Genomic DNA, 57,671 nt, shown 5'->3' on the forward strand with positions numbered 1-57,671 from the left:
TACGAAATTGTGTGGCGTTATTGACGCTCTCTGAAAGTGTTTGCGAAGAATCGGGCATCGAATTACCCCCTGCTAAAGCAGAGCTTTCTATTGCTTGAGGGAATTGTAGCGTCTCGCGAAAATTGTTGTCAAGGGCGAATAGTAGGAGATCTTTTAGAAGAAGATGTCGGTCGCGTGGGAGGCTCTCTTGGGAGAGTAAAGGCGGCTGGCATCGCGATGCCGGGGTTGTATTACTTCATGGCCTGTTCAATGGCCCGGAGTAGCTCATCGCGACTGCATGGTTTGTGCAGACCTGGGATGTTGCGGTAGCGAATTGCTTGCTCGGAGAGGCTGGCACTGACCATGATGGCAGGGAGATCGGCCCATCCGGGGGGCCTGTGTACCAGATCGTAGATCTCGATACCATTCAGACCAGGTAGGTCATAGTCGAGCCCCAGGAACTGGGGCTGGTGCTCCTGTAGCATTTGCAAGATAGGTGTCCCCTCACTGAGGTGAATTACAGCCATTGAGTATGAACGGACCGGAATACTCAATGGCCTACTACTTAATCATGTGGAAACGGGGATGCTTCATCCACGCCTGTAAAAAAGCCACATCCACAATATGCAAAACCCAGCGATGGTCAGAGGCTGTGGTATATTCGATCTCGTACACATTGCCTGGCATGGCTCTTACGTATGCGCTCGTCTCTTCCAAAGAAGGCTTTCTTGCCCACACATCTAACTCCGGAGGATACGCCGGTCCAAATTTCGCTTCGACGTCCGTCTGGATCACCTTCAACGGTGAGTCTGGATCAAAGTGCTGCTCATAGAACAATTCTTGCATCGTTTTGCCTGCTGGCAGCGAGGCTTCCAACGCTTTCAATTGCGCTTGCATATATTCTCCCCTCTCTCTCACCCGCTCTGGTGATTCTGCCAACCACTTTTCCCAGAGTTTTCTGTCCACCGGTTTGAGAGGTGGCGTGATTGCGCCTCCCATATTGATTAACCCATCGTACTCCCTGCCCAGATGCAGCACAAATTGGCCGAGGGTGATATGATCATGATCCTGATTACAGCCTGAAGAAACAGTGATGGACTGTTCAGGAAGGTAACCAAGCAGTTCTTTGATCTGCCTTTTTTCATCCTCATCCCAATGCTCTTTTGTCTCTTCTACGGAAAGATAAAAGAGGCAATGAGAAACTGTTCCAGGAAATGCATCTTCTTTCAGCCAGAACTCGTATACCTCATCTCCTTTCTCCAGTGATCTCGTAATAGATCGTAGCCAGACCTCTAACGCATCTTCTTGATGCCTCGTCAACGCATCGCGTAGCAGCACGCTTGCTCCAGGGCCACCCATTGTTGCCTCCTTGCTGCGTAATCTCAGCTCATTATAGACGCTGCATCCGAACAATGCTACCTCTATCTTTTTCGGGCCACAAAATGTTTTGTTTTACGTACAGAACGAGGCCATCGGATAATGGCCTCGTGTACTTTCCAAATGTCATCACTAGCCCTGTTCATGCTCTGATATCCAGGGCCGGGAAGCGTCCTGGGACGTCTGTAATAAAGAGGACACTGAAAAACCACCTAAACTCTGAAATGTCTGGTAAAGCAGAGAAACAAGGCTTTTCTGTCAGTTCCTCTTCGTTGAGATTGACATTCTGCCTTTTGAGTAGGGATGTGCGCAGGTCTTCCCCGGTTTTAAACAGAGAGGTACAAGGGGCCTGTCTTTATCGTGCATTTGCTACATCAATTGGAGAGTCTCGCCAGCCAGCCAGCGCTCCAGCCACTCTTCGAGCGAAGCAGCAACAACCAGATAAGGATTATGCATTCCCTGAACAACCTGCTCAGTATCAGCGAAGAGATATGTGGTGATATTGCATCCATGCTCGCAGAGAGGGAGGAGGTGCTTGGGCCATGGAGGAGTTAAGTCCTCTTCCGCAAGATGGATCTCCTCTCCTTCTGGTTCGTCGTCAGTAAGTTGCCCAGATTCCCACAGTTCCTGCGACCCAATCCCATCTTCCCAGAGGACTTGCCGACCCTCTGGCGTCAAGGAGGCCCACCCACCCTTGTCCCATTGCCTAAGTGCATCAGCGAAGTCGATTTCCCATTGATATCTGCGAGCAATATTTCCAGGAACGTGATCGACACCAGGGTAACCGTCCTTTCCCCCGATGATCCCAAAGCCTGGCCCAAAACCTCCATTGGCAATCTGGGTATAAAGGAGGCGAAGCAGTGGTGGGAGCGGAAAGCCAAGCTGCTGTTCCGTTTCCCTGACCTGCTGTTCGGTCGCTGGTAGAAAGGCGAAGATTGGCTCTTGCTCGCCATCTTCAGGTTTCAACACAAGACAGGTTTTACGTTGGGGGATATACCATCTCACGTAATCCTTTGCTTTCCTGGCTTGCCCTACACCGAGTCTCGCATCTTGGGCAATCTGTTGGCAGTGTATGTGAATACGGGAAATGAGATCATTATAAGTGCCTTGGCTCATCTCATCCTTCTTCAATATATGGAGTAAATTGCTTGCGATCTATCGTAAAAATGCTCATAAATATTTTACCATGCGGAAAAGAAAAGGAAGTGTAGCACTAAGGGGATTTTCAAGCCATTCTCAATCTCAGTGTCAAAAGCCCTGATCGAAACCAGGGCTCAGATGTGAGAGCGATAATCAATTAGACATTCACATCCCAGGTGAATAAGGTCGATTCGGGTGTATCGCATCCTCCCTGCGGGCGCGCTAGTCGACTGTACCGCAAGCGAATTCTCCGATGGTGGATGGGCATTTGCCATCGCGCATGTGCAACAGAGCATCACGGCTATGAGTATGGTCAGTGTCGCGATGCCGCCTTGTGCCTTCTTGCTCTGGCGGCGATACCAGGCCAAAGGCGCAAAAGTCTGGCGTGGAGGACGTGGTGGCGTCATTGGTGGTCTGTAAGGTGAAGGTGGTGGAGTCTGATATGGTTGGGTTGGGTCGTTATACATCTCTGACTGCTTCCTTCTTATCGATATACAACGATGGACGCGCTGGCATGGAAGAATTAGGACATGAGATGCATTGGCAATTGCCTACTCAATTATTCTCTTGCAAGGAGAAAAAGCATCGTGGCTTGGCCAAGCCACGATGCTTTTGTTGTTGGTGAGCCTAGCCCGCGAGCGAGGGCCTTTTCGTCACGTTAGTCTTCAAATACCGCCTTGTGCTGCGCGTGTTTTGCCTGGTGTCCAAGCGCTTCCTCTTCGCTTCTTGTTCGGAAGTCGCATCCGGGGGCGCTGCACTTCCACCAGCCTTTGTTGAGCTGATTAAATGCCAACATAACCAACATGATCACCAAGACTACGGGCAAGATCGATACTGCAAAGGCGTTCAAGTTGTTTAGTGGATCCACTCCTCTTCTCTCTCCTTATCCCTAAAAAACAAAAGCGAATGCGAGAATGCACATGTACTATTGTACTCAGAATAGTCGGGGTTACAAGAAACTAGCGGTGTTATGTTGCGACCCTGACGTTGACCCGCTTTAGGAGAGTACCTGAAGTGAAGAGAAGAATGAAGCGTATTCATCTTTAGCAGAGAAATCACGAACAGCTCCAAAACCTTGATTGTTATCTGCACGGGTGTTCATTGCGTGTGTGGACGGGCTCACGGGCTTGCCTGAAGCCATTGAAACGCTCTATCCTCGCCCTTGTGCTCAGCTCTGCATGGTTTACCTGGTACGCAATTCGCTCAGTATTCTCCTACAAACAACGCAAAGAGGTGGCAGCTGATTTGAAGTTGATCTACTCTGCAGCAACCGAGAGCAAAGCGCAGCTTTACCTCGATCTCTTCGCCGAGAAGTGGGATCGACAGTACCCGAGTATCAGCAGGCTCTGGACGACGCGCTGGAGCCATGTGATTCCGTTGTTTGCCTTTTTTGAAGACATCCGCAAGGTCATTTACACCACCGTAAGAAGAATATTACTGCTCTTGTGACAACAGCCTGGTACAAATAGTTCGTGACTGCACTGTATTAGGATGGTCCTTTCCCAATACTTTTTCATAGCCTTTAACAGCCTTTTGGAGCAGTATTGCTCCCTGGGCACGTTTCCTTTGGTGCATTGATAGGATGCCTAGTGCCATTATGCTCTGAAGGGTATCAGGGTGGTCTGAACCCAGTTTTTCCTGACACAAATCGTGATCTTTTTGAAAAAATGCTTCTGCATCTGCATAGTTGTTCTGTATAAAAGCAATGGAGCCAAGACCATGATATGCATCAGCCATGTTCTGATAATCCGGTTCTGCTAGCTGTTCCCAGATGTCGATAGCTTGTAAATAGAGAGATTCAGCGTGTGTATAGCGTTCCATATTTCTATAAAGCGTTCCCATGCCATGTAGCGTCTTTGCCATATCATGCAATTTTCCCGGATACTCCAGATGTTGTAACATCTTAATTGCTTTTTTGTAGTAATTTTCTGCTTTTTTATAGTCCCACTGTTTACTACAAAATGTTCCCAAATTACTAATACAGGAAACTCTTTCCCTTTGATACCCTTCTGGTATCTGTTCAAATAGCGTAAGTGCTTTCTGCGTGCACTTCTCTGCCTGCAGAAAGTCGCCTTTCTGGCTATATTCTATTCCTAAACTGCTCCAACGACTCCCTAGTTGGGATGGGTTTGGACCCATAATCTTTTCTAAGATAAGAAGCGTATTTTCTAGTTTTTTGAGTGTATCTTCTTCGTCTTGTTTTGTGGAAAGGCGTAATAAACAGCTGAGAAATTGCTGTGTTTGTTCGTGTTCTAGATCCCAGTCTTTGCCATTTGCTGCCAGGCCTTTTTCATAGACACGTATGGCTTCTTCGTGTTTTCCTTGCTGCTCGTAGAGATATCCGAGATCGAGCAAGACTTGCATGGTTTTAGCATGTTTTTCCCCAAGAATGGTTTCGTAGGTGGCCAAAGCGCTTTGAAATAATGGCTTAGCTTCCTCATAACGTTTTTGACAATTATAGAAAGAGGCGAGCACTTTCTTTACAAGGGTAGGAGTGAGATGTTGGCTTCCTAAAGCCTTTTCGTAGATCGTTAAGGCCTGTTTATAATAGCGCTCTGCTTCAACATCTCTATTTTCATCTTCATACAATGTCCCTAGATTGTAGAGACTTTCTGCTATATCGGGATGTTTTTCCCCTATCAATTTTTTGCGTAAATCTAAAGCTTCTTCATGTTGTGCAATTGCCTCAGCAGTTTTGCCTTGTAGCCTGGAGAATTCTGCAAGGTTACTGACTATAAATGCATAAAGGATATCTTTGTGTGCAAAGAGCTCTTGATGGAGGTGGAGTGCCTGTTTGAGATAGGGTTCTGCTTCAGTTGTCTTGTGTTGCCGTAAAAAAAAATTTCCTACATTGGTGTAAATATTGATCAAGAGGGCAAGATCATCTTTTTCGAGCACCTTTTCGTGCTCCACAACATTACAGATAGTGTGTACTTGTTCGTAGAGTTGGCCTGCCTTCTCATATTCTTCGCGATCTTTGTAGAGCCCTGCCAGGCTCATAAGAATCTCTGCAAAATCAAGGCTTTTTTCTCCAAATATCTTTGGGCCCACCTGCAATGCCCTCTCATAGAGAGAAATTGCTTGCTCATGATTTCTCCCACGCTTATATGTTATTGCCAGGCCTGTCAACATTTGTACTGAAAGTAGATGAGTATCTCCCAATATTTCATCACAAATAGATAGCCCCTTGCTGAAAAACGAGGTGGCCTGGTGAAAGCCTGCAAGATAAATTGATTGGTGTCCCGCAATGTAGAGTACTGGTATCGCTTCTATGCGAGCAAAGTTCCATTCAAGGATATGAGTTGCTGCCTCAAAACTGTGTAAAATGGTGAATTTATCAAAGATCTTATTGATTTTATTATTTTTTGCAAGTATATGTGTTCCAATAGCAGTCACGACGCGCTCTGCCCACTGCATTTGTTCCGATTCTGGCATTTCATCTCGTATCACTGCTTGCACCAGGCGATGCATTTCTAAGGTATTCTCTCTCCCGTCGCGTTGTATGAGTGAGAAGGAATGCAAGGTCGAGATGGCTTCTTCCAGGTCGAGCGGGTTCGCGAAAACGTCAAATAGTGGCGAATTTAAGTCTTTGACTTTCTGTTCAAAGAAATTTATGGGAATAGCAAAGGGAGCAAAGGACGCACAAAATTTGAGCACATCTGTTGCAAGTGGATGCATTTCTCTCACTTTTGCGAACGCTAGCGAGAAGGTCGTGGCGACCGAGTTTGGATGCTGTTTCTGATGTTTGCCACGTCGCTTCAAGAGTTGTATTTGGTGTGCATGGAAAAGGTCTAGGTAGCGCGAGAGACTGCAGTGGGTCTCTTCAATATAAGCCCCAGCTTGATCAATTGCTAAAGGAAGCCCACCCATCTCGCTGACAATCTCTCGTGCTATCTTTTGTTCGGCCTCAGGAATACTTTCGAGTAACTCACCTGATTGAAGATATTTTGCACGGCGCAAGAGAAGATGTGTTGCTTCTTTAATGTTCATAGTATCGACTTTGAAGAGGTGTGACATCATACCTGTGGTGCTCTCGCGGGTGGTAATGAGAATATGGCCATGGTGATTTTGAGGGAGCATATTATCCAGGCTCGTCAGTATATCAGCGTTATCAATAATAAGAAGCCAGCCATTGTGGGTCTCCAGCCAGCGTTTCACAACATGAATAGATGCGTGCTGGTCCTCTTCATTGCTGAAAGGACGATTCAGTTGATGTGCCAGCCTCTGCATACTTGTATAGAGATGTTCAGGGGTATCGGCTTGCACCCAGAATATCGACCGGTAGTGCTGTCGATGGCGGTAGGCATATTCAAGCGCAATTTGTGTCTTTCCGATACCGCCAAGGCCACTGACAGCTGATGGCTGCCCGACTGCTGTCGTTTGCTCCTGAAGGAGCGTGTGGCGAATGGCCGAAAGAATTTCTTCACGTCCAGTAAAAAACGGATTGCGTGGGAAGGGAAGGTTGTACAGGGGCGCTATGTTTTCTTGTTGTCCAGGGGCTAGGCCTGTTTGGGCGCCATTACTTTGTGAATGGTGCCAGCCTTCCCAAGACTGTTCCTTTTTCTTGTTTTGGTCTTGCAGGAGTGCTTTGATACCTTGGGTAATATTGTTAAATGCTGCATCTCGTGTCGGCCACTGCGTAATTGGTTTTCCATTCGTGGGGAGTGGATGGAACGCACCGAGTGGGGTATCTTGCCAGACGACCGGGCGAGCCAGGATAGGGACAATAACGGCTTTCCCCTGAGCATATTGCTTCAAAGCTTCTTGCATCTCAAAATGGGAATGGTCATAACTGAAAAAATCGGGACTTATCAGTAGGAGAATGAGATCGGCCGCCATCAATTGATTCATGCATTGGGTATGAGTGTCAGTGCCTGGCACAAGATCGTTTCTGCTCCAAATAGAGAGGGGATAGGTGTAATGTAGTACGGCCAGCGATTTGATCAATGCATGTGAGAGAGATTGATCTTCTAATGCGTATGACAGAAAAACTGAGCAGCCCATGCAATACATTCCTCCTGATATTTTGCCCCTTCCTCTGCCAATAAGATAATTTGTGTGAAAGAGCAATAAAAAGTTGTCTGGCAGAAATATGTGGGGTAAAAATAAGATAGGAACAAAATCCCTTTTCTGTGTCTTTGTTTTCATCTATCCATAATGAGAGATCATACACGCAAATACTATTATAACATGAAGCAATGAAGAGCATGTATTTTTGTCGATGCCATAACGAATGTTGTGTAAAGGGGAGCCCATCGCAGGAAGGAGAGAAAAGGTGATACAACAGGCATAGAAGACTGTTTTTTACATTGTCCTGCTTCGCAGAACAAGGAGAAAAAGACTATGCCTGTGCACAAGAACCACCATAACACACCACACCCCCCAACAACAAGCGTGAGCGTTTCTCCATCAGATGTCCCAATATGATGAACATTTTTGTAACAGGTGCAACTGGTGTACTTGGAACATCTCTTGTGCCTAGATTAGTTGAGGCAGGATACACGGTTTCGGCAATGAGCCGCACTGAGGAGAGCGATGAGCGCTTGCGACGTGCAGGGGCGCATCCGGTGCGGGTCAACCTCTTTGATGTTGAGGCACTCAAGCAGGTATTGGCTGGTCACGAGGCCATCTACCACCTGGCGACGAAAATCCCCTCCGCGACGCAGATGGGGCGGAGTTCGGCTTGGCTGGAAAATGATCGTCTGCGTCGTGATGGCGCTCGCAACCTTGTCGAAGCCGCGCTGGTCGTGGGCACGGTCCAGACGATCATTTATCCCAGCTTCGATTTTCTCTATCCAAGCAGTGGCGATACCTGGTTGGATGCCCAAACGACTCCCGTCAAAACGGCGACCCTTTCCTCAACCGTCGAGGCTGAGGAGGCCGTGGCGCGCTTCGCGGCAAGCGATCCGACCAGACGCCGCGGGATCTCACTGCGTCTGGGCTCATTTTACGGGCCGGAAGCGCCTTCAAGCTGGGAGATGTTGGACTTGGCGCGCAAAGGGATTGGTGCTTTTCCCGGTGCACATGCTGGCTATCTCCCACAAATCTGGTTGCAGGATGCCATCAGTGCTCTGCTGCTTGCGTTGACGGAACCGGTGCCTTCCGGCGTCTATGACATTGTCGATGATGAGCCTGTGACGCGCGCACAGATGCTCACGCTCCTTGCTCACGCTGTCGGTCGCAAACGTCTGCTGGCCCTGCCAGATCTGCTGATGCGCTTGATGACGGGGGCCAAGTATGCCGATATAAGCCGCAGTCTACGCATCTCCAATCGTTTGTTCAAAGCAGTCAGTAGCTGGCAACTCACTGTCCCCAATGCGCGAATAGGTTGGGATCTGATGGCACAGATGCAGAACAAGTAGGAGGAAGCTATGGTAGTCGAAGAACACAAGCAAAACGATGAAGCCGCAATTAAAAGGGTCATAGTGTAAATTTGCACGCTTCATGGGAGAAACTTCCCACGCAATGTGCGAAATTTCTCCCATGAAGCGTACAAATTTACACATGAAATGAGCAAATTTACATATAAAAGATGCTTTCTCCTCAAGTACTTGGCCATAATATTCGTCACGATGGACGCTTTTCGTGTCCAAAACTTCCAATTTTTACCGTAATCTCGTATTTGTAATATCAAATACATTGATGTAGACATCTCCCGTGGATAAGCTATCGTATGCGTTCTGTGGTGAACGAGAGATGGATCAGAGATGGACGTGGCAAAAACCAGGAAGACACATTCTTCAGGCAGCAGATTGTGAGTCAGAAGTTGTCACAGCGCCTGGATGCAGAAAGGCAGGATCGATTGGCCCATTGCACGCGGAGCGATAGGGGCGGCATGGGTTTGCTTGCCCTCACGTTCCAGATCGGGTGAATGCAGGGAGATCAAGCGGTGTGCCTCTTGCTCTCATCCGTTATCCTTGTAGGAGTCGTGCTCCATCCCTATAACGAGGACAATGGAGCGTTGTTTGGTGGAAATCTCATCGAGACCCCTGGAGGGAAAGAGTATTTTGTCGCCTTGCTCCCGGTTGTCTACCAGGTGATACGCTAAGACACGCATCATAGCTTTGAAATGCCCAGGCTCAGGGTTTCATTTACGGCTGTGTCACTGGAAAAGGTCAGATGGGGAGCGGTTTGCCCAGACACGTTCCTGGCCGGACTCATGAGTGGTGTCAAGCACTCGTGTTTGAGGGCAGGCAGCTTTTGCCTTTCCGGTCATTTATCATGTTTCTCTCAAGGAGAAAGCAACGTCAGAAGAGGTGTCTTTCCATGGCTGAGTATGATGCGGTAATCGTTGGCAGCGGAATTAATTCACTCGTGGCTGCAGCTTTCCTCGCCAAGGCTGGATGGCACGTCTGCATCCTGGAGAAAAATAGCTGGCTTGGCGGGGCGATCCAGACGGCTGAGATCACGGAACCTGGATTTCATCATGATGTGTTTAGCGGCTGGCACCCTCTTTTCGCAGGATCTGAAGCCTACCGTCTCCTCAGAAACGATCTTGAGGCACGCGGACTCGAATATCTCAAGACGGATCTTGCGGCAGCAACGCTTTACCCCAATGGGGTTTCTCCCTTTCTGTACACCTCTCATGATCGCAATGTCCAGGAGATGGAGCGCATCGCCCCTGGCGATGGAGAAGCCTGGGACCACTTTGTCAAGGATTTCACCAGACGGGCAGATCTGATTTTCAGCCTTCTGGGGACGGAACTCTGGTCGCCTGCCGGGCTTGGGTACGCACTGCAAGCCTATCGTCGGATGAAGACGCGCGGGTTGCTGGAATTTACTCACACGGTTCTTTCCACATGCCGGCAGTGGGTGGAGGAGACCTTTACGTCGTCAGTCCATCAGGGCTTGTTTGCCCCCTGGGTCCTTCACACTGGTCTGGGTCCTGAAGACGCAGCGTCGGGGATCATGACCCAGACCATTGCCTACTCCTTGGAGGCAGGGGGAGTGCCTGTGCCCAGAGGTGGAAGCGCACGCCTGGTCGATGCGCTGGTCCAACTCATTCGTGATTATGGGGGTACCTGTGAAACCGGGCAAGAAGTGGAAAAAATTCTGGTGAGCCAGCGCCAGGCCACCGGTGTTCGTCTGGTGAATGGAGAAACGATGCTGGCCAGGCGCGCGGTCATTTGCAACGTCACGCCGTCCCAACTCTATCTCCGCCTTCTTGATGAGACAGCACTTCCCCCCGGCATTCGCCTGGCAGCCAGGCGCTTTCGCTACGGTCGGGCAGCGATGCAGATCCACATGGCGCTTTCCGAGCTGCCGCGCTGGAATGGGGTCCCCCAACTCCTCCACACTCCTCTTATCCATATCACGCCGGGACTCAACGGTGTCTCTCGGGCAGTCAACGAAGCGGAGCGCGGACTGCTTCCAGCAGAGGCAACCATTGTCTGTGGACAACCTCTCTCCATCGATTCATCGCGTGCTCCTGCAGGGCGTTGGATTCTCTGGTTGCAGTTGCAAGAATTGCCGACGCATCCGCAGGGTGACGCGAACAACGAGGTCGATGTCGGAAATGGGGCCTGGACAGAAGATCTGCGTGAGCGCTATGCCGATCGTATCCAGGCGGTACTGGAACGCCACATTGCTAACCTGCGCTCCTCACTCCTGCGGCGCGTGGTTCTCTCACCCGCTGATCTGGAACAGGCCAATAGCAATCTTGTCGGTGGTGATCCCTACTCTGGCTCCTGCCAGATCGATCAGTCGTATCTCTGGCGACCACTTCCGAACCACCCTTCGCATGAAACACCTATCCACAAGCTGTATCAGATCGGAGCCAGCACCTATCCAGGGCCCGGCCTGGGAGCGGGTTCGGGAACGATCGTGGCGCGTGCGCTGCTTCAACAGCCCTGGCCTCAGCGTGTCCTGCACCTGTTTCCGTTCATGCAAAAGAGCGTTTTCGTCAAATGATGAATGTGCAGGATGAAGCCTTTTATGTGCTCGAAGGAGAAATCAGCGTCCGTTGTGGAGAGCAGGCGTGGCGTGGCGAAACCGGCACTTCTGTCTTCCTGCCACAAGGCGTTCCACACGCCTATAAAGTGGAGGGAAACACCCCACTCAAAATACCCGTCATCACCTCCCCTGGAGGGACACTGAGCTTTGACCGTTTCGTGGAAGAGATGGGAACCCTGACACAGACGCGCATTCTTCCCGTACCATCAGCTCCTGATATGGAGAAGTTGCAACGACTTGTTACGAAGTACGATATCGAGTTTGACAATCCGCCCATAAATATCACATGGTATTGTCAACTTGGGAACGTAGCTGAACACTGTGCTAAAATAGCTGCATGAAAATACCCCCCACCACTCCTGAGTACAAAGGCTACCGCTTTCCTCCTGCAATCATCAGCCACGCTTGTAAATGGACACCATACCGAATTGTGTGTGAAGCAGAGGCTTTTCAAAAGGAGAGATTGAGATGATACTACAGGCATAGACAGTTCCTTTAGAACAATTCACACAATTCACGAGAAGGAGCATGTTATGCCTACATCCAAGAAAAAGCCTATCATATCGGCCTCAGAGACTTCAACACCACAGCCCCCAAATGTCATGCCAGAACAGGAGGATTTTCGTCAGCATTTACGTCACCTGGCGGTTAGCGCCGTTCAGGTTTTGCTCGAACAGACTATGCTTGAGGAGCTGGAACGCTGCATTGGCGCTTCGTGGGGCGAATGCACTCCCACACGACGTGGCTATCGCAATGGCACCTACACCCGCAATCTCATCACTTCGACTGGACGCATCGAAGATCTCAAAGTGCCCAGAGATCGAGAAGAAGAGTTCCACTCCCAGGTCTTCGAAAGCTACAATCGCTATGAACCGCAGGTTGCAGAAGCGCTGACCGAGATGTTTGTGAGCGGCACCAGCACCCATAAGGTGGGAAAAGTGGCAGAAAAGTTAATGGGAGTTGCCCCTTCTGCCAGCGCAGTCAGCCGTCTCAACCAGAGTTTGACTGAGCAATATGAAATGTGGCGAGAACGCGCTTTACTTGCCCACTACAGAGTTGTCTACTTGGATGGCATTCATTTCACAGTTCGTCATGGGGAACAAACAGACTCTACCATGATTTTAACGGCTCTAGGAGTCGATTTGGAGGGAAGCCGCGAAGTGCTGGCCTTCCGAGCAAGTAGCGAAGAAAGCCTGGATGGCTGGTGTTGCCTCTTGCAAGATTTACGCAACCGAGGGGTGAAAGCTATCGATCTCTTTGTGACAGATGGAGCTGATGGATTGCTCGCTGCGATTGCAGACCTCTTTCCGGCAACCCCTCGTCAGCGCTGCCTGATTCACAAGCAACGCAACATCATGAGCGCTATTCCCAAACGAGAGCAGCAGGAGGTCATGGCTGATCTGAAGGGCATTTGGCAGCAAGAGACGAAAGAGCAGGCTTTGGTGAACTTGACTGCCTTTAAAGCCAAGTATCAGAAACGCTATCCCGAAGCGATGCGTAGCCTGTGTGAAGATGAAGAACATCTCTTGACCTTTTATGCCTTTCCGCAGGTGATGCACCGCTACATTCGCAGTACCAACGCCATTGAAAGCCTGTTTAGCAACGTGAGGCAGCGTACGGATCAGATTGATGCCTTCACCACTGAAACCAGTTGCCTTACCATTGTCTGGGCTGTGATCCAAGATATTCGCTTACCCAAGGTTCCGGTCGGCTAAAGGTTGGCTACTCAAAGTGGCGAGATCAAAGCAACCAGTCAACACGGCTGGTTTGGGGGGAGGTTGCCTTTGCAGATGTCCTGTGTAACTTCCCGCCCCCGCAGAGGCTTTTTTTCTGATCACTGATGTTCTGCCTGCGCCAACATTTCTCGTTCTGTCAACTGCTGTGGACGGGCCTGTCGCTCTTAGCACGCTGCTTATTCTTTAGTTTGCCTTTACACACAACACGGGATGGCGTCCTTCTTCAAGATACGGTTCTTCCTTATAGGAAACGGTACAGTAGAAAGTCGGCGTCCCAAGGCCCTTTGGGACATTTCCCAGACGCAATGGTTCCATAGTGGTCCACGGTCTCTCTATCGTGCGCTTAATCGCTACCTGATACTCTCTCATGAAGATCCTCCCCTTGAAGAAATGTCTGGCATGATAGCAACATTCTTGGCATTTGACAATCTTTTGTTTGCGTTATATCCAGCCTTTACAGCAGGTGCTATAAAGGTTTTTCCTTTGAGGTGCAATGTAGCCGGAGTATGTAGAACCACGCTATTGGTTTGCTATAGGTCGTTTTTGCAAGTCAACGATTGTCTATTACTAGTGCGAGCTCAAGAGTGCAATTGTTACAAACAAGCCACTGCTGATCATTGTGAAATCCAATGCCAATATTTAGAGCCTTGTGCGACGATTAGGCGATCTAGCCATTGTACAAAACTCTTTGCAATAATATTCTTTTGCCATGTCTTAACAGGGTAACCAGTGTCTCCATCAAGGACATAACATTCATTAGGAAGTGACAAAGAATGCCTGTTAGTATCTAATATAAGTAAATCAGTATCTCCCAGGCATTCTGCGAAAACAAGAAAAGAACTTGACCAATCGTCATATAAACTTTGCCAGCGTGTATTCTTGATAAGAATGTCATTCACTGCATAAAGGGAAAAGCCCCATTGCCCATACCTGTCATCTATAAATAATTCTGCCCCGTTCGAGTAGAGCAAGAATTGCTCATAAGATGATGGTAGCTTCCAATAGCTTTTTAAGCGCTCAAGATCCTCCACAGTTGCAGGTGGAAAAAATGAAAAAGAAGCTCTCCAAACATATGCACCTTCGCCAGTAACCTCTAAATGCGAATTATTGCTTAGCTTAGATCTAAGCAGCCCTAATACTTTGATAGGACTAAGCTCATCCATATTGTGCTTTTCCTTCCTTATGGCACCTGCTGTAAAGGCTGGTTCTATCGGGCAATATGGTAAGTTTACTGTCTCACTCTGATTTTTTTATGAGGGCGATTTGTTCTAGTACATCGGTGTCAAGCAACGGTCGTGGCTCTTGCTGAACATGTTTCTCCCAGAGAGGCTGGGTTACGAACATATCCGCACCTATCTTGCCAGGTACTGATATAACAAGAGGTTCGATACCATAAAGCACTGTGCCATAGCGAAAAAAGCCCTTTTGAGGATGCATGAGAGAAAGAACCGTTTTGTCATCAAAAGATACTTTCCACGCTTTCTCTCCATTGCGGTCAGTCTTTGGCTGAGTAGCCAAGAAAAACACCCGGATTGGTTCGTCGTTTTCTACCGATCCCAATTGCCACTTCAGCCGAACTTGATCCCAAATCTCGTCTTCCCAAATCTCTCTTAAATATTGAGCGATGATGCTTAGCGCTCGGATGTATTCAACCTCTTCGTCTGACCAGTGGGTAGCAGGAAATATAGTGTCTGTTTTCGCCTCCACATCAATGTCCTCGAACTGAAAAGCCCAATAGCTTGTATGGGCACACCAGAGAAGCTGTTGGGTTCTATTGACGATGAGAAGGAAGGCGTTATTAGGATCGGTTTCAGGCTCCTCCTGTAAGCCAGTCCAATGGGTAAGAGCTAACTCACGTTTTACAAACACATCAATATCATCGTAAGGATGGAGGGCACTGTACCAAGAGATGACATAGCTAGCAGCAAGTTCTGGTTCCTTCTGTTCCAAGTTCTTCTCCTTCCCAATAAGGAAGCATTCCTTTTGTTGATAGAAAATATACTACATAGGCCCTTATAACACCAGATGTAAGGGCTTTCCTTGTGAGGTGAGAAAATGAGCATGATAGTGACCCACGATGTCAAGACACCAAAATCACGGTTGCTAAGGTGTGATCTCCTTTCTGTACAAAATTAATTTTCGCGCCAAAAGCGCGAAAAGACGATTAGATCTATTGTAGGAAATTATGACTCTTCAATCTTCTCATGAGGATGGACTTCAACAAGTGGATAGACAAGATCTCTCAGATGTTTCCCGCACTTTGGGCACTCAAGCTGAACATTGAGTCTTTCGCCATCGCCAGGACAGAACCAATGCAATCCTCCATGAAATTGTGGGTGAAAGGGAGGATTGGGAGACTGGGGTACGGCATGTGACCCATAACGCTCTTCGAACTTTTGCTGCATGGCGAGTGAAAGGCCCATATCTCCTTGGACACAGTACAACTCATTCCTCCCACTGCCTAATGGCTTCTGAACAAGAGCATGACCACATTTTGGACAAAACATGCTGTTTCCTTCCTTCTCAATGCATTCGTTCGTCCTGCTTGCATGGTGGAAAATAGACCTCTGCTGGCGTGCGATAGGCGAGTGCCTGGTGCAGCCGCCCCTCATTGTAAAAGCGCAGATACTCCGCCAGTCCCGGCGAGCCTCGCGGGGGCTTGCATAATCTTTGAGATAGACCTCCTCATATTTTATGCTTCGCCACAAGCGCTCGGTAAACACGTTATCCAGAGCACGCCCTTTACTATCCATGCTGATTCTTACATCATGAGAGAGGAGCAGTTGGGTATACTGCGAACTGGTAAACTGGCTGCCCTGGTCGCTATTGCAAATCTGTGGCCTGGCTTGCCTCAGAGCACGTTGCATGGCCTCAAGAACGAAAGCAATCTGCATCGTTTGATCCAGTTCCCAGCTCACCACATAGCGCGAGTACCAATCTAGGATCGCGACCAGGTACATCCAACCTCCTCGCAAGCGAATGTAGGTAATGTCGATGCCCCACATATGGTTCGGTGCACTCGCCGTGATGTTCGCCAACAAGTAGGGATAAATCGCGGCCTGGTGATCACGCTTGCTCAGGTTTGGACCGGGATACACCGCACTTAGTCCCATTTCTTGCATATACCGTGCGACCGTTTTTTGATTGATCGCTCTTCCCTCTCGATGAAGCCGGCCAGCAATACGCCGATAGCCATAATAGGGATGAGCTGTATAGATCTCATCAATGCGATGCTTAAGCGCCACTTCTTCTGGGGATGGAGGCACTGGGACATAATACAGGCCAGAACGGTTGAGGCCCAGCAACGTTGCCTGGGTTTTCACATTCAGCTCCTGATTCTCCCAATCAACCAGTTGGCGTCGCTCATCTCTACTTAAAGAATAGGCGAGATTTTTTTTCCAACCACGTCAACTGCGTGGTTAACCGTCCGATTTCGGCGTAGAGGGCTTCGCGTTCTTTGAGCCACTCGGCTTCCTTCTCGGCAAATTCCAGGCTCGTTCGCTCGTCAAACAAGCCTGGCAAGCCCGCTAGCGCTTGATCTCGCCATCGGTAGAGCATGTTGGTATGGACTCCATACTCTGCCGCTAGTTGTCCAACAGTCTTTTCCTCTCGGAGCATCTCTTTGACCACTTTTGCTTTAAACTCTGCCGTGTAGTGCTTCCGTGTCTTTTTCTGCATGCTTCAGTTTACCCCTTACGAGCCGACCGATGTGTGTCCAATTTCTTGGTTCTTCCGCACTTTCTGTGCTCTGCAATTTCAACATCCTGGCGAAAAGCACACCCAGAGAGCGATGAGGTCTGTTTTGCATTGAAAAGATGATCAAAGCCATCGAAGAAGCCTTCCTACGTATTGTGAGGCCGAATGATACTTGGCTCTCCGTATTGTTGAGCACGGAAAGTGCGGAAGAACCCATTATATATCTGTTGTAAAGCTTGTACATGAGATTGTTCTGTACTCATGAGTTTAGCAGTAACCTCAGTTTGGTCATTATACCCAGCCATGGTTAGGTTATGTGAACCGATATATGCAGTAATCCTTTCATGCTTTTGCAACCAGAGGAGTTTCGCATGTTGAATACCTCCCTTCGGTAGATGTATTGGAACTAGAATATAATCCCGTCCACAACATCCGGAAGGAATGGCGTGCTCCAAGCTTTCTTGATATCCTCTATAGTCAATGAGAATACCAATACGGGACACCCCCATACGCCTTAAACGGGGCAAAATCATCGACTCAAAAAAACTCAAATTAATAGTATATGTGAGAAAGAATGCCGTATCGTAATCTTCTTCTCTTTGAAGCTCATTCAGTAATATGATGTTATTCATTGATGGCCATGATCCCAAACTCTACAACATTGACGTCCAATCGAGGTAAGTTCCAAAGCATCAGCAGGCAACCTTTTGGCAAGACCTAGTTGCAAGGCCCAACTGAATGCAATATCTAAGCGTGTAAAACCCTCAGCCTGGGCAATCGGGATGTCGAAGGCGATATCACGTATTCCCCATTTACCGGCATCAAAATCAATAAGCAACGAATCTGGATTCCCTTCACTCATTTTGCGAAGCGAAATAGAGAAGTGTTGCAGAAGCGATTGTTCTGCGATTTCTGACCACAACTCACTGGCTTTGTGGTTTCTCTCTATTTTTTGATCCTCTTTTGAAAACGCAATAGGGTCTGCAGACCATAGTCTGCTAAGAAAAGATCGTTGATGTACTTCCATGTCTCTTTTGGTTGTATATAATTCAAATAGAATGCATAGCAGAAAATCACGGGGTTTTTCACTCTTAAATAGCCCCTTGAGCCAATCTTTTTTATCGTGAGTATTGGTTTCTACAGCTTGATATAACGATTCTATTGTTTCGTCTTGGTGTTGATTTAAATAAAATTGTTGCATTTGATTTTTGAACTCACTAGTGCTTAACCCTGCCTGTTTTTGCTTTAATATCTCTATAGATTTTTGGAAAAGACCTGTCCAACCGCGTTCAAAAAAAGTTCGAGCAGCAACCCAGCGCCAGGCTATCATTTCGTCCTTAAGAGCAGGATGTCGATCAGCTATTATTGCGTTCTTATCTAGAAGATTGATCAGTGTAAGGTAATTGCCAAGTGGCTGGCCTTGATTCTGATCAATCAGTTCCAAGACAAAACGCCAGGCAAGCGAACGGTAGGATGCAGTATGTTCTATCATCTCATTATCAGAAGCGAAGAGTGAAGAGATCTGTAATGGTTGGCCTTTAGCAAACAAAACACGTATTAATTCATCTTGTTCAGGGCTATTATCAGGAATGGAACACAGACAAAAGGCTCCATCAATTTTCGCAATATCTTCACGATTTATATATCGTGGTAAAAATCCTTCTTTTAGGGCTAGACCGAGTTGTCCTGCTCGCTCTATATCCCATGCCTTTCCAAGACCGATAGCATGCTCGAACAAAGGATCAGAGGGCTCTGAAGTATCAAAAATACGGAGATTACTAAGAGTGCCACGATAAATATTGCGAGGAGGGTTTTGTACACCGGATTTTAATTCAATTGTTTGCTCCTGACTCTGGAGTCGCCCCCTCATTGCCCGAAGACCTACAATGCCATTTGGCGGGGCATCATTGCGCAAATGATGGTGAATAGTGCAGACAGCAACAAGAGCTTCAAAGCGACGAAAATATTCGTCTAGAGATAACTGTTGCTCAAGTTCGATCTGTTTTTCCTCTGTCCTTCCTGCTTCCATGCGATAAAATCTGGCTGCTGTAAAAAGGGAAATATAACGAAGGCGTGGAGTTACTGTTGACATACCAGGGAGAAGCAGCGCCTGGAAATTCGTACTTGCTTGCTGCACACCAGATGGATCCGCATGTACCTTAGCACTAGCAATAGGAGCGGTCCAGCCAACCGTGTTTGTTGACATAAGGCTAATTTCTTTTCTATCATGCTATAGTGCTACAAAATAAATATCAGGAGATAAAACCAATTTTTACACAAAAAGGTCTTTTATGCAATACCTTGTGGGCTACGATATGGAAGGCAAGCTTCTCCTCTCCATGCAGGGAAACGATTTCAGGACACGCAATATTGTCTCGTCTGCATATGTGCTCTACCCTGGAAATCGTATGTACGAGGAAGGAGATGGCGATGTTGGAGGCATTCCCTTACGACCAAATATGCCCTCGCAGCTCCAGGAGGCGGCCAGAAAAAAACTCCACGACATTCTCTATGAGGCGAACATGATCTGATCGCTGTCTGTCGGGGCAACGCGTAGATGCCTTGGCCTCGAAGGACTCTTACATCTATATCGTGTGTTTTTTGGTGGCGGATGCAGGTACAAGTTGCCTTTTGTGCAGGATGGTCGACTGGTTGCCTACTTGCCTTCTCACCAGATTACTGATAGTAACACATAAGATGCAAAAAAAGAATGTGAGAAAATATGACCGATTATTTTGAAGTCACTGCTATGCCAAGGCAATTACTCGTTCCAACACGGGAACAACTTTTCGCCTTCTGTCACGACCTTGTGGAAAGTAACATTGTCATGTTCCCGTGCCTGATCCTGCAACCTCAAGAACATTTTGATCATCAATCATATCAATCATGTATGTATCTGGACTCCATGGAATATAGGCCTGGGCTTCTCAAACCAGTGAGTGGTGCATTGGATCAAGAGGGCCAGGCGGACCTCCTCTTCTTTTGTAATGATGAAGCTACCTTGCGCGAAGCCATTGACAACATTCCCTCTGGGGAACCCAACCTTTGTTTCCGCTTCGACAATCTCAATTTCGGGAATAAGGATATCGCGGCACTCTATCAATCTGGCTTTAAAAACAACATAGAGGAGCACCAGTGGCCTGGTATACGCGTGAGAGCAAAAGTATTTGTATTCCGCGAACCCCAGAGGATCCCAATAGATTACGAAGGAGAGGATGAGTATAGCGACCTGGGGAGTTTGGAGGAAATGATCGAGGCTCGGGAAGATGTAGGAGAGCAGTACGATGGTACATGGAGCCACAGGCACGATCGTCCAACATGTTATTGTGTCCGAATAGGGTGGGATGGAGGAACTGGCCATCTTAGTGCCTCTATCAGAGCAGTCCTCAGCCGCCATTTTTGCGCTGATTTCCTCGAAGGATATTCGGGAGGAACTTTGGACCAATAAACGCTTCTCTGGCAGCGGTGCAGGGCCGGGGAACTAGGGATGCTGTCTCCAGTCCCCCAGCCCTGTCGTCTAGAAGCGGCATTATTGTACAAGAATCGCCCCATAGTGGCCCTCGACCGAGACCGTCACCTGCCCATTCTGTACCTGATACGTATTACCTGTAATCTTATCAGTAACCGTACTCCCATTGGTCATACTTAACTGATACACAGGGATGGTGACGCTTTGCGTCGTCGTACTGTTATTGAGTACCACCGCGATACGATTATTTTGATCCATGCGCCCATAGGAATAGATATTATTTGTATCGTCCGTCGACAGCGTTATGAATGAACCTGTGCGCAGCGCCGGGTAACTATTACGGATGCTGATTAACTTCTGGAATAGGGCGACTGCGGAATTGCTGGTGCTGCCCTGAGTCCAATCGAATGTACGCCGGTCGTCGGGATCAGCTCCGCCCTGCATACCATATTCATCACCGTAGTAGATAGTGGGCAAACCCACATACGTCATCTGAAAGAATGCTGCCAGGTATGTCTTCCAGATATCACCCCCGGCCCGTTGTCCGAAGCGAGTGATATCGTGGCTTGAGAGGAAATTCGCCATTACCTCTTGGACATCGGTGGGATAGTTCGCGCGTGTGCCATGGAGCCAGCTATCGAACTGAGAGACGTCGAGCGAGGCGGTATTACCGTTATAATCCTCTCCGGTGATCCATTCCGAGACCGGCTGTGTGAAGCCATCATAGTTAGTCGCACCATCCCATTGCGATGGCGCGCCATTTAGCCATGGATTGGCATTGCCCCAGTATTCACCAAAGATGTAGGCGTTGGAATCGGCCCCCTTGACGGCATTGCGGAACTCTTGCCAGATCTGATGGTTGGTTGTGTCGCTGCCATTGTTACCATTGGCATCGGCGTATTGCGCGGCATCCAATCGCCAGCCATCGATGTTATAGTTGCGAATCCAGTACTGCGCAACCGAACTGGTGTTATTGTAAATGGCATTGCGAACCGCCGACCCGCTGCTCCCATAATTGAGTTTGGGTAGACTGGTATAGCCCAGGAATGTCGAGTATTGCGAAGGCCACTGCTGAAAAGTGTAGTAGTTATAGTAGGGACTGGACTGACTCTGGTACGCTCCTACTACACTCGGATAGGTGTCGTATTCGTTGAACCAGGAGTCCCAGGTACCTGTATGATTGAAGACACCATCCAGGATCATATGGCTTGCGGGTCCATTACTGCTACTATGAATATCACTGACAAGTTGGCTGAGTGCGCTATTGCCGCCTAGCGAGGGATCAACATTAAAGTAGTCCTGCGTATCATATTTGTGGTCGGATGGTGAGGTGAAAATCGGATTCAGATAGACAATATTTGCTCCGAGTGTGTTTTTGATATAGCTGAGCTTCCGGTCAACACCTTGCAGGTCACCCCCAAAGAATACTGTCGAGTTGGAATAGCCTGTGTCAGCATATGGACTGTCTCCCCAGCTTTTATGTTCGGTCGGGTATCCAAGGTAGGTATACTGATTGGTCTGAATATCGTTGCTGGTGACTCCATCGTAGAAACGATCCGGGAAGATCTGGTACATTACGCCGTTTTTTGCCCAGGTGGGTGTTGTAAAGTTTGGCAGAATGTAGAAGTCGCCACTGCTTGGCTCGCTGGATGAGGGTCCATCAGCGTTATACCATGCGGTCGCCGTACCATCGTTAATCTGGAAACGATAGTATTTGATTGAACAACTGGCGGGAATAGTTCCTTGCCAGATGTCGAAGTCATTGGTGGCGTCGTTTTTTGCGAAGCTCATCGGGACCCAGTGGAACGTGCTATCAGCGGTGTCATAGTATTTAATGTTGGCACTGGTGATGTCCTGGTGATAGACGCGAAACGAAAGCATGACAGGTGTACTGCACGTTGGCTCGGGTGCGCTATCGTATAGCGACCCTTGATCATGAAAGAGGCCAGCCCATTCGACGTTGTTATCATTTGATGCTGCGTATGCGTGATGGGGAGCGGCTACATTAATGCTAACGAATGCGGTCAGGAGGAGTAAAAAGGTAAATAGAATGCGTGAGGACTTCCTTGTCATAAAATATTCCCTCCGTTGTGATGTACATCCTTGATGGTTTATATGTCAACAGCGGTACTTTACGTTATATATCATATATAGGGATTAGTTGACAAGGCTATCGGCTTCTTTTTCCTCAGGTAAGGTACTGGCCTTCTTGTTCTAAACACTGTGAACACGGGGGAACGAGGTCTATATATTGCTCTCTGCTCTTTCTGAGGGCGAAATTACCAAAATCTGATCCTGCTGCGAAACCTAATTAGGCAGGAGACATAAGACGAAGGAAGGCCGATTGACGGGTGTGCTCTCGTTCCTCGCCGTTGAGCCAGGCTGCAACCCGAACCAGATCGATAGCTGCCGCAATGCCCAGATGGAACAGGTGCGTTTTTTGTAAGCCGATGTAGCGTGAGCGACGCAAGCCAAAGGCTCGCACTCCTTGAGAGATCGTCCCTTCGATTCCCGCTCGGGCGTCATATCGCTTCACAAAGGCAGATGTGCTTTGTCGCTGACGCGCCGCCTGTAAGGCAAGATAGTGTTTCTGGGTTCGAATATGAATGCTGCGCGCAACCGCTTTTGATGTGATGCATTCCTCGCGCACTGGACAGACACGGCAATCGGATCGGGAAAAGCCAATGGTCATCATCGGATGCCCATTGCAGTCGAGCCCTTGAGACCACGTCCTACTTGTCTTTCCTTGAGGACAGGTCGCCTGTTGGTGTTCCCAGTCAATTACAAAGGTGCTGGCAGGATAGCCGCCCTTGGAAATCCCTGCTTCCCAGGTGGCTCCGGCTCGCGTTGGCCCAACGATCTCGACGCCAAACTGTTCCTGGGCCTGGACCAGTGTCTCTGCTGTGATGTAGCCCGCATCCATGAGGTGTTCGGCTGGCAACAGATCCTGCTGATGCAGTTGCTCTTCAATGACCAAGGGCATGCGTTCTTCAGGAGCAGGGGCAGGCACGCTCGCAACATGGGTGATCACATGAGGCGTCTCCTCATCACAGGTTTCCGTGAGATGGATCTTGTATCCCACCCATGCCATGCCCCCTTTTCTGGCGAGCCGGGCTTCTTGATCGTAGGGGGAACTGAGAAAGAGTGCGGGTGGGGGGATGCCTTCTGTCGTTCGCCAGTGAAACTCTCCATCCACAACCAGATAATTCTGGATCCAGATGCGTCGGAGGATGTCGATCTCTGGAAGGTCACGCAGCCAGGATGGAGCCGTTGGGGAAAAGATCTCGGTAAGCAGTTCTTCTCCATCATGCCCAATGGCTTCTGCCAGAGCCTGGCGCTCAGCTTGTGTCTTGGGAAGATGCGCATCCTCAAAGCGTGCCCCATATCGATACACCCAGTGCTCAGGAAACCAGGAGACCAGCCAGGTGGGGGCCACCTCTGCCAGACTATTGAGGGCAAAACGCATGGCTTCTCCCACACACACCACACGATTGATGGCACGGATTTTGGCCAGGACATGGGTGGAATCCGTTCGTTGTCGCCCGCCTGCTTTGAGCAGCTTGAGCTCCTTCAACCGCTCCAAGAGGGTTTCTAAGAGAAGGTGTTCGGCGTTGCCTTGCACGAGCCGCTTGCGAAAGGTGGATAGGACCGAGGCATCAAAGCCTGGATCAGCCAGTTCAAGTCCAAGCATATATTTCCAATCGATGCGGCCCCGAACGGCGTCAGCGGCTTGTCGATCGGGGAGTTCTTCGGCAAATTGCATGACGGTGATCATGGCCAAGCGCCATGGAGCTTCGACTGGCCGGCCATTGTGGGGAAACAAATGAGCAAAGGCTTGATCGTGATAGATGGGTCCTAAGACTTCACGCATCTGCAGATAGATATTGCCGTGAGGATAGGCCGCATGAGCGACACGAACCGTTTCTTCAGGGATAGCAAAGGAAGGGTTGGCGTGCAGAGTCATCTTCGTTCTCCTTGTCGGATGGTGGCACATTGTTCTCTGCTCACCATCTTCATTGATGAGCGCAATCCTCTCCTCATTTGGGTTTAACAGCAGGATCAAAATCTTGTATTTTAATTATTTGCAGAAAGTTGCCAAAATAAGGATACCTGGAGAAAAGGGGCAGTGTTTGTGCGGAAGAGCTTCGCCTAAGTGGGATTGATAGACTTTCACGAAGCGATAGCGGAGGGAATGTTTACCAATCCCACTTAGGCGAATGCGCGAAATATGAGTGCTTTTGCCTAAGTGCGATTAGTTGCAATTTGCTCGCTTGCCGCGTTTCGCGATCAGGTTCTGGATGTTAACGATGACACTTTGGTTTTTCCTCTAGTGGTCAACTGACTTACACATTATGTTAGCTCTTAAAAATCTTCTTTTTAAGAGGTCGATAAACTTGTTCTGATTGTATTATTTTTTCTTTTTTATTTAAGCTTTTTATAGCCTCGGGGAGATTTTCGACAGAATGCCCTTGTACATTTAGCACCTTGAGGTTGAGCAAGTTGCCTAAAGGTTTGAGGTCACTTATTTTTGGGCAATTTGCTAGGTATAAATGAGTGAGACTGTGTAACTTACTAAGGGGGGTAATATCTTTTAGATGAACACAGTCGGACAAGTCTAATTTTGTTAAATTCACTAGCTGAGCAAGAGGGCTGAGATCCTGAAGTTTGTAGCAGCCTGCTAGACTTAGCTCTGAAAGATCAGGCAGTTTCTTAAGAGAGGACAAATCCAAGATTTGCCCACAGTCTGATACGTCCAAACTGGTGAGGTGAGTCACTCCTTCTAAAAACTGAAGGTTTTTTAGTTGACTACAATTCGATAAACTGAGTTCAGTCAACTCATTTAACGAAGACAAAGGCCCAAAGTCATCAATGTGCGAGCAATGTGATAAATCTAATTCGATCAATTGCCTTGCATCTTTTAGAAACTGGACGTCCGTAATAGAGCTGCAGCCCGATAAATCTAAGAGTGCCAATTTGGTCAAATCTAGCACGTCTATAATACTTTTGGCAAAAGGGCAATCTGCTAAATCTAGCTCTTCCACATTATCCAGGTATAAAAAACCGTCTTGACTACTAAAGCGCTCTATTTGTGCCTGTGACATATTCTTTAAGGCTTTGAGTAGCACTAACTGCGCGTAAGATTTGCGATCAAAAGAGTCCCATCCTCTAAGGAGTGCGTTGATTGTTGGTGAATCGGCTTCAAAGGCATATTCTCTTAAAACCTTGAGAGCTTCGGGGCTACCTATGAGGGTTAACGAACGAATACATGCAAGGCGAACTTTTTTATTTTGGAAATCTTGCGTATTTTGCGTATTAAGGTATCGTACTGCCAAATCTCCTGCACTTGCTAATGCCCGCGCGGCATCCATATCTCTTGGCGGTACCAATGCCCCAAGCCGGTTACTTACTTCCGTCCTCACGTGCTGCCCTAGATGTTCAATTCCTGATTCCAGGCAAGCGACAGCGAGTAAGTACAATGCATGTCGATTTTCTGTTTCTAGATCTCCTCTCCTAATTAATTTCAAAATCAGGGACTCTCGAACACGCTTTGTCGCTAACCCTGAGGCAAGAATAATAACTTCGCGCCATTGGTCATTATGTGCATTTTGCACTAAGAGCCCACTATCACCTTCGTCAATGGCTGCTTTTGCCGCAAAAAACTCCTGAAATGTGCGATGAGTGAAATCTAATTGATTCGTAGTTGGTTCGCGAATAATCCCTGACCTTTCAACGAAAAATTGCCTGGCTTTAACGCCTGTTACGTTTTGAGGTATATTGGGCATATTCTCGAGTTTGCGCGCAAAGCGCTGATCGGCCTCTTCACGAGATACCTCCGACCAGCTATTTTTAATGAGCCAATACGCCAGGTCTTCCAGTAACAATCGTTTTTGCGCGTACGTCAAACTTGCTGCAGGATAGTCACTTAATACTAACCCTCTTTCATTATCACGCCTCTCTATGAGCAGCTGACAACATGCTTCGTAGAGTTCTATGCGCGCAGAAGGAAGCTGCTTTTTCCGTTTTCGATTTAAAGCACAAAGCATGGCGCATAATAAAGGGTTGGTTGCTAGATTTCGTTTTGCTCTATCCTCATCTATCTCATGCTTTAAGTGCTCAGCAAAAGATGGTAGATCTTGTTTTTCTTCATCTGTTGCAACTCTTTCCGCGATAGCATTGTGCCAATAGTCGATGAATGTATAAATATCGGCTAAGTCCATTGGTTCTAATTCAGCATCTTTAAAACCCTCTACTTCTAGCCACCCCTCTTGGATAGCATGAGGGCGAGTAGTAACAATAAAACGCGCCTGAGGATAGCTATTTTTTAAGTCTTTAATCCACTCACGGACGATCTCTCGTTGAGCAATAGGAACTTCATCGATACCATCAATGAGAATAATTGCATTACCTGTCTTCAATTCAGTATGAACCCAGCCTCTGGGCATTGTATCTGCAATAGACGGAACGATTTTTTTTATAAAAGATTCCGGAGGGGGAAAGTCTAAATGCACGTAGTCACGTAATTTGATGTAGAAAGGTACTGTGTTGTTCCAATTTGCTAAAACGCCTTTGAAAGTTTTTAGTGCTGAATTAACTGCAATCCACTGAAGCAATGTTGTTTTTCCAGAGCCAGCCAAACCACGGATGAGTATACATTGGGCTTCTGCCAGGGCTTTGTCAACAGATAGAATATCTCTATCTAAGTGATGCCCTGTTATTGAATTGCTACTCTCGCTTTTGTGCTTTCTCTTGATGCGGCTGTCGTCCAATGCTCGTTTTTTTCTTTCTAGAGAAAGCATTACATAAGCCACACTTAACTTGTAGGCGTTTCTTTCAACATCAACCCCAAACAGCTGAACCTCATCTAACTTGTAAGCAACTGCACGGCGATAATCTAATTCAAAACGCGCTGTTTCCGTTCTGGGATTCATTTGTTCTCTTAATCTCAGCACCTCTTGCAAGATATTTTCTGCGATCGAACGAAGGTATCCTTCTCTGCGCAAGATTTCAGATATTGTATGCTCTGTAAAAGTAGGTAGCTGAGAAGCAATTCGAATCACTACCTCACACGATTCTGCAATTATTCGTTGGTACAGTGTAGCTTCCGTATCATTGAAGTAATAGCTTTGAGCTGGATACTTGTCTAAAAGGTACCTTGTGAGCTTGGATGGCTCCAGATCATTTTGAAGAACTATCTGACTGGTAATATTGTTCAGCGTTTCTGATACAGCTTTTGCTACCGCAATTTGACTACTTTCTTCTAAACCATGGCCTTCCAATTCAAATAGAGGGAGAAAGTTTTCTGCTATATTCTCACCGATAGCCTCTAATTGCCTGGCTGCACGCCTCTGAGTAATACTGTTTGACGTCCAGGACGTTACTACATCGATAAGGCTAGAAGACGCATCGGATGCTATGTCTACATTCTTCAAACACAGCTTAGCAAGAGATTTAGCAAGAGATGAGCCAATTTGAATAACAACCGTTTCAAGAAGCGGCATAGTATCAATCCCCCAAAGAAACAAATAAAATATATTATTGTTAATATAACATGTATTTATCAGTTTTAAGAAGATTTTAGGTGTATGAAGTCAAAAAGGCCAAAATGGCTTTGCCATATTAAGTAGCGATACCTCAAAAAATCTAATGCTTGTTAAGCATGTAGCATCACCTACTTTATCGCCTTCTGGTGACTGTGCATCTTTCAATTTAGAAGAAATTGCTGCGTATAGTGATGATGCCTGGAAACCACGCAACATCTGGAAAAACACGACATTCTGATACAATACAAAGAACTAAATGTGTAGGAGTGGCTTTTTATGCAAGGACGACAGCGAAAGTATTGGGCTTTTCTTGCGAACCCGAAAGTGTACGATATTGAAAAAGCTATTCGTGAATACGAGGAGGATAACTGGACGGTTCCGAAGAGGGATGTTCGAACTGGTGATCTGGTCATTATCTGGAAAGCCAAAGGGAATGGTTAGCAGAGGGGAATTATAGCACTAGCCGAAGTGCTGACAGATCCCGTCCCTACAAATGCTCGTAACAAGCAGCACTGGCTAGACCTACAAAAAGCAAATGAGCAGATAGATCGAGTGCAAGTGCGCTACTATGTCCCCTCGAAATTTCCTTTGTGGGACAATGGGACAGATGCACCTCTTTTGAAGGAATTAAGTGTCGCTCGCGCGACAGGTGGAACGGTATTTCACGTGACTCCTGATCAATGGAATACGCTTATGGAGCTTGTTGGGGGATGGCCTGGAAGCACTCCTGAAATAGCGAGCGTCGAACGTGTCATCACAGAATACGCAGGAAAAAGACGTTCGGGACAAGGATATGTCCTTGATGCTAATCTCCGGAGAGCAATCGAACTGTATGCGATGGAGCATGCAAAGGCCTTCTATGAAAAACAGGGGTGGAGCGTTTCCGATGTTTCTGCCACGCATTCCTATGATTTGCTCTGTACTTCGGCAACGGGAAAGGAGCTTCACGTTGAAGTGAAAGGAACAACCTCGGAGGGAACACAAATTTTGCTCACGGCGAATGAAGTGATGCATGCACAAAAATTTTATCCTGATGTTGCGCTCTTTATCTTCTCTCGTATCCAGGTTGACTCAACTTCACCCGCGAAGCTCAGCGGTGGCGACATTCAGTGCCTAGAGCCCTGGAATATTGGTGAAGGGACGCTTTCACCCCTTGCCTTCTCTTATAGAAAGGGAAAATAAACAGAATCCTCCAGTATTACTGGCACTCCGTGAGATTTCAAGGCATGGCAAATGCGAACAAATAATCTGGCATGCCGTATGCTCTTCCACATTGGATCAACCCGAAAAAATGGGAATGCAGGGCTGGCGAAACCGATATCCTACTCCCGTGATCGTTTCGAGATACATAGGATGCCTGGGATCGTCTTCCAACTTGAGGCGCAGGGTATGCAGGTAGACGCGGATATAATCCACTTCCTCGTGATACCCGCTCCCCCAGACGGTGTGGAGCAACGACTGATGCGAGAGCACCTTCCCTCCATCACGCATCAAAGTGAACAGTAGCGTACACTCGATGGGGGTCAAACGCAGCATCTGACCACGAACGATGACACATCGCTTCAGACACAATAAACGAATCTTGGTGTCCTCGCTTTCCAGCACCGAGCAAGGGCTGATCTGCTTTGAGGCATCACATGAGGATGAGAGTGAGGCACGATAACGCCTGGCATGCCCGTGTAAGCGAGCATGGAGCTCCTGTCTTCCACAGGAAAAGAAGACATAATCGTCGGCGCCAGCATCAAGCATGCTGACAATCTGCGCTTCCTCTTCCCGCTCAGAACAGATCACCAGAGGCGTGCGCGGCGTGATCTGACGAATCTGTTGCACCTGCTGGGTATGCATGCAGCAGGCAAGCCAGACATCGTGTTGCATCAGTCGCACCGCCATGGCTGAGGCACTACTTCCAAGATGGGCCAGGTGTGTCACCTTGAAATGCCCACCTCGCAGACGTGGTCGGAGCATGCGCGCTTCTTCCTGTGTCCCGAGCACGAGAATGTGATGCGGGTGCTGTTGCCCGCTCTCCAGTGAATATGCGGCGTTCATGACCTCTTCTTTGCGCTCCTTCCCGTTATAAGGCCTGTCGATGTGGGGGGGATGCACAGACGTTTGGGCCTGTGCATCCAATGCGTTGGCTCAGGATGCTTTCGATTGCCAGATGGTCAGGTGGCGTGTGTGCAGGATCTGAATGAAGCGCTCGACCTCATCGAGCGGCAAGTGAAGCATACGCGCAATGTCTCGGGGCGTATGGTGTCCATTACTGAGCAAAAAGACGTGGCGGAGGCGAATCGGAAGCGTGCCTAGAGGTACCTGCTCAACGGGAACTGCCTGAGAGGGTACACGATCTGGCTCCTCCGGGTCACTGCTTACGGCAGGCAGCGATGTGGTCTCGGCATCGGCCACGTGGATGTTCTGGTATGAAGACTCCTGCCAGAGAAGCATGCCTGCTGTGTGCAGCACATGGAGCGCATCACGATGCTGCATGAGAACTCGTCCGTTCGCGCGGATGCAGAGATGGCAGCGAACAATCTTCCCCAGTTCAAAGGCCACTTCGGCGATAGCCTCCTCGCCTTCTTGTCGGCATGGAAGGGGAAGAGAAGGTGGGAGGACGGTTGTCAGGGACAGGGTTGCGTGCGTCGCCCGCATCTGCTCACAGATGGTGAGAAGGGGCAGGTGATAGGATGGTGCCCTCTGTGTCGTGTGTGTCTGTTGCATTGTCTTCTCTCCTTGGTGATAGTGTGTATCTGTTGCTTACGGCTGATCAATTGGTTGGTGCTGGTGTTGTCATCTCTCTACGCTGCTCGTTCCCGTGTGCCTGTGTTTCCTCCTGCTCAATGAAAAGGGAACATGGCAGCGAGCACGTGTAAAGGACCTGCGGGAATGGCTGCTCCACATGCATGCTGGGGATCGGTCGTAAGATGTGCCTTGATGGCTTGTAGCCCCAGGTGGTGCAGAGGTGCCAGTAGCCGCGAAAGGTCGGTTCGAGCAGTTCCAACTGCATCTCGTGATAGACCTGCTGGTAGGTCTCGCGAGAACAGGCGTGCGGTGTGCAGAACGGCTCCAGGAGCTGAAAGAAGTCATCGGCCTGCTCACGGAGCGTGCTATGAAAAGGCGTCCTGGCAGAAAAGTCGAGCAGGCTCTCCTGCTGCTTGATGGCGACAAACCCTGTCTTCTCCATCCGGATCGGGAGCCGTTCTGGCCGGGCGGAACGGATGGTTTGTGTTCCTGGGGCAGATGGACGGGCCGCCGCGCGCAGCCTGTCCATCTGCTGCCGGTAGGTGGCACACAGGGTGCCTGCGGCCGCGCTGGTACTCTTGCCCTGTACGCATTCAAGCAGGCGCAACACTCCACCTGGTCGAAGGAGCCGAAAACAGTCTTCCAGCAAGAGTGGCCATGCGTACTCGGGAAGGATCGCATGGAGAAAATGCCCATTGATGAGGTCCATGCTCTCAGCTGGGAAGAGAAGCGGCCGGGTGAGTGAACAGATCTGAGTAGAGACATGGTGGCAGCCCTGGACGGCGGCAAAGAAGGCGGTTTGCCTGGCAGTGATCTCCTGAGAGGTGAGACCGATGCACTCCGCCTTGGGCGCGCGTGCCGCCAGGTGTCGCAGCCACTCCCCATTGGGATCGATGGCCAGGTCCAGGATGCGCTTCATCGGGAAGCCTTCGGGTTGCTCGGGAAGGGGAACGCGAAAATGCTGCATGAGCATACGCGCTTGCTGGCTACGGCGCCGCCATTCCAGAGGATGCGCCGGCGATACCAACACCTGCTCATCAAGGACCAGCGGGTCAGAGGGGGTATAGAAGGGATAAAGCGCTCCTCTAGATGCCGGAGAAGGTGAGTCCTCTTGCACCTGCGGTAGGAGGATAGGCGGCTGTGTGGCGCGATCCTGGTGCCCGTTCACGTCTTCTTCGAAGAAGAAGAGCAGGCCATGTCGGAGTGGGATACTCTGGGTGTGGCTCATTGGGCTCCTCCTGGTTTGTAGGCATGGACAAGTGAGAGGGTCCAGAGGCCTTTGAAGGTGGGAGCGCTCATCTCCGCGCGCATGTGCTCAAAGAGGTCGGTAAAATCCGCCGGGGTGAGGTCTGTGGTCTGACACAACAACGGGGCAAGCTGATAAAAGAAGGATTCCGCATTGGTGCGCATACTGGCCTGATACAGCGTTCCCGCCGAGAAGTCGAGCACGATGTTGTGCTCCTTGATGGCACAGTAGCCAAACTCATGGAGCAACTTCAGGAGGTGTTTGTGCTCAAAGGGCACACTGGCAAGAGCCGAAGACTCCTGGCTCTCTGGGTGCTGAGCGAGGAGGGCTTGTGTTCGTATGGCAAGGGTCTGCTCGCAGTAGTGGCTCAGCAGTTCACAGGCGGGACTATTCGAGGTCGCGGTAGTGCATTCGGTGAGACGAAGGAGTCCTCCTGGGTGCAGAACACGTAAGCACTCCTGAAGCAGGTGTGGCCAGCCGTCTTGTGCGAGAAACGTGCGTAAGAAGCGGCCATTGATGAGGGTATAGAAGTTGGCAGGGCAACTCAGTTCTCTGGCAAAATCCATCTGGAGAAAGCGGACACGGGTCTGCTCCTGCATCTGGCGAAAGGTATTGGCTTGCCGAACGTAGGGGGCAAGGGCCGAGACGCCAAAGACCAGGCAGAAGGGATTGTGAAAGGCGACATCACAGGCCCAGGTACCTCCTGGCCCACACCCAAGATCCAGAATGAAGGAAGGCGAGGAGGAAGACACTGCAATGTTGTGCTCCTCCAGTTCAGGCAAGGGTTCCTTGAGGGCTGAGGTGAGCATATGATACTGCGTGATGACGCGGGCCTGCTCAGCGGAGGCCAGTGGATGGGACCTTGGGGGCCGGGTCCTCCTGCATAAATACGGGTGGAAGCGTGAAACATCGTTTCCTTTCCTCTTCTTACTACTATCAACCTAACAAAAAGACAAGCGTATCTCTCTGTGCGCATCAGTCATGCTGACGCTGCTTATAGTCATGCTCTGCCCACGTTTCCTCGCGAGGAGTTTCTGAGAGGAGGGAAGCAGAGGCGTTATTTAGGGCATTATTGCCAATGGTGGCGAAGGTGGTGGGATGGAGGAGCAGGCGCATGTATCCTATGTGCTGGAGACGTTCAGGTACAAGTCTCCAATCAGCAAGGAAAAGGCGAGCGGTGCAGATATCGAGTGCTCGGTTAGTGTGATGAGCCAGGAAATAGTGTAAGGTCTCGTTGAGCGTAGACTGTCGAATTCTCTCTTTAGAACGCCCCTGGCAGTTGAGCCCGATGAGCAAAGGTGGCCTGTTGTGGTGGAGACTCGTACGCATATGCTTGCCACACGTGCTGTTCCCATTCAGGCCAGGCGCTTTTTACCGCTTTGATTAACCACTCTCCTGCGATGGTGATGGAACTTTCGTGTGAAACATAGAGCAACCAATCAAGGTCCTTCGATGTCCAGTAACTTTCAAGCCCATCATACCAGGGTTCTGTAAGTTCGTTTTCGACTTCCCAGACAATGTCTGCCCCTTCCTTGATGCCCCACACGCGCTTAATCCCCCGCTGCTTCAAGCGTTCGGCAAGTCGTTCCGGTGGGATCGCAAAAGAGAACCACAACGCTTGAAGGCAGATAATGTTCGAGAGAGGCCTTGGTTCTCCGATAATTGGATACCAGGCCCAGGAATCTGGTATCTGCCAACGCTTCTTTACCTTGCCCCACACCGATATTCTTTCAGCTCGGGTCAACAGCCGAGCATCATATTGAAGGCGTTCGTATCCTGGAAAAGCTCCTCGTGGCCGTGGCGTCATCGTTTGTGGAGGTCGAATATATTCTGAGCCCCGCCAGATATGGTGCTCCCAGTTTGGCCAACACGCTTTTACTGCTTGAACGAGCCAGGTCCCCGCAAAGGTTAACGAACGTTCTTGAGACGCATAGATCAGCCAGTCATAGCCCTCTGCGGTCCAGTATCCCTCATCACCGGTATAACACGGAACAAACAGGTCTGGAGCCAGGCGGAAACTCGCTGGAGCCTCTTCACCCCGGAATTCCCAGATCCACTCAATCCCCCGGCTCTTCAACAGATCCTGAAGAGTAGAAATAGGGACTTCAGCATAGAACCACTCTGCCTCAATGACAAGAATCTCTGCTGGCCATTCGTCAGTGAGCAGAGGATACCAGTGCTCATAGATGGTGTACCAGCGTTGCTGTACCTGGTTCCATTGTTCTTTGAGCATGCTCCAATGGTATAGAGTGACCATCTCGCTTAGCGGCTTCTGGCTTGGCTCCATTAAGAGGCCTCCTTCTTTTCTTGCCATTATAGTGTGACAGAGGGCGTCTTTTTAGTGCTTATGATGTTATGCGTCTTTATAGGGCTTGATACCTGGCGGCAGATGAATTATATTACTTAGTAATATAGGTAAGGTGTTGGATGCAATGAATGATGCTTCTTCACATCTGGTAGAAGAGCTACATCAGGCGCTGTTTTTCAGATGCGTACCAGTCATGACACATGTCGCAAAGGGGGGATTGTATGTCATCTACGGTTCAGCAGTTGATTAATCGCGGTCAGAAGCTTGTGACGGTTCTGCGCGATGATCCAGTGCAAAAAGCTCTGGAACTGATGATTGAGCACGAATACAGCCAGCTCCCTGTGGTGGATCGAGAAGGGAAAATTGTTGAGGAAAAGGGAAAGGCGTATATGGTTACCAATGACTCCATTCTTCGTACCATCAACTCTTTCAAGATCCCACTCAATGACCTCCACCTCCGCGTTGCTGATGCCATGGTAAAAACCAGTACTTTTCATGAAGATAACGATCTATTTGACCTTTTGAATGATTTACAAGACACTTATGCCGTCTGTATTCTTGACAGAGAGCAGAAAGTCATTGGTGTGGTGACAAGTTATGACGCGATGGCGTATTTTCGACAGCGCGCTGAAGATATGATGCTTGTCGAAGATATTGAAGAAGCGCTGAAAAAATATATTTTAGCCGCCTTCCCATCGCATAATGGTGAGGCGAACGAGGCGCTAACCAAAGCCATAGAAGAGATCATGCCTTCCAATCGTGAACTGCAAGGAAGATTTCAACGTGCGCTTACAGAGTATCTGGCAAAAGCAGGGATGCAAACCCAGGTCCTGCAAAAATCCATTGCGCAGCAGATGTTTGAGCAGTATGTGTATCGCAAGGAACCAACCAAAACATTTGACAGGCTGAGCTTGAACCAATACATTGATCTTTTCTCCACGAGAGTCGATGGTCGCACTACAGCCAGATCTTTTCGCTTGAGCGCAAACACATACGTACGTTGCTTGAAGATGTTCGCGATATTCGTAATAGCCTTGCTCATTTCCGTGACACGGTCTCCAAACAACAACACGAGACGTTACTCAAATGTAAAGAATGGCTGGAGCAGTACGAAATCGCAGTCCTCAAAGAATTTGAGCCAAAACAGCCTCCTGAGAGCCTCCGGGTATCCGAACCTCATATGGAATACGGCTCCTCAAAGGCACCCAATAATGAAGTTACCCCTGTCGAGGAAACCATCCATGCCAATGAGAGTCGTTATGCTCCCTTAGCTCTTTTTCTGCGAAAACAGCCTCGCACGGAGCGTACCGTCTCGCTCCGTTTCCAATACATTGAACAGATGACTGGCAGTGAACTCCCTGCTGCAGCGCGTCAACATCGCTCGTGGTGGGCGAATGACTCGGTTGCTCATATACAATCTCAACAGTGGCTCGACGTGGATTGGCGTGTTTCCCGCATCAATATGGCGGAAGAAATAGCGACGTTTACTCGTATCGAGGAGCGGGGAAAGCTTTATATTCACTTTTTTAGTAAGCTGTTGCAGGCCCTGCAAGCCAGGCGCCTTCCCACGAAACGTATTCCTTCTCCAGATGGGACAAACTGGATGACCTGGAAGTGGGTTCCAGAGGAGGGCTCACCGATCACTTCTCTTGTCTTCTCTTTCGCTCGTTATGGCCGTTTTCGCGTGGAGCTCTACATTGACACAGGCGACAAGGAGAGAAACAAGCACTTGTTTGATACGCTCTACGAGCAGCGAGAAGTCATAAAGGTGGAGCTAGGGGAACTGGCTGATGCCCTCGAATGGGATCGCATGGATGACAAGCGAGGCTCACGTATCGCGCTCTATCATTCGGGTGCGATTACTGACCCGGAGGACCATCTTGCTCTCTTACAGGAATGGGCCGTAGAAGCGATGGGCCATTTTCAGCCGACGATGACGAAGCACGTGCTGGAAAGCCTGTGAAGGAACTCTCCGTTGTCATCAAAGTACATGAAGCAGCCGGAGGCGAGAAGCATCAGATGCATTACACAATTCCTACAGTCCTGCAGAACCTCTACCTATGGGATGAACGTTCTCTCTCCGAGTGTGAAGAGATTGCACATTTCATCGCGGCTTTTCTCCCCCACACTTTTCAGTTTACGCGAGTGGAGGCCTATACGGTAGGTATCCAACAGCATCAAATCGCCCTCTTTGAGTGGAGAGGGACTTCTCAAGGAACCCCCTGTTTATTTGCCCTCATTCCAGGTGGTACGGTGACGCTCGGGTATGATCGAAACCAACGTCTGGTTCCTAGCGAGGAACTGGTCTGTGAGTGGCAAGAATATAATCTCGAATATCACGGAGATATGGTGACAATCGACGGGGACCTGGTGAAAGATATTCTTCCGGCGAACTATAAGGCCTTCTCTACTTATCTCGACAACCACTCACTTCCTCTCAGAACAGTTACGCTTGCACCATTCTTGATAGAGACAGTTGCTCAAGAGGCAGATCGGCTCCTCCCACCGCCTCTCGTGACCTACTTTCGCCACAAATCGGAGTGGAAAAAGGACGGCTACCTCAAGTACAGCGTTCGTGGCAAACATTGCTCCATCCCACAACGTCATGTGGCCTCCTTCCTCAAGCGAGAGGGATTTCGCCTTCCGACCTCCGATGAATGGGAATATGCATGTTCTGCTGGCTCTCGTACCTTATTCTATTGGGGCAATGGATACTTCACAACGGAAGAACCATCTGCGGTCCCCACCTCCCGCAATGCCTTTGGCCTGGAGATTGCTAATGATACCTACCAGTGGGAATATTGTAGCGATCCCGCCATGATGAGGGGCGGGGATGGAGGAGTAACTGTATGTGGCTGGGCAGGAGTGCTAGCTTCTTCCCTTCCCCTCGCCTCTGCTTATTATCTCCGGCTCAACGAAAAGCAGATCAACAACGGCGTGTACTCTCCTTGTTTTCGAAGAGTGCTCTCTCTTGCTCCACTGCTCGCGTAAATGAGGTCCCTTCCCTGCGAAGAAGGTTCCAGCACCTCCTTCAGGAAAGCACCTTTACCCTGGCTGTCCCGCTAGAGACACGATGTATTTGAGATATGTGGCAACGCGTTCTATGAGCTGGAACCTGAAACATCCTTGACATAGCGTTTCTGGTGCAGGATGACTGCAATGCGTTACCTGGAATCACTCGTGGTCATGGCAACAGTGCTCTACATGAATAAGCCCAACTCCACGTCTGAGTAGGCAGTCACAGTCATCTTGGCGAAGTGACATAACAAAGAGAGGTAAATATTTTTGGCGGAACAGGAATCTTCAATGGCAAACGAACAAAACCAGCAAAACTCTTCCCCTCAGGAGCCCAAGCCTGACAATATATCGCATCATTTTGTAGGTGTGAGAGGAGGAAATGTCAGTGGCAGTCAATCGTATAAACCTCACAGAGATGATGGGTTTCCTCTCAGAGGAGAAAAATCCCTTTCTCTCTGGGAACGTATTCTTGCCTGGTGTCGCTATGCCAACTGGTATGGTCCAGATTGGCATAGGGGGAGATATGTAGGATATTACTATGTCGATGGGCATTTGCAAGATCGCGTCTGTCTTCATAACCCGCGTGAAGGATTTGAATTTGCACCAGTGACTGAACAGCAGCTTCTTCAGATAGAAGAAGCCTATGGTTTCTTGCATCCTCCTCTGTTGCGTGATCTTTATCTCCATATTGCTAATGGCGGCTTTGGGCCAGGAACTGGACTTATTGGAAGCCCTGGTGGGTTCTGCTATTGGGTTCATCGAGGAGATGTACTCTATAATGCACTTCTCAAAGAAAAATACCTTGAAGAAGATGGAAAAGAGTGTTGTGAGCAAATGTGGCCCGAGCTCTTTTCTCCTATCCCCTTTGACCTGGAAACCTATGAGCTTTCTCATCATCAGCCCAACCTGATTTACCTTGTTGCGGGAGAGTGGCCCACCTACTTCTTGAATATATCGCAATCTGAAGGTGATGGGTATTACTATGTGCATGCCAAAACCGGACGTGTCTACCTTGTCGACAATAGCTTTGTTACCATTCCTCTGCGTGAGGGGCAAGAAGTCGTGTACGAATTGCATCGGCAAGCAGATTCCTTGGAAGAATGGTTCGAACGGTGGATTGATGGGGAACTGAAAGATCAGTTTTGGGGTGAGGCTGATGTGTAAAGTGATTTGGGCTCAATATATGATGTTCACAGAAGTTACCTCAAGAAAGAAGAATTCTTTCCTATGCCTACATTTATTCATTCGAATTCACTGCACAGCTTGATTATGTATTCGGATCTCATTTGGTATGGAAGAAAGCGACTTTTGGCAACAGCAATAATCTCCTTCTTGTTTGTTGTTGTGGCTGTGTTAAGTCTTCTGACGGGGAGTCATCCAGATGATTGGAAAGGTTGGATAATACTTATTTTCTTTGGACTAGGTTTTCTTGTTACCTTTCTTCAACTGATTTGGGGACCAATCGTTATTGCCAATGAACAGGGAATACGCATTCATCGTCATCCTTTTGCGCCGCACATTAGGCTGTATTGGTCTGAAATCTCAATGATTACTCTTTTTACAAAGAAAAACATGCGCTATGTCGGTTTTAGCCTTGCTCCCGCGTCTATTGAGTCTTTTTTGCAACATCAATCACTCTTCGCAAGGACGATTCTTGAAGGAAAATTACGTCATACACAAGCAGTTGTTATCGCCATTCCTGATATATTTATTGCATCTGTACGTTTAATTCTAGAAATAGAAAATGAATGTGCTGAGTATCTACAAGAGCACCATATTCTCATAAAGAAGGTTTTGTAGGAGGAGAGCATTTTTCCTGCGGTATTGTCACGTATATGAGGATGATCAAGGTTGAATTTTGTGCTCTTTTGTTCTATCCTCATGCCCTTCAGCTCGATACTGGGTAGCTGAGGTGGGGTGTTGTGATGTGAGATAGATAGGGGTGCCTGGCTTCCTGCTTACTAGCCGAAGTTGATGCAAGTATCAAGGCTGTGACTATATTACTTATCCGAGGCGCTTCATTAGCCTGAGATGAAGTGTTTGATGTATAAAACCTCGGTAAGAGATATCCAGGTAGCCTGAAATTTGCTTACCCTGGTGGAGATGACGAAAACTAAGAGTATTGTTTTTCTCTTCATGTTTCCTTGCTGGTAAATAAAGTGAAGAGCGAGCAGGTTTTAAGGGTCTTGGTCACTTTCGGTGGAAAAGCGCCACCACAGGAAAGAGGAAAGCGCTTGAGAGGCTGGTGGAGAGATCTATTGCTCAGCTTTTCCACCGGATTTGAACAAGACCCGGTTTTAAGGTGAAGAGTGAGCAATCGGCGCGAAGCATGAGCACTAGCGTGAAAGTGCCTGGGAAAACCGCTCCACATCTGGTGTGCTGGAATGGAGTGTTGTAAATTGAGTTTCTCGTCTCAGGCTGATTGACTGTTGGAACGCTCTATAGACCACATCCCTACAAGAGCGCTTTCTGAAAAGAGGGTTCTTTCCCCCTTGACAACAAAGAGAATCGATGGATATACTATTACCGTACACTGTTCGGAAATGGGAAGGAATGCCAAAGTGATGAGTCCTCGTGAGAAGAGGCGAGCCAGGACCAGAGAAACCATTCTGGAAGCGGCGATGCAGATTGTGATGCAGCATGGTGTCGATGCTTTATCGATGCGCGAGATAGCCGAACGCATCGATTATAGTCCATCAGGCCTCTATGAGTACTTCTCTAGCAAAGAAGAAATTATTGCTGAATTAGTGAACGAGGGCTTTGAGCGCCTGACGGCACGCATGGAACATGGTACTCAGGGAGCAACGGCGCTGTCGCGTTTACAGGAAGCTGGTAAAGTGTATATGCATTTTGCCTTACAAGAACCACAATTATACCTGATGATGTTCAATCACAGACCGCTCTCCCCATTCCCATTCACCGAAGTTGAGCAGAACACGGCCTATTCTCAATTGGTTCAAATTCTTCAGGATGGCCTCCTGTCTGGAGAGTTTCGTTCAGCAAGTGGAGCCGGTTGGCAAGAGTTAGCTTACGCCAGTTGGTCCCTCATGCATGGCTTAGCGATGTTACGGCTGACATTGATGAGCCAAGTCACAGAAGATATAGACCGTCTCCACGAAAGAGCATTTCAGGCTTTTGTCGCACAGTTGAAATAGCGTCAAAAATTTTGGGTTTTACCGTACAATGTACGGAAAGCGTTTGCTGTTCTAAAGAGAGAGCAAAAAGGAAAAGGAAATTCCTATGGCAAAGCTTATCAAAGAGCGTGTGACCGTTGCAAACGAGCAAGAGTTGGTGGTGTTTCTGATTGGCATGCGTGTCAATAATGTGTGGAAGGTGCAAAAATGGGTACCAGTAGCGGCTGCAATGACACGCATGCTGAAAGAGTTGAACGAGCATCCTGAGATGGGCTTGCTGGGTATAGAAACAACGCTGAACTTTCCCACGACACTCATGGTTCAGTACTGGCGTTCGTTCGAAGACCTGGCGGTCTACGCGGGGAACAGAGATGCGGTCCATCTGCCAGCTTGGCGGGAATTTAATCGGCAGGTTGGAAGCAATGGTGACGTGGGGATCTGGCACGAAACCTACCGCATTCCGGCTGGACACTACGAGGCTGTTTACAATAATATGCCTAAGTTTGGACTGGGAAAGGTTCTCCCTCTCATTCCAGCAATCGGACAAAGAGAGAGTGCGCGTACCCGTATGGCGGCAAAACAGAAAGCATTGCAAGGTATTCAGCAATAAACGTCAGCATCTGCTCGCAACATCCTGTGATTGACACCCTGGCCGCTGTGCATCGTTCCAGTTCGCCAGGGTTTTTATTTACAACACTCCATTCCAGCACACCAGATGTGGAGCGGTTTTCCCAGGCACTTCCACGCCAGTGCTCATGCTTCGCGCCGATTGCTCACTCTTCACCTTAAAACCTGCTCGCTCTTCGGTTCTTACACACTCTCGGCGATAAGCTCTTCAATAAAGTGATGGGTATCCCGAACTCTGAGCTTGAAACGTGAGAGAAGCCAGAAAGATAAACTCATCCTTCACCGAGAGTGTGTAAGAACCGCTCTTCACCTTATTTACCACTTGCAGGTATGTATATCCCAAGAATTTATAGATAAGGGAAGGAAAAACGTTGAACTGAACTGTTCTTAGTGCAATCTCAGGAGACCTAATGTGTAAGAGGGAGCGTCCCTCATCTTCGTTGACACAGGAACCCTGGCTCTATTGCACAACTGGTCTCTGGAATCTGCATTAGGGGGCAGTTCCGGTGGTAGTCTTCGCCATGAAGATGATGAAACACAATGATCGTACTTCACACTCTGGTGAATGCCCGAAAACACATGAGAAAGGCATATGGTGATGGTTGTTGCCAGGGTGGGCTCACACTATCACTGCACACTGTGGAGGCCTGCGAATCAGGTATCTCCTTGTTGTGCTTAAACTCTGCCTGATTGGCACAAGCCCTGTCACGCGTGAGTGACCACATGGAGAGTCGGGCGAGGTGGTGCTCCTGCCCAAATGCTAGCAGGGTACGAGCGTCATCGAGGGTGAAGATTTGATCCCCTACATCATTGCGCCCGATCATCGGAGTGATGCCGAGCATGGCCCAGGCGTGTTGTGCTGCTTCAGGATCCGTTTCTGAGAAGAAGAGGGTTTGCAGCAATGCGTGAACGGATGTTGCTGCACGCACCGCATCCTGACCCATGTCGCGGTGGAGTGGGTAGTCCCCATAGTCCATGGTCATGAAGTTGACGGTGGCAAGGTGCAGATGTTGATCTCGGGCATCGGTGAGGAGGCGTTTGACCTGGGTGAAGGTTTCCTCATCAGGAACGGTGGGATCATCCAGCCCGTAGGGCCCGACAGGGAGGGTATAGGAGATCGCGACGCCTTTGTTGCGAGGGTTGCGTTGGAGGGCTGCCAGGGCGTGATTGCGCTCCTCGATGGAATCATTATGAGCAAGGAGCGCATCTCCTTCAATATCGAGATCAATGGCGATGGCATGATAGGTATCAATCACAGATTGGTACTGCGCCTCAAGTTCTGACTCACTACAGTGTTGCGCAAGCTCGGTGTCGCTTCCTCCCCCAAAGGCAAGAATCACGTCGCCAGGGACAGGTCCTTTCCGTAGTGCTTCAATCTCCTGGCGCAGAAAACCTGTTGTTGCAGCAATGCCCGTTGTTCCCCAAACTGCATGACAATTCCCGCCGTCCATAAGGAAACCAAGCGTAAAGTATGGACTCTGCGTCTTCTCAGCCAGCGCCTCCAGGTTAAGAGAAGCATGTGGCGTTGTGATTTCAAGATAGGGGGCAAAGACGTGCGCGGGGAGGGAAGAGGGACGGGACTCCTGTTCTGCATGCGTTGTGTGCTGAGTAAAGAGTGCGAACCTGTCAGAATGCAACAGTGGTGGAATGACAATCGTGCTCGCCATCACAACAATGATCGAAACAAGAGATGCGATGAGCCATATCCTGCTTTTATGGTTTCTTCCCATTTACTACTGAAGCCTCCTCTTCCTCTCTCGTCTCGCGCTAGTCTGTATGCTCACAACTTTTTCTAGAAGCGGCACTCTATAAGATAAATCAGGGCAAATCCTTCTCTAGAGCGGGTAGGTGGTAGCGTTATCATGGCACGCCCCACATATGGAAATGCGTCTTACGCTGGTGGCATGGGAACCTACAATATATTGCCGCCCATCATAAGAACCGCGCGATGCGGGGACCCCTGGCTTGAGCCCTGACACTTATACACAAATATGCGATCTTGAGAAAGAACACGGAAGCGATGCGCTGCAGGTGCCTCGTTTTTTCCCACACGAGAGGTGACACACGTTCGCTGAAAACGTCGCTTGTCTCGCCAAACTGAAAGCACATCATTGTGCATCGATGCGCGTTTTTTTCAACACCTTTCCCTCGCATCATGCTGAGGATCTTCTGCAAACTTTCATATTTGTGTATAAGTGACAGGCTTGAGCCATGGGGAGGAGCATGGCGCGCTCCTTTCTTTTTTGCTATTTGGCACAAATATCACATATATGGTATAATTTGTGCATGGATAGAACGGTGCGGATTCAACTTCAACCGAATACAGAACAGTCCCAAGTCTTGCAGGAAACATTGGTGCAGTTTACCGTTGCCTACAATCAGGTGTGTGTCTATGGTTGGCAGCATAGCGAGAAGAACGGTGTCAGGCTTCATCATGCCACCTACTACGAGACGAAATCCTTGTGTCCTGGTCTGGTGAGTGACTTGCTCATTCAGGCTCGGGTCAAAGCCACCGAAACGCTTCGCAGTGCTTTCGCCTGGAAAGCCAAGAAGGAAGCGTCCTATCCGAAAAAGGTTGCTAACGCACAGAAACAGGGGAAACCCGTTCCTCTCTTCAAGCCTGTTCGTTGCCCTTCCTCTGAGCAGTGTGCGGTTCGTTACAATGTTCACACCTACTCCCTCAATTGGGAAACACAAACGATTCGCGTTTCGACCACGCAAGGCAAAATGACTCTTCCCTTTACCGTTCCTCATTTCAGTGAGCGATATCGTGGATGTAAAATTGCTACTGCTGACCTGATCCACCGCAAAGGAAAATGGTGGCTGCATGTCGTGGTCAATGTTCCCGAACCTGTTGTTCAAGCCAATGACACGGTTGTTGGTGTGGACTTGGGTTTGAATCGTCCTGCTGTGACTTCCAACCGTCACTTCCTTGGCTCTCGCCACTGGAAAGAGGTTGACCGCCGTACGTTCCGTCTCCGTCGCAAACTGCAGTCCAAAGGAACCACGTCTGCCAAACGGCATCTCAAAAAGCTGTCGCGGAAGCAGATGCTTTTCCACCGGGACTGTGACCATGTTCTCTCCAAACGCATCGTGCAAAGCGTCACCCCTGGAGCAACAATTGTGCTTGAGAACTTGACCAATATTCGAGAAGGCGTCCGACATCGCAAAGGTGAAGGACAACGTAAGTTGCATTCCTGGTCCTTTGCACAGTTGTACGGCTTCATTGTCTACAAAGGGCAAGAACAGGGAATGGTGGTTGAACGCATTGATCCGCGTCATACCTCGCAGACCTGTTCTCGTTGTGGGCATCAAGCACGCAACAATCGGCGTTCTCAATCGGTCTTTCACTGTCGCTCCTGTGGGTATCAACTGAATGCAGACCTCAATGCTGCATATAACATCCGAGACAAATTTTGTCTTGCTCAGGGTGGTAGACCTGTCCTGAGTGGGTCGCTGTCAGACGTCCTCTCGTCTCACGCTTCGGCGTAGGGACAAGCCCCTGGCTTTAGCCATGGGGGTATCTGACTGGCTGATGTATCAATCACAAGGTGCTTGATGTGAGGGAAGAGAGCGCAGTCTCATATGTCATGGCTGGACTCTCCTCTCCCTCGTCGTCAAAGAGACTGCTATTGCTCCATCAAACTTCGCTTGACAGATTTGGCGAGAGACGAAAAGCCAAATTGAGCCAGGATTCTGCGTCAAATGAAGCTTGATGGAGCACTATGAATCAGCCACTCCTGTGCGTTGCCACTTCTGCCAGGTGACCTCGCGTTTCCGATAGAATGTCCAGAGCGCCTTAAACAGGGAGTGAAGCTCCACAAAGGTCACCAGGTGGAAAAAGAACCAGACCAGCGGGGCCAGAAGAAAGAAGGACGGTTTGCGAAACGCTTTCTCTTCACTAAATTGCAGCACGAAGGTAATCGCCACCACAAAAATGGTCGCAAGCAGCACGGAAAAGTCATGGGTCAGCGCAGAGAGCAGGTAGAGCAAGAGCGTAAAGATCGCCCCCAGGATGGACTCAATGTCTTCGAGAATGACCAGGGGCAAGACAATCCAGAAAAAAGGCTTATTGATTCCTTGTTGTCTGCCAAAGAAGAAGCGCCGATGCATCTGGAAAGCTTCGAGCCGCCCCCGTTTCCAGCGGAGCCGCTGCTTTAACAGTCCGTTTAGGCTCGTAGGCCCTTCCGTGTGAACGATGGCTTCGGGAACATACACAATTTTCATCCCTGCTTCCTGAATACGCAAGGAGAAGTCCATGTCCTCCGTCAGTGTTCCGGTATGGTAGCCTCCCAACCGGACAAACACCTCTTTGCGAAAGGCACTGGCTGCACCCCCAATGACAAACACCACGCCAAGGAGCGCTTCCGCTTTTTTGAGATGAAAGCCAAACATATATTCGAGTCCCTGAATGGTGCCGAGCAGGGTTTTGGTGTTCCCAACCTTGATATTACCTGCTGCGGCCATCACGTGCGGGTCGGCGAAATAAGAGACAAAGTGTTCAATCGCCTCTGCATGGATAACCGAATCAGCATCAAATGTGACGATAATCTCACCATGAGCAAGTCCAATCCCGGTATTGAGTGCTGATCCTTTGCCTCCATTGTGTTGATAGTGGTAGACGATGGGGACGTACCGCTCACTGCCCTGCATGGTTCGTTCGTATTTCTCCAGAAAGGCACGCATGCGTGCATCTGAGCTATCGGTCGAGCCGTCATTGACCACCACAATCTCCAGGGGGCGGTAGGTGCTGGCAAGAATGGTTTTAATGGTTGGTACCAGCCCTACCTCCTCATTCCACGCAGGCACGATCGCAGAGACCAGGGGGCGGTACGTCGCGACAGGGAGACGCCGTTTTTTCTGTGTCCACACAGAGGAGTACCAAGGAGAAAGCACCAGAAAGAGCGTTGATTTGAGGACCCAGCTGGTTCCTACCGTGATCATCGCAGCGTTCAAGATGGAAAAGAAGGGAAGATGCTGCTCCTCCATGTGACCTGGTGACACGATGAAGAGGGCGAGCATGGTGAGGATGATCCCGTAGAGGAACAGGGGGAGTACACGTTTCATGAGCGCACTCCTTGCTGCTCACTCCGTAGCGCTTTGAGATAGGTCATCGTATCATCTTTAATGAGTGTGAGGTGGCGTGTCTCTGCGGCTTCTTGCCTGGCTGAGCTGCTTCTCCGATCTCGCTGCAAATGAATGCTTGTCAAGAAGATGTGTTGTCGCAGATGTGTGACGCGTTTCACCTGAACATGGATCAGATGTGAGGCGGTGAGCAGGATGACAATCGCCGCTGCAATTTTGATGACGGGGTAAGGAACATATATCATGAGGGCCAGCATGGCGGCAAGAAAGGAAAGCCCTGCCAGGAGAAGCAGGAAGGTCACAAACGCCGTCGTCCTGACATAGCGTGCCCGTCTTTTGCTCAACGTACGCAGTGAGACCGTCTGGCTGAGCAGAGGATCCGTCTCTCCACGCGCTTTGGCCAAGACCGCCTGGCTTACAGCAGGGTATTCTCTTTGTATGAGCGCAGAGTCGATACCTGAGGTCATTGCTTGTCGAACACTTCTTGACACGGAGAGCATGGGCAACGTAGGTGCAAGTGGTTGTTGTGGGGAAAGTACGCGTTGAGACGCATTCGGACGAGGAGGAATTGCCACATGGCTTACTCTATTGAACATGTCAGGCCACTGCGTATTGGTCGTAGGCTGAGAGACGTGCGCGTCGCGTGACGTGTCTGGTGTTGATGCAGAGGGGATGTCTATTGTTGCTCCATTGAGCCTTGTTGTAGGTGTGCTCTCTGCCGGCAACGGACCCTGTCGGCGTGATGGGAGCGCTATTGGGGGAATCGAAGAAGTGATAGATCGTCGTAATTGATTTTGAGAAAAAGATGTTTGCATAAGATTGGTTCTCGCTTTCATCATCACCACATACATTTTTATGATAGGTATATATCTATCTATAATAACGACCAATTTGAAGAAAGTAAAGCTTGTGCTTATTCATCCAGGCTTAAATTTTCTTTCATATTGTGCTTCTGAGCTTGATAAAAGAGGAAGATATACTCATTTCTTGTGTAAAATGATGTAAATCATGTCATATTACTTTTTGGCAGATAATTTGGCATATTCCAATATTTGGACAATAATGGAAGCCAGTATGGTTGAATATGTTTTTAACAATGCAAATGTATGTGCTATCTAAAAAAAACAGTGTATGTGGAAGGTAGGTCTTTTCTATGTGGTGGCAAATACAAAAAAAGAAACATATCATTGGACTTTCCCTGGGGATACTGGTCATTTTGGCGGGGTCACTTCTGTTCTTTTTCCACACGACGGTACGAGCCCAGAGTGGGAACCTCCTTCAGAATGCCTCGCTTGAGACGGCTGATACGACGGGAACAACTCCCGCCCACTGGCAGAGTGGCCACTGGGGGACCAATACCGTCACCTTTACTTATCAAACCAATGGATATGATGGATCACGTAGCGTGTCTGTTGATATGAGTTCCTATTCTGATGGAGATGCCAAGTGGTATGCAGACCCGGTCACAGTGACGCCACAGACAACTTATCTCTTTCAGGATAGGTATAAAGCATCGGTGACGACCTCACTGGTAGCCTGGATCATTAATACAGATGGGACCTCGCAGTACCTGCCTCTGGGAGACCTCGCAGCCAGCACCGATTGGCAACAGGCACAGGCGACCTTTGTCACCCCAACAAACGCGCAGCGTCTCACAGTCTTTCATGTCCTTGGTGCGGTCGGCACGCTCCAAACGGATGCATATCTGCTAGAGGAAACGACCCCTTTGGACGTGACCGATCATGTCCCCAATAATTCACTAGAGCAGCCTTCGGATGAGGATCCCGCAATGCCAGTTGGGTGGCAAACGGATCATTGGGGAACCAATACCGCGACCTTTCGTTACTTACAGAGCGGGCATACTGGTACTCATAGCGTGAAGACGGAAATCACGACGTACACGGATGGGGATGCCAAGTGGTATTACACGCCTCAACTGGTGGACCCGGAGACCTTCTATACCTTTTCTGATTATTATCAGGCAACGACGCAGAGCCGGGTGATTGTCCAGATCACCAAAACGGATGGGTCCACAGAATACATCAACCTTCACTATGCTGAACCTGCATCCACCTGGACACCGTATACCGATACCTTCTTTACCCCGCCAGGGACACAAACGATGACGGTGTTCCACCTCATTGCGCATGTGGGATATGTAATCACGGATGACTATCACGTGACGCCCTATACGCCACAGGGGCTGACCCGTGGGCTGGTGAGCCTCACCTTTGATGATGGTTGGAGCAGCCAATATAGCAATGCCTTTTCTCTGCTCAAGAAATATCACGATCCTGCCACGTTTTACTTGATCTCAGGCAAACTGAACACATCGGGGTATATGACATCGCGAGAGGCGCTCAACCTCTCTCAGGCTGGCAATGAGGTGGGATCGCATACGGTCACCCATCCTGATCTGACCACCCTGAATGCGACGGCCCTTCGTAAAGAACTGAAGAATTCGCAGCAGGCGCTCCAGCCAACCTATGGATCTGTGCAGGACTTTGCCAGTCCCTATGGGAGATATAACAGTCAGGTGATCAACGCCATTGAGCAGTATTACCGTTCTCATCGGTCAACGGATGCCGGGTTCAATGCGAAAGATCACTTTGATCGCTACAATATTCGAACCCAAAGTATTCAGGTGACCACGACGCTTGAGGAGATCACTGCCTGGATCAAGGCGGCGCAACAAACAAAAACCTGGTTGGTGCTGGTGTTTCACCAGGTGGATACCTCTGGTGAATCGGAGAGTATGACTCCGCAATTATTCAATGCGCTCTTGGATGTCCTGGCTACCCAGAAGATGCCTGTGGTCACGATGGATCAAGCTCTGAATGAGATGATGGCGCAACTCTAGAAGCGTGGGGGCTCGGCTCAACAGTCTTGTGGCTATGAAACCGTGAGAATTTCTTCCCAACGAGTCGTAGCTCTTTGAGAGCGTCGCGTTTGCTTCATAAACCAGGCTTTGCGTCCTGCTTGTGTACCAAAGTGCAGCGTGTTGCGCCCGCAGTATCTGTTGATCTCGTCAACGGTGGTCATCAACTGCATCTGCCTGGCGAAGGCCTCGGGCGAAAAGATGCCAAAAAGATCGCGTTGGACTACATAGTGTGGGCGAATCTGCGTTAGATAAATGCCTGTCCGCTTATACTGGTAGCCAGGTCGATAGATGGTGTGCAGGAGTGCCAGCGCCAGATCAAGAAGGTCAGGCGTAAAAGCGCTTGCAAATGGCAGGGGAGCAGATGCATTCATGGCATATTGCGGAATTTGCTTCGCAAATGGATTCGTTTGAAGAAAGACGTGTATCTGAGCGGTCAGCGAGTGTTGCTTGCGCGGCGTTTCGGCAGCGCTCGCTGTGTAGGTTGAAAGCGCCTCTTCCAATTCGCCCAGCTCCTCCACAGGTCGCCCAAATGCAAGCGAGACCATGATTCCTTTTTTGGGCTTGGCGTATATCTGGATCGGTAGACAGGAAACACCTTGCAGTTCGAGAACGGCCCGCTGCGCCGTCACATTCAAATAGTGCCGTATCCAGGCATGATTGGCCTGTTTCAAGGTTCTCGCACTGTAGATCCCTCTCGCTCTGAGCTTTTTACTCAGTTGAGGGCTAATGCCCCAGATGTCCTCCACATGGATCCCGGCCAGCCAGGCGTCAAGCTCTTCCTCTGGCCAGGGCAGCATATTTAGGACACCATCAAATATGCCATGGCGCTTCACCAATTCACACGCAACTTTACTCAACGTGTTGGTGGACGCGATACCAACCGAGACAGGAATGCCCGTCTCTTGCAAAACACGTTATCGGATCTGTTGACCGTACTGGCCAAGTTTGTCGTAAGTACATGATCTAGACTGAGCCAGGCTTCGTCGATGGTTATGGGTAGGATAGAAAGAGGTCGTCAGGAATGTACACAACGTTGTTTTGGAGACTCCCAACCCACGTCGCGTACCTTTCGGAAACAACGCATTGCCGAGAAAAATTCGTAATATTTGAAAGCAAAGTCTGCTCTTTCTGCTTGTTGAGCGACTCCTCACGGCAACACTTTGGGGCAATCATTGCAAATTAAACAGAAATAGCGTATGCTTCTATGGAGAAAAAGCGAGTTATCCGTATTCAGCAGCCAGGAGAGGGATATGCCTGACCAGCGCTAACACCCGCTAGTGAATGTGACTGAAGTGCAATGCTGTTGCATCCAGACAACAGTTCTCTTGCTTTGTCCAGCATTCTGAGTAGTGTGTTAGCAACGTCACGATGAAGGCATCCCATCTCTTACGATCCTCATTCCCCTCCACATGCCGAGAGCCTTTTTCCTGCACGTTGTCTCACCTGTTTTCTCATGCAACGCATGCGCTTTTCTGTTCATGTCTCTGGCATCTGACTTGCTTCATGATCAATCGATGCAGAACAGTGAAAGGGTTTTGTATGGAAGCTCAACAAACACAGATCAGTCCGCGCATTACCTCGTTACAGCAGCAGATTCTCTCCGGAAATACTGCTGCGCTTCTCGCATTTTGGCAAGAAATGACACAACAGGGGACACCTCTGATGGAAGCCATTGAAGGAGATAACAAGCATGCTCTGGTCACGTTTCTCTGGCGAGACAGCGGAGACACACACAACGTCGTGATTTGGGGTGGGCCAGCAGGATTAGACCACCCAGAGGATCATCAGATGACGCGCTTGTTGAATACTGATCTCTGGTACAAAACGTACCGGCTTCAAACCGATTTGCGCGGGGTCTATACCTTCTCCATCAATGATTCTTTGACCAATCAGGAGCGTGGAGGTTTCGGCACACGTTTTCTCCCTGATCCGCTCAACCCCAAGCAGTTTGTGGCTCACAAAGACGAAGGGAAACCTGATTCACAAGAGGTTGTCTTCTCTGTTCTTGAGTTACCCAACGCTCCTGCTCAGACCTGGATTGTGCCTCACTCTGACGGAGCGAAGGGCAAGCTTTATGCCCATCGATTGCGCAGCCAGATCCTCGATAATGAACGCCGCATTTGGGTTTATACTCCTGCCGATTACACAGAGAGGAGCGAACCATACCATCTCTTGCTCCTCTTTGACGGATGGATCTACATTGACCTCATCCCGACGCCAACCATTCTGGACAATCTTGTGCGAGAAGAGAAGATCTCCCCGTTGGTCGCGGTCTTCATTGATGACCCAGAGGATGAGACGCGGAACCGCGAGTTGCCCTGTCATCAGCCTTTTGTCGATTTTCTCACCCAGGAACTGATGCCGTGGGTTCATGAGCACTATCATGTTACTGCTGATTTCGCCCAGACGATTGTTGGCGGCTGTAGCTATGGCGGATTAGCAGCCGCTTTCGCCGGGTTACGCGCCTCAGAAACCTTTGGCAATGTGCTTTCGCAATCTGGCTCGTTCTGGTGGGATAAAGACCCCGACGACGGTATTCAACAAGAGTGGATTATCCAACAGTTTATCGCGAGCCCTCGCCTCCCTCTTCGTTTCTATCTGGAGGTTGGCTTGAAGGAGGATTTGGGATGGATTTACATGGTTGGCTGCAATCGGCATTTGCGCGATGTGTTACGCCTCAAAGGGTATGAGGTACATTATGCCGAGTTTAACGGGTATCACCATAACGTTTCCCATCGCGGCTCACTAGCAGATGGATTGTTAGCACTTGTGGGCAAGGAACCAGAGATAGAAGCGAGGGATGGGGCAATTGATCGTTGACACACCTTTGGATGGGGACGATGAACAGAGCCTCGTTTCTCACCTCATGCACAGGTTCTCTCCTCAGTAAACGCTCTCATCTCTGGTTCTCAGAGAGATTGGCTAAAAGGTTTGCTGCTTCCTCATCTTTGAGGCGAGGTGGCAAACCTTTCAGTCAAAGCTGGTGTTGGCCCACTTTGGAGGAGGCTGGAAAGAGGGAGATTGATTCACTACACACGGTGAGGTCGAATGCGTTATACATGTGAAAGTCGTGTTATACTCATCCCATTTCATTGATGACAGTGAGCATATAGAACCTCATGATGTAGAAGAAATGCTGAGTGACATCCATGAATTGTTAAGAAAAAGGGAATAGTGGTCGCAATCTCATAAGGTTTGTGGCCAAAGAGGAAGAGGTTGAAGTGATACCCTATCACTTCAACCTCTTCCTCTTTGGCTGGAGTATGCATCTACGAGTGGTAACATCCTCGTGAAGGATATTTTCTCTTCAAAGCCTATCTTGATTCAAGAAGAGGAAAGACTCTCTGCTGTTTTGGTTTCTCCGAAATTGGAACAGACTCATGCCTACTTTTGAGCGCCCTCGGAAAGCGTCGCGTAAGTGGAGGAAGCGCGAGCAGCACCTTTCCAAGAGCGTAGGATGTTCACTCACACAAAGGAAGGCCATCGCCCTCTCTATCACCTTGTAAACAGAGAGAGCGATGGCTTTTTCTGTGATTTCGAGGCTATCGATGGTTATCCCTTTAAGACGGTTTCTTCAATGAAGGTGCGCAACTGGGATTCATATTCCTGAGCATTTGCATTCCAGCATTGGGTATGTTCTGCATCAGGAACACGAACATATGTGATAGAGGGGTGGATCGACGCGAATATATCACTTAAGGCTATGGGCGCGCTCGTATCATCCATGCCATGAAAGAGCAGTGTTGGAATGTGGCGAGGTGGTTGTGTGAGGAGATTGAGTGCCTCAAAGTTGATATGTGTGCGCCTTGAGATAATGACCTCTGCTCCTCTGGCAATGAAGGATGGGAGTTTGTTCTTTCTGGTTTGGCTCTCGATCGTGGCCCGCCAATCAAGCACCGGTGAGTCGAGGATCACTGCGTGAATATGGTCAGCATAGGATGAGCGAGCCAGGAAGACTTCGACCATGGTTCCTCCCATGGAGATGCCATAGAGGAGAATGCTTTGTGCCCCCTGGGTCAAGGCATACTTGACGCTCGCTTCCACATCTTCCCACTCCGTCTCTCCCAGATGTGATAGCCCATCAGTGCTTGCTGGAGCGTTGGTATCATTGCGGTACGTAATATCTAAAATGGGGAACCCCAGGTTGGCCAGTGTTTGAAACGCACGTAGCCCTTGTTCTTGTGTGCCCGTTGTGCCATGGACGAGAATGACCCAAATTGGCTGCTGCCCAGGAACAAACCATGCCGGCATCGCGCCGAGAGGGGTAGGAACGGACACCTCATCGATGGTGAGGTGGAGTTGCTCTTGGAGTTTCCCTCCGTAGACCGTTGTGTTCCAGGCGACGTTGGTCTGAGGGGTGAGCGTTCCTGCTACTTGAAGAAGCTTTCGGGTAACCGTCCTGGCATCAGAGGAGAGAATAGGTCCCACAATGGCCTGTCCTTCTGGACCCCGAATACCAAACACCCCTGGCCGTCTGGTATTCTTTGTGCTTTGCAACGTAATTGCCTCCGCATTGACATCCACGAGAGGGATAGTGAAAGCGGTCGATGCATTGGTTGTGCGATGGAGCAGCCGGTGCGCAATATACCAACTCAAACCGACACAGAGGCCCACTAGCAGAAGAAGGATGAGAAGAAGAACACATACGAGTAACGTCAACATGATCAATCCTTTCGCAATGGAATAGGGATGGAAAAAAAGAATAATATTTGATACTAATGGAAGCTCTCCCATTAGTATGCGCTGAGTTCTTGGTATGCACCGAGTTCTTTGTTCTCGCTGAGCGCAGATACCGACCGACCATCCTGCGATGGAGCGAGTTGCGCAAAATACTCCAAGAGCAATCGGTGCGTGAACATGTAACCCCCTCCAACGTTGCGCATCAATGCAAGGTTGGTGACACAATTGAGAAAGTCCACGTAGTTCCTGGGAATTCGATTCCACTTCCAGAGATACCAGCGGAGCGTATAGTGTTCTATCCATGCAATACCACCATGGGCGATGGTAAAGATGACGAAGAGCACGACCGCAATCATCACCGCAAAGGCTTTCGCCATCACTGGCCAGGTTGAAAGTTGTCCAAGAAGGCCAAAACCGATGCCAGTAGCGAGACCGCTGGCAATTCCTCCAATTGGAGCAAATATACAAGCTCCAATCAGTGCATTGCGTCCCGAACGAGCGATGCCTTCATTCGGGATCGTATGCTGGTCATCTGCGAGAATATCACTTGACCAGCCACTTTGAAGCATGCTGGTTAACATACCTGCAATGCCAACAATGAGGCCACTGATGGTTCCGAAAACCAGCCCGTAGTGGAGTCCATAAGCAGGATCGGCAAAAAAGAGGCTCGTGATCCCGGCGATGATCACGCCTACGCTCACGAGTGTGACGAGTGCAACCAGGAGACTTTTTTTGATAGTGTTTCCCATATCCTGGGCCATCTGTTTCCAGGACCAGGCGACAGTCTCAGCTGGTTGAATCGTTTTTCCCAACGAAGCGAAGAGACGGGTTCCCCCACCAAAGCCAAACGCCAGGAAATAGAAGAGCGCTGCGATGAAACTGTAAATGATGGTGGACTGGTGATTGACCTGGAGGAGAAGTTCGACGATGGCGAAGCTGAGTCCTCCTCCAGTTCCAAAGATCAGACCGTCAACAAGTCGATCTTTAAATGACACCTTTTCTGGTGGTTCTTCTTGCTGGTGGCGTAATCCATCTCCTAATCCACTGAGGAGTCCAATGAGCATGGCCAGGAAGAAGCCAATTCCCAGGCCATAGGAGATTCCATGCATAAGGCCACCAAGAGCGGTAAACAAGGCAATGGAGAACGGACTGATGATGAGGCCAAACTTCAATCCAGTGCGTAGCCCAGTTCTCAACCCATGCCAGATGGCGCGAAGGGTCAGCGTTGGGAGAGAGGGACTTCCCACCAGGATGGAAACCAACCAGATCACGATACTCAGAATGAGAATAAGACTGGCTCCCCCTTGACTTCCCCCTCCAATGCCTGGTGCCATCCATCCAAGCATGCTATTGCCTGTTCCACCGCCAAATAGCCCCAGGATCCCATTGCCAGAGCCTACCACCCCATTCTTCAGCCCTCCTTTCAACCACGCTGCCAGGGCACCTCCGACGATGCATTGGATGCTGGTGACGAGACGAATGACGGTTCGCTGATAATGATGTTGCTCGCGGTTGTTTTCTAGCCAATCGGGTTGAAGGCGCTCGATATAGAATTCTGTCTGGTTGCGTACTTGCAAATGCCGCGCCAGCCACGTCAAATACTGTTTGATGTGTACGCTGGTGTACGTCTTTGTAGTGGCGCCTCCTCGCTCTATCAAGCGCTCAACATATTTCGCAAAGATTCTATTTCGTTGGATATGAAATGAGCCATCAGTCAGGACCTCCTCCATCGGTACGCCCTGGTAGGCAATGGCCAAGGTATTGAGCATTAAAGGGGTGGAGGCCATTTCTCGGAGTGCAGCGTCACGTTGGAGCGCCAGGCGAAGGATGGCAAGATCCTGGCCCGCCAGAGCCACAAATTCGTCTATCTGCTCAGTGGTCAATGCATTGACCACCACCGCCTTATTTAAGGCAAGACGAGCTGGTTGTGCCATATAATCTGCAGAACGGCAACAGACCACGACCGGCGCCAATCCATATTTTTGCCGGTAGGTGTTAATCTCCTGAATACATGCTGTCCGGTATTCAGGCGTAACGTCATCCAATCCGTCCAGCAGGAGCGCGATCTGCTCCGCTTCAATCCATATTTGAGCAAGTTTGGGTGAAATTCGATATTTGGTATTGATTTCTTCGACCAGCCATTTTTCCAGGGGAAGCTGTCTCTCGGCCCACGATGCCAGATTGAAATAGATTGGAAGAGGATATCGTTCATAGTGCCTGGCGCGTGCAATTTCATGGCGTGCCAGTTCAAGGAGCAGGGTTGTCTTGCCTGAACCAGGCTCACCAAGAATGAGCAGTTCTCCATCCGCCTGGTCATACACTTGGGTAATCCTGGTTCCAGGGGGCAACGAATGTGATGGCAAGGGAGACTTCTGAAATACCTCTTGCCATGGGTCTTCAAGCAAATCTGGTCGTTCTTGTAACGGTACAACGAGGAGGGTTAAACGATAGAGCGATTCTTCAAAAACGCCCTTGATCCAGCGCTCGTGAACACGGGTGAGCATGCGTTGACGGTTCACATCTTCGTATGCATACGCGAATATGTTTCGGCGAACCGCTCGTGGTTGTTCCTCCTCCTGCACTGAGGCAACATCCCGCACTCGTTCTGAAGCCCCTTCTGGTAATACTCTATCTTCTTCAGCAGTAGAGAGCACCACAGTCAAAGGGACGTGATCTTGCTGGGTCGAAGCGTGGAGGGATCCACCATCGAGCGGAGGTAAGCCAAGTTCCTCTGGAGACTTTCCTAAGATCTCACATAAGCGTTTGCGAACGCCTGGCTGCGGAGCGCGTTCCCCCCGTTCCCAACTGCTGACGGTTTGAACAGCGACATGAAGCTTCTCAGCAAGATGAACCTGAGTCAGACCTCGTTCTCTTCTTGCTTTCTTGAGGAAGGTATTCGGACTCATAACGCATCCCTGCAATAACTAAGAAGACATTGTACAACAATGTCTGGAAATACACGATTGCCGTCCTTGCAATCTACAAATATTCAAAATCACACATTGATAGTAGCACAGCTTTTGTTATTAGACAAGGTTCAAGCACTTTGAAGCCATGAGAAGCCGTACTGTATGAGTTTTGTATGAGTTTTGTATGGGTGCTGTCGGTTCTTTTTTTACATGAAAACTGGCATACTAATACCAAGAGTTTGGAGATAGGCACTGCTCTATCATCGAGTGATATGATAGTTTGCTTGGTTTACAAGGAGATGTCGCTCGTCCCACTCGATGCACTTCAAGAAAGGAATGAAGAAATGTATGGTATCGCTTATAGCTCGCTTCAATGGATCGTCGCTCCTGTTGTGAGACGACGTTGAATGAAAAGGATTTGAACTCACGGCTATGAATGGTATTTTCTGCTATCGCGCTTTCTCTGCAAGATAGTGTAGATACAACTTCAGCATATGATGTGGCTCACTACGACTCTCTTTTGGGGAAAATAACAGAAAGAGACAGGTGAAAGAAGGCAATGATCTTTCTTGAAAATGATATGTCGCTGGTAGACCTCCCATCTCTGCTCCAGGGGCAGGATGGATCTTCAGATCACGCTCCAATACTCATTCCATTCTTGTCCTATAAGGCGCTGATTTTTCACGAGCGTTTTATCTACATTTTTCAGCGAAAACAGTTGACCGAGGGCTTTCAACTGCATTGTACTCCCACACAATGTCGCCTGCTGGTGGCATTCTTGTCCCATCCTGAGCAGGTGCTTTCCTTTGGCGACCTGGCGGCCTGTGCATTTGGCCTTGATGCCGCTCACTGTGATGTGCAAGAGATTCTCACGCTGCAAAAGCACGTGTCCAAACTCAAGCAGAAACTCCCACCGTTTCTGAAACTGGCCGTGGTCAAAGGGCATGGATATGTGCTGCACCACAGCCCGGAGGGGCACAAGGCGGAAGGCAAGCATGCGCCTGAATGAGCACACGCCCGTTGTTTTTCCTCTCTGCATGGTGCTTCGCCCGGAATTGGGAAGAACTTCGCGCACTATTGGGTGGTTTAGATCTTCCCTTGTCTCCTTGTTCCCAGGTACACTTAGTCAGGTACCTCGCAACATGGACCGAAACATC

At 49.2% G+C, this 57,671-nt stretch carries 46 protein-coding genes and 3 pseudogenes (1 of these 49 running past the window's edge); 24 read left to right on the forward strand and 25 right to left on the reverse strand.

What is annotated here, in order from left to right:
* From KTE_RS35140 to KTE_RS35155, 4 genes are all read right to left on the reverse strand, one after another.
* Nucleotides 1-58: the 5' portion of a GTP-binding protein gene (locus KTE_RS35140; RefSeq protein ID WP_201389998.1), read on the reverse strand. Its footprint begins 1,184 nt before the window's first position; 58 of the gene's 1,242 nt are visible here — the first part of the coding sequence; the start codon lies at nucleotides 56-58; the stop codon falls past the left edge of the window.
* A 172-nt stretch (nucleotides 59-230) separates the two neighbouring features.
* Nucleotides 231-506 carry a response regulator gene (locus KTE_RS35145; protein ID WP_255553050.1) on the reverse strand — a complete coding sequence of 92 codons (276 nt, stop codon included), beginning with the start codon at nucleotides 504-506 and terminating at the stop codon, nucleotides 231-233.
* A gap of 34 nt (nucleotides 507-540) precedes the next feature.
* Entirely contained in the window at nucleotides 541-1,338 is a 798-nt protein-coding gene (locus tag KTE_RS35150; protein ID WP_255553028.1) for a DUF6368 family protein, read from the reverse strand.
* Nucleotides 1,339-1,725: 387 nt separating this feature from the next.
* Nucleotides 1,726-2,361: an SMI1/KNR4 family protein gene (locus KTE_RS35155; RefSeq protein ID WP_201390004.1), complete on the reverse strand. Its 636-nt coding sequence runs from the start codon at nucleotides 2,359-2,361 to the stop codon at nucleotides 1,726-1,728.
* A 330-nt stretch (nucleotides 2,362-2,691) separates the two neighbouring features.
* On the opposite strand from KTE_RS35155, the gene KTE_RS35160 reads away from it, so the two are divergent.
* Entirely contained in the window at nucleotides 2,692-2,916 is a 225-nt protein-coding gene (locus tag KTE_RS35160; protein WP_201390006.1) for a hypothetical protein, read from the forward strand.
* A 238-nt stretch (nucleotides 2,917-3,154) separates the two neighbouring features.
* On the opposite strand, the gene KTE_RS35165 is transcribed toward KTE_RS35160, so the two are convergent.
* Nucleotides 3,155-3,364: a hypothetical protein gene (locus KTE_RS35165; protein WP_201390008.1), complete on the reverse strand. Its 210-nt coding sequence runs from the start codon at nucleotides 3,362-3,364 to the stop codon at nucleotides 3,155-3,157.
* Nucleotides 3,365-3,605: 241 nt separating this feature from the next.
* Between KTE_RS35165 and KTE_RS48170 the strand changes: the two are divergent.
* Nucleotides 3,606-3,945 (forward strand): annotated as a pseudogene (locus KTE_RS48170) (transposase).
* Here the strand turns inward: KTE_RS48170 and KTE_RS35180 are convergent.
* Nucleotides 3,931-7,644: a tetratricopeptide repeat protein gene (locus KTE_RS35180; RefSeq protein ID WP_201390014.1), complete on the reverse strand. Its 3,714-nt coding sequence runs from the start codon at nucleotides 7,642-7,644 to the stop codon at nucleotides 3,931-3,933. The pseudogene KTE_RS48170 and the gene KTE_RS35180 sit on opposite strands and share 15 nt — an antisense overlap.
* A gap of 278 nt (nucleotides 7,645-7,922) precedes the next feature.
* Here KTE_RS35180 and KTE_RS35185 point away from each other — a divergent pair, with 278 nt between their 5' ends.
* From KTE_RS35185 to KTE_RS35210, 6 genes are all read left to right on the forward strand, one after another.
* A complete protein-coding gene (locus tag KTE_RS35185) occupies nucleotides 7,923-8,858 on the forward strand; it encodes an NAD(P)-dependent oxidoreductase (protein WP_201391083.1) in 936 nt (311 codons plus the stop codon).
* 311 nt (nucleotides 8,859-9,169) lie between these two features.
* Nucleotides 9,170-9,367 carry a hypothetical protein gene (locus KTE_RS35190; protein WP_201390016.1) on the forward strand — a complete coding sequence of 66 codons (198 nt, stop codon included), beginning with the start codon at nucleotides 9,170-9,172 and terminating at the stop codon, nucleotides 9,365-9,367.
* A gap of 18 nt (nucleotides 9,368-9,385) precedes the next feature.
* A complete protein-coding gene (locus tag KTE_RS35195; protein ID WP_201390018.1) occupies nucleotides 9,386-9,544 on the forward strand; it encodes a hypothetical protein in 159 nt (52 codons plus the stop codon).
* A 218-nt stretch (nucleotides 9,545-9,762) separates the two neighbouring features.
* Nucleotides 9,763-11,406: an NAD(P)/FAD-dependent oxidoreductase gene (locus KTE_RS35200; protein WP_201390020.1), complete on the forward strand. Its 1,644-nt coding sequence runs from the start codon at nucleotides 9,763-9,765 to the stop codon at nucleotides 11,404-11,406.
* Complete coding sequence (locus KTE_RS35205; RefSeq protein ID WP_201390022.1) at nucleotides 11,403-11,789, forward strand: cupin domain-containing protein; 387 nt, start codon at nucleotides 11,403-11,405, stop codon at nucleotides 11,787-11,789. The genes KTE_RS35200 and KTE_RS35205 overlap by 4 nt, the downstream gene beginning before the upstream one ends.
* Before the next feature lie 192 nt (nucleotides 11,790-11,981).
* Nucleotides 11,982-13,163: an IS256 family transposase gene (locus KTE_RS35210; protein ID WP_201390024.1), complete on the forward strand. Its 1,182-nt coding sequence runs from the start codon at nucleotides 11,982-11,984 to the stop codon at nucleotides 13,161-13,163.
* A 635-nt stretch (nucleotides 13,164-13,798) separates the two neighbouring features.
* On the opposite strand, the gene KTE_RS35215 is transcribed toward KTE_RS35210, so the two are convergent.
* The 5 genes and pseudogenes from KTE_RS35215 to KTE_RS35240 all read right to left on the reverse strand — a co-directional run bounded on the left by KTE_RS35215 (nucleotide 13,799) and on the right by KTE_RS35240 (nucleotide 19,086).
* On the reverse strand, nucleotides 13,799-14,347 hold the full coding sequence (locus KTE_RS35215) for an SMI1/KNR4 family protein (RefSeq protein WP_201390026.1): 549 nt from the start codon (nucleotides 14,345-14,347) through the stop codon (nucleotides 13,799-13,801).
* Nucleotides 14,348-14,420: 73 nt separating this feature from the next.
* Nucleotides 14,421-15,134, reverse strand: coding sequence for a hypothetical protein (locus tag KTE_RS35220; RefSeq protein WP_201390029.1), 714 nt, complete (start codon nucleotides 15,132-15,134; stop codon nucleotides 14,421-14,423).
* 573 nt (nucleotides 15,135-15,707) lie between these two features.
* A pseudogene (locus KTE_RS50045) lies at nucleotides 15,708-16,862 on the reverse strand (IS3 family transposase).
* 164 nt (nucleotides 16,863-17,026) lie between these two features.
* Nucleotides 17,027-17,512 carry a phosphatidylserine/phosphatidylglycerophosphate/cardiolipin synthase family protein gene (locus tag KTE_RS35235; protein ID WP_201390039.1) on the reverse strand — a complete coding sequence of 162 codons (486 nt, stop codon included), beginning with the start codon at nucleotides 17,510-17,512 and terminating at the stop codon, nucleotides 17,027-17,029.
* Complete coding sequence (locus tag KTE_RS35240; protein WP_201390041.1) at nucleotides 17,509-19,086, reverse strand: hypothetical protein; 1,578 nt, start codon at nucleotides 19,084-19,086, stop codon at nucleotides 17,509-17,511. The genes KTE_RS35235 and KTE_RS35240 overlap by 4 nt, the downstream gene beginning before the upstream one ends.
* 85 nt (nucleotides 19,087-19,171) lie before the next feature.
* Here KTE_RS35240 and KTE_RS35245 point away from each other — a divergent pair, with 85 nt between their 5' ends.
* Both KTE_RS35245 and KTE_RS35250 read left to right on the forward strand, forming a co-directional pair.
* Nucleotides 19,172-19,411 carry a hypothetical protein gene (locus KTE_RS35245; protein WP_201390043.1) on the forward strand — a complete coding sequence of 80 codons (240 nt, stop codon included), beginning with the start codon at nucleotides 19,172-19,174 and terminating at the stop codon, nucleotides 19,409-19,411.
* A gap of 191 nt (nucleotides 19,412-19,602) precedes the next feature.
* Nucleotides 19,603-20,328: a hypothetical protein gene (locus KTE_RS35250; protein ID WP_201390045.1), complete on the forward strand. Its 726-nt coding sequence runs from the start codon at nucleotides 19,603-19,605 to the stop codon at nucleotides 20,326-20,328.
* 81 nt (nucleotides 20,329-20,409) lie between these two features.
* Here the strand turns inward: KTE_RS35250 and KTE_RS35255 are convergent, their stop codons facing one another.
* The 3 genes from KTE_RS35255 to KTE_RS35265 all read right to left on the reverse strand — a co-directional run bounded on the left by KTE_RS35255 (nucleotide 20,410) and on the right by KTE_RS35265 (nucleotide 27,848).
* Complete coding sequence (locus tag KTE_RS35255; RefSeq protein ID WP_201390047.1) at nucleotides 20,410-22,422, reverse strand: glycoside hydrolase family 13 protein; 2,013 nt, start codon at nucleotides 22,420-22,422, stop codon at nucleotides 20,410-20,412.
* A gap of 238 nt (nucleotides 22,423-22,660) precedes the next feature.
* On the reverse strand, nucleotides 22,661-24,313 hold the full coding sequence (locus KTE_RS35260) for an IS1182 family transposase (RefSeq protein WP_201390049.1): 1,653 nt from the start codon (nucleotides 24,311-24,313) through the stop codon (nucleotides 22,661-22,663).
* A gap of 391 nt (nucleotides 24,314-24,704) precedes the next feature.
* The gene (locus KTE_RS35265; protein WP_201390051.1) at nucleotides 24,705-27,848 is read right to left on the reverse strand and encodes a leucine-rich repeat domain-containing protein; all 3,144 of its coding nucleotides are present in this window, start codon (nucleotides 27,846-27,848) and stop codon (nucleotides 24,705-24,707) included.
* A 318-nt stretch (nucleotides 27,849-28,166) separates the two neighbouring features.
* On the opposite strand from KTE_RS35265, the gene KTE_RS49340 reads away from it, so the two are divergent.
* The 3 genes and pseudogenes from KTE_RS49340 (at nucleotide 28,167) to KTE_RS35275 (ending at nucleotide 29,072) form a co-directional block, all read left to right on the forward strand.
* Nucleotides 28,167-28,331, forward strand: a complete 165-nt coding sequence (locus tag KTE_RS49340) for an EVE domain-containing protein (RefSeq protein WP_201390061.1) — start codon at nucleotides 28,167-28,169, stop codon at nucleotides 28,329-28,331.
* A gap of 12 nt (nucleotides 28,332-28,343) precedes the next feature.
* A pseudogene (locus tag KTE_RS50050) lies at nucleotides 28,344-28,580 on the forward strand (hypothetical protein); the annotation flags it as partial.
* Between the two features lie 3 nt (nucleotides 28,581-28,583).
* Entirely contained in the window at nucleotides 28,584-29,072 is a 489-nt protein-coding gene (locus KTE_RS35275) for a DUF3883 domain-containing protein (RefSeq protein WP_236600825.1), read from the forward strand.
* A gap of 96 nt (nucleotides 29,073-29,168) precedes the next feature.
* Here KTE_RS35275 and KTE_RS35280 read toward each other — a convergent pair whose 3' ends face one another.
* The 5 genes from KTE_RS35280 to KTE_RS35305 all read right to left on the reverse strand — a co-directional run bounded on the left by KTE_RS35280 (nucleotide 29,169) and on the right by KTE_RS35305 (nucleotide 34,159).
* Complete coding sequence (locus KTE_RS35280) at nucleotides 29,169-29,936, reverse strand: winged helix-turn-helix domain-containing protein (protein ID WP_201390065.1); 768 nt, start codon at nucleotides 29,934-29,936, stop codon at nucleotides 29,169-29,171.
* 90 nt (nucleotides 29,937-30,026) lie between these two features.
* Entirely contained in the window at nucleotides 30,027-30,605 is a 579-nt protein-coding gene (locus KTE_RS35285; RefSeq protein ID WP_201390067.1) for a hypothetical protein, read from the reverse strand.
* A gap of 46 nt (nucleotides 30,606-30,651) precedes the next feature.
* Nucleotides 30,652-31,854, reverse strand: a complete 1,203-nt coding sequence (locus KTE_RS35290; protein ID WP_201390069.1) for a class I SAM-dependent methyltransferase — start codon at nucleotides 31,852-31,854, stop codon at nucleotides 30,652-30,654.
* A complete protein-coding gene (locus KTE_RS35295; protein WP_236600826.1) occupies nucleotides 31,851-32,681 on the reverse strand; it encodes a class I SAM-dependent methyltransferase in 831 nt (276 codons plus the stop codon). Before KTE_RS35295 ends, KTE_RS35290 begins: the two co-directional genes overlap by 4 nt.
* Before the next feature lie 452 nt (nucleotides 32,682-33,133).
* On the reverse strand, nucleotides 33,134-34,159 hold the full coding sequence (locus tag KTE_RS35305; RefSeq protein WP_201390072.1) for a hypothetical protein: 1,026 nt from the start codon (nucleotides 34,157-34,159) through the stop codon (nucleotides 33,134-33,136).
* Nucleotides 34,160-34,401: 242 nt separating this feature from the next.
* Here KTE_RS35305 and KTE_RS35310 point away from each other — a divergent pair, with 242 nt between their 5' ends.
* From KTE_RS35310 to KTE_RS35340, 7 genes are all read left to right on the forward strand, one after another.
* Entirely contained in the window at nucleotides 34,402-35,451 is a 1,050-nt protein-coding gene (locus KTE_RS35310; protein WP_201390074.1) for an HPP family protein, read from the forward strand.
* Nucleotides 35,452-35,519: 68 nt separating this feature from the next.
* A complete protein-coding gene (locus KTE_RS35315; RefSeq protein ID WP_201390077.1) occupies nucleotides 35,520-36,143 on the forward strand; it encodes a DUF4268 domain-containing protein in 624 nt (207 codons plus the stop codon).
* 56 nt (nucleotides 36,144-36,199) lie between these two features.
* Nucleotides 36,200-37,171: an SUMF1/EgtB/PvdO family nonheme iron enzyme gene (locus KTE_RS35320; protein ID WP_201390088.1), complete on the forward strand. Its 972-nt coding sequence runs from the start codon at nucleotides 36,200-36,202 to the stop codon at nucleotides 37,169-37,171.
* Between the two features lie 294 nt (nucleotides 37,172-37,465).
* Nucleotides 37,466-38,362, forward strand: a complete 897-nt coding sequence (locus KTE_RS35325; protein ID WP_201390090.1) for an SMI1/KNR4 family protein — start codon at nucleotides 37,466-37,468, stop codon at nucleotides 38,360-38,362.
* A gap of 63 nt (nucleotides 38,363-38,425) precedes the next feature.
* Entirely contained in the window at nucleotides 38,426-38,998 is a 573-nt protein-coding gene (locus KTE_RS35330) for an STM3941 family protein (RefSeq protein ID WP_201390092.1), read from the forward strand.
* Nucleotides 38,999-39,762: 764 nt separating this feature from the next.
* A complete protein-coding gene (locus KTE_RS35335) occupies nucleotides 39,763-40,353 on the forward strand; it encodes a TetR/AcrR family transcriptional regulator (RefSeq protein WP_201377747.1) in 591 nt (196 codons plus the stop codon).
* 85 nt (nucleotides 40,354-40,438) lie between these two features.
* Nucleotides 40,439-40,942 carry a DUF4188 domain-containing protein gene (locus KTE_RS35340; protein WP_201390094.1) on the forward strand — a complete coding sequence of 168 codons (504 nt, stop codon included), beginning with the start codon at nucleotides 40,439-40,441 and terminating at the stop codon, nucleotides 40,940-40,942.
* 568 nt (nucleotides 40,943-41,510) lie between these two features.
* Here KTE_RS35340 and KTE_RS35345 read toward each other — a convergent pair.
* The gene (locus tag KTE_RS35345; protein WP_201390096.1) at nucleotides 41,511-42,689 is read right to left on the reverse strand and encodes a chitinase; all 1,179 of its coding nucleotides are present in this window, start codon (nucleotides 42,687-42,689) and stop codon (nucleotides 41,511-41,513) included.
* A 556-nt stretch (nucleotides 42,690-43,245) separates the two neighbouring features.
* Here KTE_RS35345 and KTE_RS35350 point away from each other — a divergent pair.
* Nucleotides 43,246-44,451 (forward strand): RNA-guided endonuclease TnpB family protein, encoded by a 1,206-nt coding sequence (locus KTE_RS35350; RefSeq protein ID WP_201390098.1) that lies wholly within the window; start codon nucleotides 43,246-43,248, stop codon nucleotides 44,449-44,451.
* Between the two features lie 231 nt (nucleotides 44,452-44,682).
* Here KTE_RS35350 and KTE_RS35355 read toward each other — a convergent pair whose 3' ends face one another.
* The gene (locus KTE_RS35355) at nucleotides 44,683-46,026 is read right to left on the reverse strand and encodes a glycosyltransferase family 2 protein (RefSeq protein WP_201390100.1); all 1,344 of its coding nucleotides are present in this window, start codon (nucleotides 46,024-46,026) and stop codon (nucleotides 44,683-44,685) included.
* The gene (locus KTE_RS35360) at nucleotides 46,023-46,511 is read right to left on the reverse strand and encodes a hypothetical protein (protein WP_201390102.1); all 489 of its coding nucleotides are present in this window, start codon (nucleotides 46,509-46,511) and stop codon (nucleotides 46,023-46,025) included. Before KTE_RS35360 ends, KTE_RS35355 begins: the two co-directional genes overlap by 4 nt.
* 686 nt (nucleotides 46,512-47,197) lie before the next feature.
* Between KTE_RS35360 and KTE_RS35365 the strand changes: the two genes are divergently transcribed.
* Entirely contained in the window at nucleotides 47,198-48,904 is a 1,707-nt protein-coding gene (locus KTE_RS35365) for a polysaccharide deacetylase family protein (RefSeq protein ID WP_201390110.1), read from the forward strand.
* A 32-nt stretch (nucleotides 48,905-48,936) separates the two neighbouring features.
* Here KTE_RS35365 and KTE_RS35370 read toward each other — a convergent pair whose 3' ends face one another.
* Nucleotides 48,937-49,722, reverse strand: coding sequence for a DUF4113 domain-containing protein (locus KTE_RS35370; RefSeq protein ID WP_201390112.1), 786 nt, complete (start codon nucleotides 49,720-49,722; stop codon nucleotides 48,937-48,939).
* Between the two features lie 742 nt (nucleotides 49,723-50,464).
* On the opposite strand from KTE_RS35370, the gene fes reads away from it, so the two are divergent.
* Nucleotides 50,465-51,745 (forward strand): enterochelin esterase, encoded by a 1,281-nt coding sequence (gene fes, locus KTE_RS35375; protein ID WP_201390113.1) that lies wholly within the window; start codon nucleotides 50,465-50,467, stop codon nucleotides 51,743-51,745.
* A 732-nt stretch (nucleotides 51,746-52,477) separates the two neighbouring features.
* On the opposite strand, the gene KTE_RS35380 is transcribed toward fes, so the two are convergent.
* Nucleotides 52,478-53,587, reverse strand: a complete 1,110-nt coding sequence (locus tag KTE_RS35380) for a S9 family peptidase (protein ID WP_201390114.1) — start codon at nucleotides 53,585-53,587, stop codon at nucleotides 52,478-52,480.
* A gap of 71 nt (nucleotides 53,588-53,658) precedes the next feature.
* Complete coding sequence (locus KTE_RS35385; RefSeq protein ID WP_201390115.1) at nucleotides 53,659-56,511, reverse strand: helix-turn-helix domain-containing protein; 2,853 nt, start codon at nucleotides 56,509-56,511, stop codon at nucleotides 53,659-53,661.
* 562 nt (nucleotides 56,512-57,073) lie between these two features.
* Between KTE_RS35385 and KTE_RS35390 the strand changes: the two genes are divergently transcribed.
* Nucleotides 57,074-57,523: a helix-turn-helix domain-containing protein gene (locus KTE_RS35390; RefSeq protein ID WP_201390116.1), complete on the forward strand. Its 450-nt coding sequence runs from the start codon at nucleotides 57,074-57,076 to the stop codon at nucleotides 57,521-57,523.
* Nucleotides 57,524-57,671 lie beyond the last annotated feature (148 nt).

Source organism: Ktedonobacter sp. SOSP1-85 (genome assembly GCF_016587415.1).
Lineage (GTDB): Bacteria > Chloroflexota > Ktedonobacteria > Ktedonobacterales > Ktedonobacteraceae > Ktedonobacter.

What these genes read in the sequence shown, in the direction of transcription:
- KTE_RS35355 (WP_201390100.1), bottom strand. Translation starts at nt 46,026, where the DNA reads ATGAAACGTGTACTCCCCCTGTTCCTCTACGGGATCATCCTCACCATG.
- KTE_RS35320 (WP_201390088.1), top strand. Translation starts at nt 36,200, where the DNA reads ATGCATTACACAATTCCTACAGTCCTGCAGAACCTCTACCTATGGGAT.
- KTE_RS35285 (WP_201390067.1), bottom strand. Translation starts at nt 30,605, where the DNA reads ATGCAACAGACACACACGACACAGAGGGCACCATCCTATCACCTGCCC.
- KTE_RS35360 (WP_201390102.1), bottom strand. Translation starts at nt 46,511, where the DNA reads ATGACCTCAGGTATCGACTCTGCGCTCATACAAAGAGAATACCCTGCT.
- KTE_RS35215 (WP_201390026.1), bottom strand. Translation starts at nt 14,347, where the DNA reads ATGGATGAGCTTAGTCCTATCAAAGTATTAGGGCTGCTTAGATCTAAG.
- KTE_RS35310 (WP_201390074.1), top strand. Translation starts at nt 34,402, where the DNA reads ATGTCATCTACGGTTCAGCAGTTGATTAATCGCGGTCAGAAGCTTGTG.
- KTE_RS35145 (WP_255553050.1), bottom strand. Translation starts at nt 506, where the DNA reads ATGGCTGTAATTCACCTCAGTGAGGGGACACCTATCTTGCAAATGCTA.
- KTE_RS35240 (WP_201390041.1), bottom strand. Translation starts at nt 19,086, where the DNA reads ATGTCAACAAACACGGTTGGCTGGACCGCTCCTATTGCTAGTGCTAAG.
- KTE_RS35255 (WP_201390047.1), bottom strand. Translation starts at nt 22,422, where the DNA reads ATGACAAGGAAGTCCTCACGCATTCTATTTACCTTTTTACTCCTCCTG.
- KTE_RS35305 (WP_201390072.1), bottom strand. Translation starts at nt 34,159, where the DNA reads ATGGAGCCAAGCCAGAAGCCGCTAAGCGAGATGGTCACTCTATACCAT.
- KTE_RS35205 (WP_201390022.1), top strand. Translation starts at nt 11,403, where the DNA reads ATGATGAATGTGCAGGATGAAGCCTTTTATGTGCTCGAAGGAGAAATC.
- KTE_RS35250 (WP_201390045.1), top strand. Translation starts at nt 19,603, where the DNA reads ATGACCGATTATTTTGAAGTCACTGCTATGCCAAGGCAATTACTCGTT.
- KTE_RS35245 (WP_201390043.1), top strand. Translation starts at nt 19,172, where the DNA reads ATGCAATACCTTGTGGGCTACGATATGGAAGGCAAGCTTCTCCTCTCC.
- KTE_RS35295 (WP_236600826.1), bottom strand. Translation starts at nt 32,681, where the DNA reads ATGCTCACCTCAGCCCTCAAGGAACCCTTGCCTGAACTGGAGGAGCAC.
- KTE_RS35350 (WP_201390098.1), top strand. Translation starts at nt 43,246, where the DNA reads ATGGATAGAACGGTGCGGATTCAACTTCAACCGAATACAGAACAGTCC.
- KTE_RS35280 (WP_201390065.1), bottom strand. Translation starts at nt 29,936, where the DNA reads ATGAACGCCGCATATTCACTGGAGAGCGGGCAACAGCACCCGCATCAC.
- KTE_RS35190 (WP_201390016.1), top strand. Translation starts at nt 9,170, where the DNA reads ATGCGTTCTGTGGTGAACGAGAGATGGATCAGAGATGGACGTGGCAAA.
- KTE_RS35275 (WP_236600825.1), top strand. Translation starts at nt 28,584, where the DNA reads ATGGAGCTTGTTGGGGGATGGCCTGGAAGCACTCCTGAAATAGCGAGC.
- KTE_RS35185 (WP_201391083.1), top strand. Translation starts at nt 7,923, where the DNA reads ATGAACATTTTTGTAACAGGTGCAACTGGTGTACTTGGAACATCTCTT.
- KTE_RS35235 (WP_201390039.1), bottom strand. Translation starts at nt 17,512, where the DNA reads ATGAATAACATCATATTACTGAATGAGCTTCAAAGAGAAGAAGATTAC.
- KTE_RS35315 (WP_201390077.1), top strand. Translation starts at nt 35,520, where the DNA reads ATGACTGGCAGTGAACTCCCTGCTGCAGCGCGTCAACATCGCTCGTGG.
- KTE_RS35370 (WP_201390112.1), bottom strand. Translation starts at nt 49,722, where the DNA reads ATGCTGCCCTGGCCAGAGGAAGAGCTTGACGCCTGGCTGGCCGGGATC.
- KTE_RS35330 (WP_201390092.1), top strand. Translation starts at nt 38,426, where the DNA reads ATGCCTACATTTATTCATTCGAATTCACTGCACAGCTTGATTATGTAT.
- KTE_RS35335 (WP_201377747.1), top strand. Translation starts at nt 39,763, where the DNA reads ATGAGTCCTCGTGAGAAGAGGCGAGCCAGGACCAGAGAAACCATTCTG.
- KTE_RS49340 (WP_201390061.1), top strand. Translation starts at nt 28,167, where the DNA reads ATGCAAGGACGACAGCGAAAGTATTGGGCTTTTCTTGCGAACCCGAAA.
- KTE_RS35210 (WP_201390024.1), top strand. Translation starts at nt 11,982, where the DNA reads ATGCCTACATCCAAGAAAAAGCCTATCATATCGGCCTCAGAGACTTCA.
- fes (WP_201390113.1), top strand. Translation starts at nt 50,465, where the DNA reads ATGGAAGCTCAACAAACACAGATCAGTCCGCGCATTACCTCGTTACAG.
- KTE_RS35265 (WP_201390051.1), bottom strand. Translation starts at nt 27,848, where the DNA reads ATGCCGCTTCTTGAAACGGTTGTTATTCAAATTGGCTCATCTCTTGCT.
- KTE_RS35380 (WP_201390114.1), bottom strand. Translation starts at nt 53,587, where the DNA reads ATGTTGACGTTACTCGTATGTGTTCTTCTTCTCATCCTTCTTCTGCTA.
- KTE_RS35290 (WP_201390069.1), bottom strand. Translation starts at nt 31,854, where the DNA reads ATGAGCCACACCCAGAGTATCCCACTCCGACATGGCCTGCTCTTCTTC.
- KTE_RS35260 (WP_201390049.1), bottom strand. Translation starts at nt 24,313, where the DNA reads ATGACTCTGCACGCCAACCCTTCCTTTGCTATCCCTGAAGAAACGGTT.
- KTE_RS35150 (WP_255553028.1), bottom strand. Translation starts at nt 1,338, where the DNA reads ATGGGTGGCCCTGGAGCAAGCGTGCTGCTACGCGATGCGTTGACGAGG.
- KTE_RS35345 (WP_201390096.1), bottom strand. Translation starts at nt 42,689, where the DNA reads ATGGGAAGAAACCATAAAAGCAGGATATGGCTCATCGCATCTCTTGTT.
- KTE_RS35200 (WP_201390020.1), top strand. Translation starts at nt 9,763, where the DNA reads ATGGCTGAGTATGATGCGGTAATCGTTGGCAGCGGAATTAATTCACTC.
- KTE_RS35180 (WP_201390014.1), bottom strand. Translation starts at nt 7,644, where the DNA reads ATGAAAACAAAGACACAGAAAAGGGATTTTGTTCCTATCTTATTTTTA.
- KTE_RS35385 (WP_201390115.1), bottom strand. Translation starts at nt 56,511, where the DNA reads ATGAGTCCGAATACCTTCCTCAAGAAAGCAAGAAGAGAACGAGGTCTG.
- KTE_RS35365 (WP_201390110.1), top strand. Translation starts at nt 47,198, where the DNA reads ATGTGGTGGCAAATACAAAAAAAGAAACATATCATTGGACTTTCCCTG.
- KTE_RS35390 (WP_201390116.1), top strand. Translation starts at nt 57,074, where the DNA reads ATGATCTTTCTTGAAAATGATATGTCGCTGGTAGACCTCCCATCTCTG.
- KTE_RS35340 (WP_201390094.1), top strand. Translation starts at nt 40,439, where the DNA reads ATGGCAAAGCTTATCAAAGAGCGTGTGACCGTTGCAAACGAGCAAGAG.